Below are 57,671 nucleotides of genomic sequence, written 5' to 3'. Positions count from 1 at the left end.
CCGCACCGACGGCCCGCCCCGGCCCGGTGACCCGCACGCGTCCGGACCGTGACCGCATCGGGACCGTCGCCGTCAAACGTCCCGCCCCGTCCCGGCGTCGAAGGAGCGTCATTCGTCACCACCTTCGGGGGGAACCATGCGCCATCCCGTACGACCCGCCCTCGCCGGCGTCCTGCTCGCCGCCGCCCTCGTCCTCACCGGATGCGGCAGGGCCGGCGGCTCCGGCGGCGGCTCCGCCAGCGACGCCAAGGCCGATGCGCACGGCGCGGCCCAGGAGGCGGCGGGCTCGGCAGGCGCCAAGGACAGCGGCGGCAAGGGGACCGGCAAGGCCACGCCGGACCTGACCGTCAGCCGCATCATCCGCACCGCCTCCCTGACCGTGCAGGTCAAGGACGTGCCCAAGGCCCTGGACGAGGCCCGCACCACCGCCGAGAACGCCGGGGGCTATGTCGGCAACGAGACCACCACCCGGGACTCCCAGGGCCATGAGCGGACCCGGGTGGTCCTGCGCGTGCCGACCGAGAAGTACGACGAGGTGCTCGCCGGTCTCCAGGGCGCGGGCAAGCTGCTCGACCGCACTTCGAAGGCGCAGGACGTCACCGACCAGGTGGTGGACGTGGACAGCCGGATCAAGTCGCAGCGGGCCAGCGTGGACCGGGTCCGCGAGCTGATGGACCGGGCGACCAAACTCGGTGACGTGGTCACCCTGGAAGGGGAGTTGAGCAGCAGGGAGGCCGACCTGGAGGCGCTGCTCGCCCAGCAGGCGTCGCTGAAGGACCGCACCAGCCTGGCCACCATCACCCTGTCGCTCACCCAGACGCCGGTGAAGAAGGCGGCCGCGAAGGACGACTCCCCGGGGTTCGTGGACGCCCTGTCCGGCGGCTGGCACGTCTTCGTCACGATGCTGCGCTGGATCGCCCTGGCCCTGGGCGCCGCCCTGCCGTTCGCGGCACTGGCGGCCCTGCTGGCGCTGGTGTGGTGGAAGCTCGTACGCCGCCGTCGTACCACCGCCGAGTCCGGCAGCGAGACCTGAGCGAGCCCGAAATTCCCGCTGCCCGTAGCGTGTTCGCATGAGCATGAACAGTGGGCGGGAACGGCTGGTCGTGATCGGCGGGGACGCCGCGGGTATGTCCGCGGCGTCCCAGGCGCGCCGGCTGCGGGGACCGGACGAGCTGGAGATCGTGGCGTTCGAGCGCGGTCACTTCTCCTCCTACTCGGCGTGCGGCATCCCGTACTGGGTCGGCGGGGACGTCGAGGAACGGGACCGGCTGGTCGCCCGCTCGCCCGAGGAGCACCGGGCACGCGGGATCGACCTGCGGATGCGCACCGAGGTCACGGAGATCGACGTGGCCGGGAAACGGGTACGCGCGCGTGACGTCGATTCCGGCGCCGAGTCCTGGACGTCCTACGACAAGCTCGTCATCGGCACCGGCGCCCGCCCGATCCGCCCCGACATGCCGGGCGCGGCCGCGCCGGGCGTGCACGGTGTGCAGACCCTGGACGACGGCCAGGCCCTGCTGGACACGCTGGCACGCACGCGTGGCCGTCGGGCCGTGGTGGTCGGCGCCGGTTACATCGGCGTCGAGATGGCCGAGGCGATGATCAACCGGGGCTACGAGGTGACGGTCGTCAACCGCGGCAGCGAGCCCATGTCCACGCTCGACCCGGACATGGGCCGCCTGGTGCACAAGGCCATGGAGGGCCTCGGCATCACCATGGTCAACGAAACCGAGGTCACCGAGGTGCTCACCGGCCAGGACGGCAGGGTGCGCGCGGTGGCCACGGAGGACGCCGAGTATCCGGCGGACGTGGTGATCCTGGGCATCGGTGTGCGCCCCGAGACCCGCCTCGCCGCGGCGGCGGGCCTGCCCCTCGGCGGGCGCGGGGGTCTGCTGACCGACCTCGCGATGCGGGTGCGCGGCCATGAGGACATCTGGGCGGGCGGCGACTGCGTGGAGGTCCTGAACCTGGTCTCGGGCCAGGAGCAGTACATTCCGCTGGGCACCCACGCCAACAAGCACGGCCAGGTCATCGGCACCAACGTGGGTGGCGGTTACGCCACGTTCCCGGGTGTCGTCGGCACGGCGGTGAGCAAGGTCTGTGACCTGGAGATCGCCCGCACCGGTCTGCGCGAGAAGGATGCCCTCCGGGTGGGCCTGCAGTTCGAGACGGTCACCATCGAGTCCACGAGCCGCGCCGGCTACTACCCCGGCGCGAGCCCCATGACGGTCAAGATGCTCGCGGAACGCCGCACGGGCCGCCTCCTGGGCGTCCAGATCGTGGGCCGGGAGGGCGCGGGCAAGCGGGTCGACATCGCGGCGGTGGCCCTGACGGCGGAGATGACGGTGGAACAGATGACGGCCCTGGACCTGGGCTACGCCCCGCCGTTCTCACCGGTGTGGGACCCCGTACTGGTGGCGGCGAGAAAAGCGGTAGTAAAGGTGCGCAAGGGGACTTACTGACGGGGGACGCCTGTCCCCGCCCAGGAGCGCGGGGCTGTGCCGATTTGCGGCTGCCGCCGCGTGGGCGCGACCAGCCACACTCCACCCGCACCCCGCAACGCCTCCTAGGCCGTCCCACTGATCCGCGGCAGAGAAGTGACCCCCGCCCCTCCCGGCGCGGCCGCGGGCTGCTCCGCCCCGGGACGGGCATGCGCCGCCGCCGGCCGGGTCGACCGCAGCCGGCTGCTCACCGCCTCGTCCAGCGTCACCGGCCGCTGCATCTGCGCGGCCAGTCGCCCCGCCTCCTGACCGAGCCGTGCCACGTCCTCCCAGGGGAGCCGCACCACCAGGGAGATCTCCGCCTCGCCGTCGGGAAGCGCCTGCATGGGAGGGAATGCCTGAGGAGTAACCCGCTCGTTCATCGCCTGTTCCTCACGTCGCCTGGACCGCACGTCGGTTTCACACACATACGCACGCGACCGTGGCGACGTTCACCGAAACGCCCCCTGCTTCGGCCCACCCTTCCCTGGGCACTACTTACCTGTGGTCATACCCGTCCATGACGTGAACCCGGTGCGCCGCACGCCGTATGTGACGTACGCACTCATAGCCGCGAACATCCTGGTGTTCCTGTTCACACCCGGCATAGCCGGCTCCGTGGCGGGCGGCAGCGATCTGGCGCAGCTGTGTCATCTGCAGGCCTTCATGGACCACTACGCCGCGGTCCCCAGAGAGCTGATCCACCATCAGATGCCCCAGGTGGTACCGACCGGGCAGGTGGGGCTCGGCCGGAGCGGTCCCGGCTGTGTCATCGGGCCGCCGAGCTACGACAAGTCGCCCGCGCTGTCCGTCTTCACGGCGATGTTCCTGCACGGCAGCTGGCTGCACCTGCTGGGCAACATGCTGTTCCTGCTGATCTTCGGCAACAACGTCGAGGACCGGATGGGCCACGTCCGGTACTTCCTCTTCTACGTCGTCTGCGGCTACGCGGCCGGCTACGGCTTCGCGCTCGTCAACGACACCTCGGGCGACCCGCTGATCGGCGCGTCCGGTGCGATCGCCGGCGTCCTGGGCGCCTATCTGGTCCTCTACCCGAGGGCCAGGGTGTGGGTGCTGGTGCCGTTCCTGATCTTCCTGCCGCTGCGGCTGCCGGCCTGGCTGGTGCTGGGCTTCTGGTTCGTGCTCCAGGCCCTGTACTCGTCCGGCGAGGGCGTCTCGGACGCCGGGACCGTGGCGTACGCGGCGCACGTGGTCGGCTTCCTCGTGGGCATGGTGCTCGCCCTGCCGCTCAAGCCGGGCACACCTCCGCCACCGGAGCCGCGCGGCCTGCTGTTCGGCAGGCGGGCCCGGCCCCGGCCCGGCTGGTAGGCGGGTTCAGCGAGCGGTCTGGGAGTGGACGTACTCCACGAGCCGGGTCAGCTCGTCCGGGTCGGTGGACGGCATGACGCCGTGCCCGAGGTTGAAGACATGGCCTTCGAGGCCGGCGGCCGCGTCGAGCACCTCGCGCGCCTTGGTCTCCACCACGTCCTTGCCGGCGAACAGGACCGTCGGGTCGAGGTTGCCCTGGAGCGCCTTGCCGGGGCCGATCCGGCGGGCGGCCTCGTCGAGCGGAACGCGATAGTCGACGCCGACCACGTCCGCACCGGCCTCGCCCATGAGCCGGAGCAGTTCACCGGTGCCGACGCCGAAGTGGATGCGGGGGACGCCGTACCCGGCGACGGCGTCGAAGATCTTCGCGGAGAAGGGCAGCACCGAGCGGCGGTAGTCGGCGGGGGCCAGCGCACCTGCCCAGGAGTCGAAGAGCTGGACTGCCGAAGCCCCGGCCTCGATCTGCACCTTGAGGAACGCGGCCGTGATGTCGGCGAGGCGGTCGAGGAGGTCGGCCCAGAGCTCGGGGTCGCCGTACATCATCGCCTTGGCGTTCTCGTACGTGCGCGAGGGGCCGCCCTCGATGAGGTAGCTCGCGAGGGTGAACGGGGCGCCGGCGAAGCCGATCAGCGGGGTCGGGCCGAGCTCGGCGGTGAGCAGGCCGATCGCCTCGGTGACGTAGGAGACGTCCTCGGGGGTGAGGTCACGGAGCTGGGCGAGGTCGGCGCGGGTGCGGATCGGGTTCGCGACGACCGGGCCGACGCCGGGCTTGATGTCGAGGTCGACACCGATGGCCTTGAGCGGGACGACGATGTCGCTGAAGTAGATCGCCGCGTCCACGTTGTGCCGGCGCACGGGCTGGAGTGTGATCTCGGCGACCAGTTCGGGCCGCGTGCAGGACTCCAGCATCGGGATGCCCTCGCGCACCTTGTGGTACTCCGGCAGCGAGCGCCCGGCCTGGCGCATGAACCACACGGGGGTGTGCGGCACGGGTTCACGCCTGCACGCCTTCAGGAAGGCGCTGTCGTACGTCGCTGTCGGCTGCTGGCCCGCGGGGCTTCCGTTCGCACTCACGACGGCAAGTCTCGCACGCCCCCGAAGCCGCCGTGGCCGCGCCCTGTGCGGCGCCTCGGGTGGTGCCTTAGGTGGTGTCTCTCCCTGCGCGAAGCCGTCGTTCCCCTTACTCTTCCCCGCATGGCTGCGGCTCAGGGACGACTGTCGGACGGCGCTGGCGGGACGGGCGAGGGGAAGGACACCGGGGAGGGGCAAGGGAATACGGGCAGTACGGCGCCGCCGGTACCGCAGGCCTTCCGGGCCGCGGTCGACGCGTTGCGCGGCGCACGGCTGCGGCCGCAGGTCGAGGTGGAGCCGACGCCCGCGCCGCAGCGGCTCGCCCCGTTCGCGTACGCCCTGGAGGCGGCGGTGGTCGACGGCGACCAGGATCTCGCCGACGGGCGTCTCGTGCTGCTGCACGACCCGGCCGGGCACGACGCCTGGCGCGGCACGTTCCGGCTGGTCACGCTGGTGCGCGCGGAGCTGGAGCCGGAGATGGCGGCCGACCCGCTGCTGCCGGAGGTCTGCTGGTCGTGGCTGACCGGGGCGCTCCAGGCGCGCGGTCTGTCGTACGGGGAGCCGAGCGGGACCGTGACGCGCGCGAGTTCGCACTACTTCGGCGGGCTCTCCGAGCGCCCCGCCGCCTCGCAGATCGAGATCCGGGCCTCCTGGACGCCTCGGGAGGGCCGCTCCGGCGTCCCGGACACCGCGGGGCACCTCGCCTCCTGGTGCGACCTGCTGGCACAGGTCGCAGGGCTGCCGCCGGCCGCCCCCGGCGACGCCTCGGTGGTGACGCTGCCGCAGCGCCGCGACCCGCAGGCCCGCTGAACCCTTACCACGCCCTTTCACCACCATGGAGCGGGACCCGTCCACCCGGGTCCCGTCGACTCACCCTTCATTGACCATCTCTTTGTCGATACGGCCACTTTCTGTCCCGTACCGCAACAGCCCGAACCGATTCGATCTTCGGATGATCGATCGCGTGTCCGAATTGCACGTATTGTTACTCACCAGATCGTGATCATTCTCTAAAGGCGGACGGGTTTGGTGCCGAAGACGACTGTGACCTTGAAAGCACGGTTCGTCCCGGCTTCATCCCCACAAGCCGGCCCCCCGTCCCCCACCCCAGGAGGCCTGGTGTCCGTTCTCCTAGAGCAGCCCGCAAGCCTGGTCGCCTACCGCCCGAACAAGCCCACCGCGATGGTGGTCGTGGCCGATCCGCGCGTCCGCTCCACCGTCACCCGCCACCTGTGGGCGCTCGGCGTGCGCGATGTGATCGAGGCCTCGTCCATCGCGGAGGCTCGTCCCCGCATCGGCAACCCCCGCGACATCTGCGTCGCCGACGTCCACCTCCCCGACGGCTCCGGCCTGACCCTCCTGTCCGAGACCAGGGCGGCGGGCTGGCCCAACGGCCTGGCCCTGTCCGCCGCCGACGACATCGGCGCCGTGCGCAACGCCCTGGCCGGCGGGGTCAAGGGCTATGTCGTCACCGGCACCCGCACCAACATCGGGCTCCCCACCCGACCGGGCGCCGCCCCCATCGGTTCCGCCGCCGCCCGTATGCACCGCCGTCCCCCGGGTGCCCCGAGCCACCCGGGTGGCTACCGCGAGCTCTCCGGCCGTGAGGTCGAGGTGCTCCGGCTGGTCGCGGAGGGCCAGTCGAACAAGGCGATCGGCGTCTCGATGGGCCTGTCCGCCCTGACCGTCAAGAGCCACCTCGCCCGTATCGCCCGCAAGCTCGGCACGGGCGACCGTGCCGGAATGGTCGCCGTGGCCCTCCGCACCGGCATCATCCACTGACCCGTCGAACGTTCACCGACGTGAACCGGATCGGCCGCCGGTCCCCCTCACGCCGTACTCCGCTGTCCCCCGTTCGTGGACCCGATCTTTCACCGACCTGACTGGTTTACGACCCTCCGGTGCCCGTCGACGGAACGTTCCGTCGACGGGCGCCGTCCACACACAGATACCCTTGACATGTGACCGACGCCCAAGAGACCGCAGCAGACAGTTCACTGCGCACCACCGGGGGCACCCCTCCGGACGACGCCGGATCTTCTGTGACGGGGGCGCCGATCCCTCTGCTGGAGCCGCGTGAGGGCATTCCGCCCGTGGTCGCGGACGAGGCCGCCCTCGCCCGCGTGATCGCCGCGTTCGCCGCCGGCTCCGGTCCGGTCGCCGTCGACGCCGAGCGTGCGTCCGGCTACCGCTACGGGCAGCGCGCCTACCTCGTCCAGCTGCGCCGCGAGGGCGCCGGGACCGCACTGATCGACCCGGCCGCCTGCCCCGATCTGTCCGGCCTCGGCGAAGCGCTCGCCGGCGTCGAGTGGGTGCTGCACGCGGCCACCCAGGACCTGCCCTGTCTGCGCGAGATAGGCATGGTGCCCAGCAGCCTCTTCGACACCGAGCTGGCGGGCCGTCTCGCCGGGTTCCCCCGGGTCGGGCTCGGCGCGATGGTCGAGAGCGTCCTCGGGTTCGTCCTGGAGAAGGGCCACTCCGCCGTCGACTGGTCGACCCGGCCGCTGCCCGAGCCCTGGCTGCGCTATGCGGCGCTCGACGTCGAGCTGCTCGTCGACCTGCGGGACGCGCTGGAGAAGGAGCTGGACCGGCAGGGGAAGCTGGAGTGGGCGCGGCAGGAGTTCGACGCGATCGCGGCCGCGCCGCCGGCCGAGCCGCGGAAGGATCCCTGGCGCCGCACGTCCGGGATGCACAAGGTGCGGCGGCGCCGGCAGCTGGGCGTGGTGCGGGAGCTCTGGGAGACCCGGGACCGGATCGCGCAGAAGCGGGACGTGTCGCCGGGCAAGGTGCTCGGCGACACGGCGATCGTGGAGGCGGCGCTCGCCCTGCCGGCCAATGTGCACGTCCTCGCCGGGCTGAACGGGTTCGGGCACCGGATGGGGCGGCGCCAGCTGGAGCAGTGGCAGGCCGCGGTGGACCGGGCGAAGGCACTGCCGGACACCGCGCTGCCGCAGCCGGGGCAGCCGGTCACGGGGCCGCCGCCGCCACGGGCCTGGGCCGACAAGGATCCCGCCGCGGCAGCTCGGCTGTCCGCGGCGCGCGCCGCGGTGTCGGCGCTGGCCGAGCAGCTGAACATGCCGCAGGAGAACCTGATCACGCCGGACACGGTGCGGCGCCTCTGCTGGGAACCCCCGCAGGTGGTGGACGCCGAGACGGTGGGAGCGGCGCTGGAGGGATACGGGGCACGGCCCTGGCAGGTGGAGCAGGTGACGCCGGTACTGGTGACGGCGCTCGCCGTCTAGGCCGCTTTCCCGGGTTCTCAGGCGCGCCGGGAGTTCAGGCGCGCCTGAGAACCCTTCGGTCACTCCGGGGGTTCCTCCGCCGTCTCGCCGTGCGACCGGTCGGGGGCAGGTGCGCCTTCCAGGAACGCGGTGTACAGATTCCTGCCCCGGTTCACCGAGAGGTCCAGCTCCGGCAGGACCTCGGGAACCGCGATCGCGGTCACCAGATTGCGGTACATGCGCGAAACGCGTTCTTCCACGTTCCCCAGGTGCCGGTCGAGGGTGTTCGAGATCAGCACCACTCCGGCCCACCCTCCCGCGATCTGGTGGGCCTGCTGCTCCGGGTCGACGAAAGGCTTCAGCTCACCGCGCCGCCGGGCCTCGGCCAACTGCCCTGCGTTGAAAACGATCCAGTCCGGCCACGGAGTTCCATAGGTTTCCGGCGCACTGCTGTGGAAAGACAGCATCAGAGCGGCCTGCAGGGCGCTCTCGTGGGAGATCCGGTGCGCCAGGATCATGCCGATGTCGACCACTTCCTGGAGCATGATCCGCTGCTCCACGAGCCCGTCCATGGTCAGCGTGTTTTCCATGATGGCCGTCGCCACATCGAGCTTTCCGCCGGGGAAATGCCGGTAGAAGGCGCCCTTGCTCGTCCGTGCGGCCGTGATGAGGTCGCTGATCGAGGTCCCCTCATAGCTGTCCGCCACGAAGAGCGCGCCGGCGGTGTCGAGGATGCGCTGCCTGGTGTCGATGGCACGCTGCTGCCGACGTCGCGGCCTGCGCGGGTTGCTCATTCGATCTCGCCTTCGAGGCCCGTCGGCCGATGAGGTGCCTGCCGATACTAGCGTGAAGTGGGGCGTAAGGCCCCCTCTGCAGATCAGTCCTGACCTGCCCTATTACGACGCCCCACTAAACCCGGTGTTCCCTTGACGTCACAGGGTCGGCGTTCCAGACTTGGCAGCACCAGAAGAGACCGAACGGTCGCTTCTGGCGTGGGCCGGCATCCGAGCGACATCGACATCTCATCCGAGTCAGGGCAATCACCGGTAGGAAAGCGGGCGGAGAAGAAGAGACCATATGGTCCCAACAAGCCCGGTCGGCCTCGTACCGGCAGGTCGAGCAGCGCAGCCTTCATGGGAGAGCACAGCAATGACCATCCCCTCCGGCACCGCAGCGGTGATCGCCCCGTACGACGGCGACGGTCCGTATCCGCGGGCCTTCGCCCGACAAGGCTGGCGGACGGTGGCCGTCGTACCGGAGCACCGTCTGCGGCCACCGGCGTACCGGACCGCCCCGGTACCCGCCGGGTACGCCGGCTCGGTCGTGCACCGGGGAGTCCGGCAGACGGTCAAGGCCCTGCGGGCACTGGGCGTGTCGGCCGTCGTCGCGGGCAGCGCCGAGGGCATCGAAGCGGCCGACCGGATCGCCTGGCAGCTCGGCCTGCCCGGCGCCGATCCGGCGTCGTCCCCGCTGAGGTACGACCGCGGTGCTCAGGCGGCCCGCCTGTCACGGGCGGGAATCCCCGCTCTACGGGGCATCCGCACGACGAGTCCGGCCGCCGCCGTGGCCTGGGCGCGCACCTGCCCGCTGCCCGGCTACCTGCTCGCCCCGGCCGTCGCCGGAATCCCGGTCGAGCCGGTGGAATGCGCGGACGCGCTCCAGATCAACAGTTCCTGGCCGGTCATGCGGCACGCGGCCGTCCGGTACTCCGGCAGCGCGCACCTGGTCCTGACCGAACTGCCCTCCCGCCGGCAGTACACGGTGCAGACCGTCACCCGTCCGGGCCCGGACGGGTGTCCCGAACACGTCGTCACCGGCGTGTGGGCGGACGCCCGCAGCGGGCCCGGCCGACCTGACCGTACCGGCCCGCTCTCCTCGGACAGCCCGCCGGCCCGGACCCTCACGCTCCGCACGGCGCGGGTGCTCGACGTGCTCGGCGTGGCCTGCGGCCCGGCGACCACCCGGTTCGCGTACGGGGCCGGCGACGAGCCGGTGCTGGTGCACTCGCTCGCGGCGCCCGTCGTGACACCCGCCGACGAAGCACTGCGCAGGACGACCGCGGTTCACCTGGTCGCTCCCCGCATGAAGCCGTTGTAGATGAAGCGTTGCAGGCAGAGGAAGACGACCAGCGTCGGCAGGATGACCAGGATCGCTCCGGCCGAGATGACCTCCCAGTGCGCTCCGTAGGGTCCCCGGAAGCGGAACAGTGACGTCGAGATCACGCCAAGGTTCTGGGAGGGCATGTAGAGGAACGGAATGTAGAAGTCGTTGTAGACGGCTATGCCCTTGACGATGACGACGGTCGCGATCGCCGGTTTCAGCAGCGGGAGGATGATCCTGAGGTAGATCGTGAACGCGTTCGCGCCGTCCAGGCGGGCCGATTCGTCCAGGGAGATCGGGATCGAGCGGACGAACTGCAGGAAGATGTAGATCGAGACGATGTCCGTGCCCATGTAGAGGGCGATCGGCGCCCAGCGGGTGTCGAAGAGGCCGAAGCTGTTGACGATCTGGAAGGTCGCCACCTGGGTGGTCACTCCGGGGACCAGCGCGGCCAGCAGGAAGAGCGCGACCACGGCCTTCCTGAAACGGAACGTGAAGCGGTCGATCGCGTACGCCGTCATCGAGCCGATCAGCACCGTTCCGCCGATCGAGAAGACGACGATGAACAGCGTGTTGCCGAAGGCGCGGAGCATGCCGCCGTCCTGGAACGCGGTCACGTAGTTGTGGAGGTTCAGCAGGTCGTCGGGGAGGGTCAGCGCCCCGCTGCCGTCCGCCATCTCCGACGAGGACTTGAGGGACGTCAGGAGGACCACGGTGAGCGGGAGCAGCACCACGACCGCGGCCGCTGCGAGGGAGACGTGGACCGCCGCGCGGGCCACCCGCCGCCGTGTCATACGAGGTCCACCCTCTCGTCGGGCACCAGCCGCCGTTGCAGCCAGGTCACCGCCAGGACGATCAGCAGCAGGACGACCGCGGCGGCCGAGGCGAGGCCCGTCTTGTTGTACTGGAAGGCCAGCTTCACGGTCTGGGTCACGAAGGTCTCCGTGCCGGTCGCCCCGCCGGTCATGATGTACGGCACCTCGAAGACCGACAGCGAGCCGGAGACGGAGAGGATGACGGTGAGGGTGACGACCGGTTTGATGCCCGGCGCGATGATGTGCCGGAACTGGTGCCAGCGGCCCGCTCCGTCCAGCTCGGCCGCCTCGTACAGCTCCCCTGGGATCGACTGGATCGCGCCCAGGAAGAGGATGAAGTTCAGGCCCAGGTAGCGCCAGACCGAGACGCCGGCCAGGGAGATGTTCGCCGACACCGGTGTACCCAGCCAGGCGTGGTGCGTGTGGACGCCGAACAACGCCAGGACGGAGTCGAGCGTGCCGCCGTCCTGGAAGAAGTAGAGGAAGACGAAGCCGATCGCGACCCCGTTGATCAGCGACGGGAAGAACAGCACTCCCTTGAAGAAGTTCCGGAAGCGGACTTTGAAGCTCAGGACCGTCGCGAAGTACAGGGCCGCGACGATCTGTACGACGGAGGCGGCCAGGTAGTACCCGCTGACCAGGAAGACCTCGAAGAGGTCGGGGCGGGTGAAGATCTCCGCGTAGTTGTGGGCGCCGGTGTAGTGGAGTTCGGGGCTGAGGCCGTCCCAGTCCGTGAAGCTGTACGCCAGCATGTTGACGATCGGCGCGTACGTGAAGGTGATCAGGAGGGCGAGCGGGGCCAGGAGGAAGAGCCAGGGGGTGAGGCGCCGCGCGTGCGTCATGACGTCCCCGCCGACTTCTCCGCCGCGGTCCACTTCTTGCCGAGGTCGCCGAGGAAACCGTCCAGAGTGCCGCCGCGGGCGCCGCGGGCCAGGTCGACGAGCTTCTGACGGTAGTCGGGGGCGTAGATGCCGACCTCGGACTCGGAGTCGATGAGCTTGACCCGGGCTCCGGCCGTGTCGTCCAGTTCGATGAGCTTCACGCCCGCGTCCTCGTACGGCTTGAGGACGGCCGGCAGGGGCGCGTTCCTGAGCGGGGAGATCGCCAGGTTGTCCTTGTCGTAGCCGGACTTGTCGGTGAACCAGTCGATCCAGGCGCGGGCGGCCGCCTTGTGCTGGGAGTGGATGTTGACGGCCTGGTTGTAGTCGGGGCCGACCGTGCCGCAGAACCTGCCGTCCGTCCGGTCCGGGAACGGCATGAAGCCGATGTCGTCGGGGTCCACGCCGGCCTTCTTCGCCGCGTCCCGGAACTGCACGATCGCCCAGGTGCCCAGCCACTGCGTGGCGAGCTTCCCCTTGGCCAACTGGGCTTTGGAAGCTTCCCAGTTGGTGGTCGTCGGATCGTTCTCGGCCAGGCCGTCGTGCACGATGTCGTAGAGCAGCGTGTCCCCCACCCGCAGGTCCGCCCCCTGCGCCCACGGGTCGCCCGCGGCGAGCTTGGTGGTGGCCCCGGTGTCGCAGTGCACCGAGCCGTTGACGAACGTCCAGGAGCTCAGGGGCCACTGGGCCGCGTAGTTGGTGTAGTACGGCGTCGCGCCGGTCTTCGCCTTGATCGCCTTGAGGTCGGCGATGAACTCGGCCGGGCTGGTGGGCCATCGGTCGACCTCGGCCGCCTTCCAGACCCGTTTGTTGTAGACGAAGCCGGGCATCACGCCGATCGGGCTCTGGCCGTAGACCTTGCCGCCGACCGTGGTGAAGCCGGTGAAGCGGTACTTCTTGGAGAGTTCGGCCTGACTGCCGAGCGAGGCGAAGAACTTCGGGTAGTCGCTCTTCTTCACGACCCCGGGGATCATCAGGACGTCGCCGTAGTTCTCCGTGTTCATCCGGATCTTGACTTCGGCCTCGTAGTCGGTGAGCGCCTGGAACTCGACCTTCACCTTCGGATAGACCTTGTTGAACTCGGCCGCGTACCTGTCCAGCGTGCCGTCCTGCTTGAGATCGGTCCGCTGGGTGAGAACCGTGATGGTCCCCGTCACCTTCGAGGGATCGTCCGGCGCCTTGGCGTCCGCGCCCTTCGTCGAACCTCCTGTACCGGTACAGCCGGCGAGGAGAAGCGCGGTTCCGGCGGCCAGCGCGGCGAGCGTACGGCGGTTCATGTGCATCAACTCCGTTCGGGGGACGGACGAGCACGTGCGGGGTTGGCTGATTCGGCACTCTGACAGCGCTTTCCTCGACCGGTAAAGTCCCAATCCCGCCAAGGATGCGGAAGGTACACCCAGTGCTGGAGTAGACCGGTTTAGGGAGTGCGCATGCTGGAGGTCACGCCGTTCGGCGAGGGATGGGTCCTGGAGTACGAGGGGGGCGGACTGCCGGCTGCGGTGCCGGGGTGCGTGCACACCGATCTGCTCGCCGCGGGCGTGATCCCGGACCCCTTTCTCGGGCGGAACGAGACCCAGGTGGCCTGGGTCGGCCGGCGGGAGTGGACGTACACGGCCGAGCTGGACGCACGGTCCGGACAGGAGCGCACCGACCTCGTCTTCGAGGGGCTCGACACCGCCGCCGAGATCACCCTGGACGGCCGGCTCCTGGGCCGCACGCGGAACATGCACCGGTCCTACCGCTTCGACGTGACCGGGCTGCACGGGCGGCTCGCGGTGCGGTTCGCCTCCGCCTACACCGAGGCGGCCGCGGTGCGCGACCGGCTGGGCGAGCGGCCCGCCGCCTACGCCGAGCCGTACCAGTACATCCGCAAGATGGCCTGTTCCTTCGGCTGGGACTGGGGGCCGACCCTGGTGACGGCCGGCATCTGGCGGCCGGTGCGGCTGGAGCACTGGTCGACGGCCCGGATCGGCCGGGTGCGCCCGGTGGTGACCGTCCGACAGAGCCTGGGTGTGGTGGAGTTGGACATCGAGGTAGAGCGGACCCGGGGTGAGACGGAGCTCGATGTCGAGGTGCGGGTGGGCGGCCAGGTGGCGCGGACGCGCGTCGACGGGACGGGAGCGGTCGTACGGGTGGAGGTACCGGAGGTACGGCTGTGGTGGCCGCGCGGATACGGCGAACAGCCGCAGTACGACGTTGAGTTGACGCTGTTGCACAGGGACGGGGTGCTCGACTCCTGGCGGCGGCGGATCGGCTTCCGGACGGTGGAACTGGACCGGCGGGCGGATGAGCACGGCACCGGGTTCGCCTTCGTGGTGAACGGCGAGCGGCTGTTCGCGCGGGGCGTCAACTGGATCCCGGACGACGTGTTCCCGTCCCGGGTGACCCGGGAGCGGTACCGGGAGCGGCTCGGGCGGGCCGCCGACGCGGGCGTGGACCTCGTACGGGTCTGGGGCGGCGGGATCTACGAGAGCGAGGACTTCTACGACGCCTGCGACGAGTTCGGGCTGCTGGTGTGGCAGGACTTCCCGTTCGCGTGTGCGGCCTATCCGGAGGAGCAGCCGCTGCGGGGCGAGGTGGAGGCGGAGGCCCGGGAGAACGTCGTACGGCTGATGCCGCATCCGTCGCTGGCACTGTGGAACGGCAACAACGAGAACCTGTGGGGCTTCCGGGACTGGGGGTGGGAGGAGCGGCTGGCCGGGGAGTCCTGGGGCGAGGGGTACTACCTGGGGCTGTTGCCGCGGGTGGTGTCCGAGCTGGATCCGACGCGGCCGTACACGGCGGGCAGTCCGTGGTCCGGGTCGTGGGACCGGCATCCGAACGATCCTGCGCACGGCACGCACCACTCCTGGGAGGTGTGGAACCGGGCGGACTACGCGGAGTACCGCGCCGAAGTGCCGCGGTTCGTGGCCGAGTTCGGGTGGCAGGCGCCGTCCGCGTACGCCACGCTGCGGCGGGCGCTGCCGGGTGAGGCGCTCGCGGCGGACTCCCCCGGGATGCTGCACCACCAGAAGGCGGACGACGGGAACGGGAAACTGCGGCGCGGCCTGGAGCGGCATTTCGCCTTTCCCGAGGGGGACTTCGACCGTTGGCACTACCTCACGCAGGTCAACCAGGCGCGTGCCGTGGCCGCCGGGATCGAGCACTGGCGTTCACACTGGCCGGTGTGTGCGGGCACGGTGGTCTGGCAGCTCAACGACTGCTGGCCGGTGACCTCCTGGGCGGCCCTCGACGGGGACGGACGGGAGAAACCGCTCTGGCACGAGCTGCGGCGGCTGTACGCGGATCGGTTGCTGACGCTTCAAGTTCGGGAGCGGGGGCTGGTGTTGGCCGCCGTCAACCAGGCCGCACGGGGGTGGCACGGCGACCTGGCGATGCGCCGGATGACCGTGGACGGGGTGCTGGTCGGGAGGGCGACGGTGCCGCTGGCGGCGGGGGCGCGGGCGGTCGCGGTCGTCGACGTACCGCAGGGGCTGCGGCCCGAGGGACCGGCGGAGTTCCTGGTGGCCGACGCATGGGGGTCCCCCCGATCGAGCGAAGTCGAGAGCGGGGGAGAGCTGCGGGCCCTGTACTTCCCCGTGCCGGACCGGGAAATCCCCTACCCCAAGCCCGAGTTCGAGGTGACCGTCGCGCCGGGCGCGGTGACGGTGACGGCCCACACCCTCGTACGGGACCTGCTCCTCCAGGCCGACCGGCTGGCCCCGGCCGCGCGGGCCGACCGCGGGCTGGTCACGCTGCTTCCCGGGGAACGGGTCACGATCGGGGTGACCGGCTGGAAGACTCCCGACGTGGCCGCCGCCCGGGCCGCCCTGTACTGCGTGGAGCCCGCCCGATGACAGCACCCCGCGTCACCATCAAGGACGTCGCCGCGCGCGCGGGCGTGTCCAAGGGGGCCGTGTCGCTCGCCTTCAACCACAAGCCGGGGCTCGCGGAGGCGACCCGGGACCGGATCTTCGCGGCGGCCCGGGAGCTGGGCTGGGCGCCGGACACCACGGCACGCTCGCTGGCCGGGGCGCGGGTGGACGTGGTCGGCCTCGCGATCTGCCGGCCGGCGCGGATGCTCGGGCTCGAACCCTTCTACATGGAGTTCATCTCGGGGGTGGAGAGCGTGCTGACCGAGCACTCCTGCTCGCTGCTGCTCCGGCTGGTGCGGAGCGCGGAGGAGGAGGCTGGGCTGCTGGACTCCTGGTCGAAGGGGCGGCACATCGGCGGGGCGATCCTCGTCGACTTCCGGGCGGACGACCCCCGGGTGGCGGCGGCGCGGCGGCTGGGGCTGCCGGTGGTGGCCGTGGGGCATCCCTCGCTGACGGGCGGGCTGACGTCCGTGTGGACGGAGGACGGCGATGCCGTCAAGGAGGCTGTGCGGTATCTGGCGGCGCTGGGGCACCGGCGGATCGCCCGGGTGGGGGGCGCGGCCGAGCTGGGGCACACGGCGATGCGGGGCACCGCGTTCGCGGAGGCCGCGCTGGAGCTGGAGCTGGCGGGGGCGGCGCAGGTGACGACCGACTACTCGGGGGAGGCGGGGGCGCGGGCGACGCGGTCGCTGCTGGCCGCTACCGCGGGGGACCGGCCGACCGCGATCATGTACGACAACGACATCATGGCGGTGGCGGGGCTGGCGGTGGCCGCGGAGATGGGGTTGCGGGTGCCGGAGGACGTGTCGTTGCTGGCGTGGGACGACTCGCAGTTGTGCCGGCTGACGCATCCCACGTTGTCGGCGATGAGTCACGATGTGCACGGGTTCGGGGTGGATGTGGCTCGGACGTTGTTCGGGGAGCTGTGGTCACATCCGGTGGCTACTCCGGTACTGACGCCGAGAGGGTCCACTGCGCCGCCTCGGTAGAGCGCCGTAGGGGTCTGCGGGTCCGATGTGGCTGGTCGCGCAGTTCCCCGCGCCCCTCGCGGGGCGCTCACATCGACGGCGTTTCAAGTGTGACCTTCGCCGCTCCCGGCGTCGGGACTGGGCAGTCACGTTACTCATAAGTAGCATGGGCTCTGAGCGCGCGCTCAGCGCATGCAGCAGTGCCATCCCGCACCCTGGAGGAGAGCCAATCGTGCCTCGTACCGTCAGGGATGTCGTCTTCGTCGACGGCGTCCGTACCCCGTTCGGCAAGGCGGGCCCGAAGGGCATCTACCACGAGACCCGTGCCGACGACCTCGTCGTGAAGGCGATCCGGGAGCTGCTGCGCCGCAACCCCGGTCTGGACACCAAGAAGATCGACGAGGTCGCCATCGCCGCGACCACGCAGATCGGTGACCAGGGTCTGACCATCGGCCGTACGGCGGGGATCCTCGCGGGTCTGCCGCAGTCCGTGCCGGGCTACTCCATCGACCGGATGTGCGCGGGCGCCCTGACCGCCGTCACCACGGTCGCCGGTTCCGTCGCGTTCGGCGCGTACGACGTCGCCATCGCCGGCGGTGTCGAGCACATGGGCCGTCACCCGATGGGCGAGGGCGTGGACCCGAACCCGCGGTTCGTCAGCGAGAAGCTGGTCGACGAGTCGGCGCTGTTCATGGGCATGACCGCGGAGAACCTGCACGACCGCTACCCGACGATCACCAAGCAGCGCGCGGACGAGTACGCGGTCCGCTCCCAGGAGAAGGCCGCCAAGGCGTACGCCAACGGCAAGATCCAGGCCGACCTGGTACCGATCTCGGTGCGCCGGACCAACCCGGAGGGCGGCGAGACCGGTTGGGGTCTCGTGACCGCCGACGAGCCGATGCGGCCGGGGACCACCCTGGAGAACCTGTCGGGTCTGAAGACGCCGTTCCGTGTGCACGGGCGGGTCACCGCCGGTAACGCGGCCGGTCTGAACGACGGTGCGACCGCCTCGCTGATCGCCTCCGAGGACTTCGCCCGCGAGAACAACCTGCCGGTGAAGATGCGACTCGTGGCGTACTCCTTCGCGGGTGTGGAGCCGGAGGTCATGGGCTACGGCCCGATCCCGGCCACGGAGAAGGCGCTCGCCCAGGCGGGGCTCAGCATCTCCGACATCGGTCTCTTCGAGATCAACGAGGCCTTCGCCGTGCAGGTGCTGGCCTTCCTGGAGCACTACGGCATCGCGGACGACGACGAGCGCGTCAACCAGTACGGCGGCGCGATCGCCTTCGGTCACCCGCTGGCCTCCTCGGGTGTGCGTCTGATGACGCAGCTGGCCCGTCAGTTCGAGGAGCAGCCGAACGTCCGCTACGGCCTGACCACCATGTGCGTCGGCTTCGGCATGGGCGCGACGGTCATCTGGGAGAACCCGCACTTCGAGGGGGACAAGTGAGCACCACCACCGAGCTTCTGAAGCAGGCCTCGGACCTGTTCCCCGACGAGGTCGTCACCAGCGCCCACGTACGCCACTTCGACCTGCCCTTCGGGGCCGGCCGTTTCGCGCTGATCACCCTCGACAACGGGCTCGACCACACCAAGCCGACCACCTTCGGCCCGGCCTCGCTGGCGAACCTCGACACCGCCATCGACCAGGTCGAGAAGGAGGCCGCCGACGGCACGATCGTCGGTATCGGCATCACCGGCAAGCCGTTCATCTTCGCGGTCGGCGCCGACCTCAAGGGTGTCGAGCTCCTCAAGGAGCACGAGCACGCGCTCGCCATCGGCAAGGGCGGCCACGAGGTCTTCAAGCGGCTGTCGGGCCTCGCGGTGCCGACCTTCGCGTACTACAACGGTGCCGCCATGGGCGGTGGCGTCGAGGTCGGTCTGCACTGCAAGTACCGCACCGTCTCGAAGGCCATCCCGGCGTTCTCGCTGCCCGAGGTCTTCCTCGGCCTGGTTCCCGGCTGGGGCGGTTGCGCGCTCCTCCCGAACCTGATCGGCGCCGACAAGGCCGTCTCGGTGATCATCGAGAACAGCCTCAACCAGAACAAGCAGCTCAAGGGTCAGCAGGTCTTCGACCTCGGCATCGCCGACGCCCTCTTCGAGGGCGCCGACTTCCTGGAGCAGTCGCTGATCTGGACCGCCCACGTGCTGAAGGGCGACATCGCGGTCGAGCGCCCGGTGATCGACCGCGGCGAGGCCTGGGACCAGGCCGTCGCGCGCGGCCGGTTCATCGCCGACTCCAAGGTGCACGGCGCCGCCCCGGCCGCCTACCGCGCCCTGGACATCATCGCCGCCGCCAAGAACGGCGACCTGCAGCAGGGTTACGACGCCGAGGACCTGGCGCTCGCCGACCTGATCATGGGCGGCGAACTGCGCGCCGGCATCTACGCGTTCAACCTGGTGCAGAAGCGCGGCAAGCGGCCCGCCGGTGCCCCGGACAAGAACCTGGCGCGCCCGGTCACCAAGGTCGGTGTCGTCGGCGCCGGTCTGATGGCCTCCCAGCTCGCGCTGCTCTTCCTGCGCCGCCTGGAGGTGCCGGTCGTGCTGACCGACATCGACCAGGAGCGCGTCGACAAGGGTGTGGGCTACGTCCACGCCGAGATCGAGAAGCTGCTCGGCAAGGGCCGTATCAACCAGGACAAGGCCAACCGCCTGAAGGCCCTGGTCACCGGTGTGCTGGACAAGGCCGAGGGCTTCTCCGACGCGGACTTCATCATCGAGGCCGTGTTCGAGGAGATCGGCGTCAAGCAGACGGTCTTCGCCGAGGTCGAGGCGGTCGCCCCGGCGCACGCGATCCTCGCCACCAACACCTCCTCGCTGTCGGTGACGGAGATGGCGTCGAAGCTCAAGAACCCCGAGCGGGTCGTGGGCTTCCACTTCTTCAACCCGGTCGCGATCCTCCCCCTCCTGGAGATCGTGCGCGGCGAGCAGACCGACGACGCGTCGCTCGCCACCGCGTTCGCCGTCGCCAAGAAGCTGAAGAAGACCGCGGTTCTGGTGAAGGACGCCCCGGCGTTCGTCGTGAACCGCATCCTCACCCGCTTCATGGGCGAGATCCAGAACGTCATCGACGAGGGCACGCCCGTCGAGGTCGCCGAGAAGGCGGTCGAGCCGCTGGGCCTGCCGATGTCGCCGCTGGTGCTGCTGGAGCTGGTCGGTCCGGCCATCGGCCTGCATGTCTCGGAGACCCTCAACCGGGCCTTCCCGGACCGCTTCACGGTCTCCCCGAACCTCGCGGCCGTCGTCAAGGCGGGCAAGCGCGGCTTCTACGTGTACGACAGCGGGAAGCCGGAGCTGGACCCCGAGGTCGCCGCGCTGCTCAAGCAGGGTGACGTGGTCCTCTCCGAGGAGCAGGTCCGGGACCGCGTCCTGGACGCCGTCGCCCAGGAGATCGGGCTCATGCTCGACGAGGGTGTCGTCGCCGAGGCGCAGGACATCGACCTCTGCCTGATCACGGGCGCCGGCTGGCCCTTCCACCTGGGCGGTATCACTCCGTACCTGGACCGCGAGGGTGTCTCGGAGCGCGTGAACGGCAAGAAGTTCCTGGCGCCGGGTGTGGCGAGCGTCCCGGCGTAACACCCGGACCGCGCCGCTCGTACGACCGTTCCGCCCCTGTCGCCCTTCGTGGTGGCAGGGGCGGACGCATACCGTGGAAGCCGATCCGCCGTCAGGTCACCACGCCGGCATCGCCGGGTAGTGCTCGCACGCGCCGGAGCAGGGCTCGCGGGACGACAGCGAGGTGTGCAGCCAGTTGTCCTCGGGGATGCCGTGGACGCGCAGCGTCAGCGGGACGGACGGCGAGTGGATGGCGCTGAACACGGCCACGAACTCGACCGTGTAGGTGCCCGGCCGCCAGTCGTGGGCATGGGTGACCCGCCAGCTGCCGTCCTCCTGGACGGGGGCCTCGGCGATGAGCCTGCCCTGCTCCAGGACCATGATCTTCGTCGCGCCTCGGGGCGCCTTGCCGGAGAAACGGGGGCGCGGACCGCACCAGGCGTTCGGCCGCGGGCCGATGACCTGGGGCGGGTCCAGACGGTCGAGGACGTGGAAGTCCACCGCGGAGGTCCGCGAGACGTTGTTGCCCGCGACCCCGAGCACCTCGACGGTGTGCGGTCCTGCGGGCCAGTTGACGACCCGGCGCCACCGCCATGTCCCCGAGGCGGAGACGGACGTGCCACCGAGGTAGCGGCCCTGTTCGTAGAAGAGGACGTAGTCGGTGCCGGCCGGGGCCTTGCCGGTCAGCTTCCGTGCGGCACCGATGAGTTCACCGGGTGTGGGCGAGGAGAAGACCGGTGCGTCCGGCAGGCTCGGCGCCATGGTGAGGGCCAGTTCGGGACGGTTCACCTTGAACTCGGCGAGCACCGGGGGAATCGTGCCGGGAGCGAGCCGCTGCGGGTCGACCATGTCGCCCGGCAGGGCCGGGGTGTCGAGGATGCCCACGGCCAGCCGCCGGGCCACCTCGCGCGCTCCTGCCTCGTTGTGGTGGCTGGCGTCGATGATGCCGTCGGGGTGGTTCGGGTGCTCGCCCGGGTCCAGCCACCGGTAGAGCCGGCGGGCTCGCGTGGGCCCGAGTTCCGCGAGCATCGTGGTCGTGAACGCGGTCATGTCGATCAGCGGCGCGCCCGTCTCGGCGGCGGCCTCGCGGGTGAGTTCGGGGTATCCGTCATGGGTGTCCCGGACGTTCCCGGCCTCGTCGAAGGCGCAGCGGGCCACCGGGGTGAGCAGCACGGGTACGGCCCCCTCCCCCTGGACGGCCTCCACGTACAGGCGCAGGTACTCCTTGTACTCGCGAGGCCCGTGGTACCGGTTGAGCTGGTTGATGCGCTGCTCGACGGCCCCGAAGGCCATGAACACCAGATCGCCGGGGTTGAGGACGCTGAGGAGCGTGGCGAGGCGCTCGGTGAAGTAGCCACGCAGCGTCATGGCGTCACGGGCGTAGTTGCGGACCTCGTAGCCCTCGCCCAGGAACTCGCCGAGGTACTGGCCCCAGCCGGCGAGCGGTGCCTCCTCCTCGGTCCGCGAGGCGGCCACCGAGTTCCCGATGATGCAGATCTTCCTCATGTCTTCCTCACATCCTCACCCGGCCGGTGTCGGCGCCGGTCACACCACCGTCAGGGGCCCGAAGCCGTCAAAGACGTACGGCGTCTTCTGCCGCATCACCCGCAGCCGGGAGTCCGTGCCCAGCACCGCCACCACGACCCGTCCCGCCTGGTCCAGCGCGAGGGCGGGCGGACGGGCGATCAGCACGTCGTGGTCGGTCCACTCCGGCACCTCCGCTCGGCCCTGCGTGGCGATGACCGCGGTGCTGAGCCGGTTGCCGGCGTTCCGGCGGGCGAGGACCACGCAGTCCTGCCGGTCGGTCAGCTGCCGCAGGGCCGCGATCCTGCCGGTCCCGCCATGACCGCCGAGCCGTTCGACGCGCTCGTTCCACCGGCCGTCGGGCCGCTGCCGGACGCAGACCACCTCACCGGAGTCCTCCTCGCGGTAGAAGACCGCCATCCGCGAGCGTCCGATCTGCAGGGGCGTGAGACCGCCCACGGGGCGCCAGGCGTCCGGGTCGGCCGACGTCACACCGTCCTGCAGCTTGTACGGGCCGTACACGTCCTCCTGGTACCAGTGCACGCCGTTGACACGGTTCGCGGCGAACATCTGGATCCTGCCGGTGGACTTCAGCACCGCGGTCAGGCAGTCCTGCATCCCGCGGCCTCCCAGGTCCTCCCAGGCGGCCCAGCCCTCGCCGGTCTCACGGCGGGCGCTGACACCGGATCCGAAGTTGCGCATGAACACGTGCAGCCTTCCCGAGGGGTCGACGACGGCCTCGGGAACACCCACCTCCCGGCAGCGCCGCCAGTCCTTCGAGCGCTCGTTGGGGTTGCCGACGCTCTCCCAGGGCACCGTCGACCGGGTGTGGGCCTGCCGCCACATCCGTACGACGTCCACGTCCACCTGACCACCCTGCCCCGGTGTGCGGCGCAGACCGACGAGGTGTACCCCGCCCTCGCGGTCCGGGGCCACGGACAGCGCCGGGGTCAGGCCCGCACCGGGCAGCAGGGCCGGCCGGCCCCAGCTGTCGCTGCCCGGCGCGCTCTCGGTCCAGACCGCGACCCGGCCGCCGAGCACTGCGTAGGCGGCGAGCCGGCCGTCGGCCTGCAGGTGGAGCCAGTCGGTGCCGCCCTCGTACCGGGCCCGGGTGCTCCAGCCGTAACGGCGGATGTCGGACCCGTCGCCGAGCTGCCGGTCACCGCAGTGGCGGTGCCGGCAGTCGTGTCCGTCGGCGGAGGTGTACACCTCGATCACGCGCTTCTTCTCGGCCCAGGCCTGCTCGGTGAGGTTGCTGGGCCAGAGCTTGTTGCCGTAGCCGACGCAGTGGTCCACGAGCGGGGGCACACCGCCCTCCGCGATGTACTGCTCCAGGGCGGCCAGCGCGAACTGCGTCGTCGCGGTGTGGTCCTGGTGGTCGCTGGACGTCGCCCCTCGCTCGTCGTCCCAGGCGGTGTGCCAGGGGTCCGGGTCCATGGTCCAGAAATGGTCGGGCCGCGTGTGGTGGAGCAGCTCGGCCAGGGAACGGAGCAGCCCGTCCCGCGTGACCTCCTGCAGCTCGCGCAGCGGGGACTCCGCGGCGTTCAGGGTGAGCTGGGCGGCGGCCTGCCCGGTCCAGAGCGTGGCCAGCCGGGCGGGTGGCACGTCGGCCGCGAACCCGTGCCGGGTGTCGACCATGCGCAGCCCGAAGAAGAACAGCTGGACCCGGGGCGCGGCCAGCAGGGTCGAGCGCTCCACCGTCACCCCGGTCGAGAACGAGACGACGTCACGTGCCCACTCGCTCTCCCGACTGCCCGTCACCATGGTCGCGTACGCCGCGCGCAGCCCCTGCTGACGTGCCTCCGAGTAGCCCTCGTAGTCCGGCGGACTGTCCAGGCGGTGGGGGTCGCGGGTGTCGATGTTGCGCCCGTCGGCCTCCGCGGCCGTCAGGTACACGCTGGTGACCCGATGACCCGCCTCAAGGGCCCGCTGCAGGTCGGGGTTGATGAAGTAGAGGTCGTCGTCCGGGTGCGCCAGGATCTGGACCAGCGATGCGTGCGGCATGGTTCCGTCAGCGGACTGCATGGCGGTTTCCCTTCGGCTTCGGGCGGGACGGGCGACGGCGCGGTGCCGGGACGGCGGACATCGGCGCGGATGTCGGAGCGGATGCCGGCGTGGATGTGGGAGCGGACATCACAGCGGCCAGTCCGGCAGCCGGCCCGCGTGGGCGCGCTGGTTGCGCTGCGATCCGGTCTCGAACTGGCTCGGCACCGGGAAGTAGCTCGGCAGGAAGGCCGCGAGGACCGCGTCCTGCTCGTCCTCGGGCACATCGCCGTCGTGGTAGTCGTTCAGGCAGAAGACGTCGTGCGGGCGTGCCGTCAGCAGCCGGTTCAGCCTGGGTTTGTGCTCGCTGAGCCCCACGTTGACGAAACCGCACGAGATGCTCCCCGGCACGCTGCGCAGCGTGTGGAAGCCGAAGTAGTGGTGCAGCGAGGAGGCGACCGACACGTCGTTGTGGCTGCGCAGCCGGTTGGCCGCGGTGGTCGCCACCGCCTGGTGGTAGTGCTCCTCGATGTCCGCCAGGACGCTGCGCCGCAGCGGATGCGGGGCGTGCAGGAACGAGTGCACCAGCGTCTGCCCGAAGGACTGCTCAATCAGGGCGCGGTTGTTCTTCGCGGCGCTGATGTTGAACTCGTCCTCGTACGAGGACGGGGCCATCGGGACGGAGGTGGGCGACATGAAGTGCTTGGCCTGCCCGTTGCCGAGGAAGAAGGTGCCCGGCTGGAGGGTCCGTCCGACGAACACGTCGTCGTTGAAGTAGAGGAAGTGCTCGGCCAGTCCGTCGATGTGGTGCAGCTGGCTCTCGATGGCATGGGAGTTGTACGTCGGAAGCGCGCCGTTCGCGCCGAAGATCTCGGTGTGGTCCACGACGCGTACGCGCGGGTGGGAGAGGTCCAGCCAGTGCGGGACCTGCTGGTCGGTGACGAGGTAGATGTTCCGGATCCAGGGGGCGTACATGTCGATGGAGCGCAGGGAGTACCGCAGTTCGTCGCGGTCCCGGAAGCGGGCCGCGCTCGTCGCCGCGTCCTCGGTCTCCATGCCCATGGCGGCCAGCACCGCGTTCTTCCGTTCCAGCCACGAGACGTCGGCGCCGTCGACCCAGGTGTAGACGGCGTCCACGGGGAAGTCGACGTCTCCGTGGAGCACCTGCCCGAAGGCGGGGATGGTCGGGTAGGAGCGGCCCCCCACGGTCAGGGTGGAGCGGCGCATGGCGCTGTTGGGTACCCGGTCGCCGATCAGGGTGCGGGCAGGTGCCTTGATGTGGGACTCGTCCTCGGGGTCGTTGTCCCAGAAGGAGACGGTGCAGCCGTAGACCGCGCCGAGGCGCAGGATGCGGGAGTGCGAGACGACGTTCTGGTAGATCCGGACACCCGAGGAGGGGGTGTCGGCGTACGGCAGGACAAGTCCGGCGAGGACCGTGGCCACCGTGCTCTGTCCCTCGTTGAGTACGGCGGCGTACACGGCCTCCGTGGCATACCGCTCGGCGAGGGCCTTGAAGACCGCCTCGCGGTGCACGGTGTGCACCGCGACCGTGTGCCGCACGAGGTGGTCGCGCGTCACGAGGTAGGGGATGCCGGCGCCTTCGAGCGCGTCGGCGACCAGGGCGAGGTTCTGCTGCACGACGTCCCAGGGCGACTCCCAGTCCAGCAGGCGGCACAGCTGGCCGCCGTCGCTGACCAGGCCGCGCCGTTTGAGGAGGCGCTGTTCCAGGGCCCGTTGGTCGGAGGTGCGCACGGTGGTGGCCGGGGCGGGGGTCGCGGCGGGCACGATGCCGTCGGCGCCGCTGTAGTAGGCGAGCACGGCCTGGCGTTCGGCCTTGGTCACGGCACGGCGGCCGCTGTCGCGTTCGGCGACGAGTTCGTGGAAGATCCGCTCCCAGTGCGCGGTCACCACGGCGGGCGAGAAGCGGTTGACGGAGGCGAGGGCCGCGGTGCCCATGCGCTGGCGCAGTTCGACGTCCTCGATGAGGTGCAGCAGGGCCGAGGCGAGGGCGTCGGTGTCGCCGGGCGGGACGAGGATGCCGGTGTGCCCGTCGATGACGACTTCACGGGGGCCGTTGGGAGAGTCGTACGACACCACCGGAACGCCGGCCGCGTGGGCCTCGGCGAGGACCAGGCCGAACGCCTCGTTGCGTGAGGTGAGGGTGGCGATGCTGGCCTTGGCCCACTCCTCCGCGAGGTGCTTGGAGTTGCCGTTGAGCTGGATGCAGTCGTGCAGTCCGAGCATGTCGATCTGCCGGCGCAGGGCGCCGCTGAGCGGGCCGTCGCCGAAGATGCGCAGCTGCCAGTCCGGGCGGTGCCGGGCGACCGTCGCCCAGGCCGTGACGGCGTGGTCGATCTGCTTCTCCGCCACCAGCCGGCCGGCGATCACGACGGTGCGGGTCTGCAGGGTGGAGCGCGGCCGGAAGCCGCTGGGCAGGGCGTTGGGCACCACTTCCAGGCGGGGCGCGGCGTCGCGCAGGGTCTCGGCGAACCAGTCCCGGGTGCGCTCGCTGAGCACGGCCAGCGCGTCCAGCCGGGCGGCGAAGCGGCGCAGCGGTTCACCGCTGGTGCCGCGCAGTTCGGAGACCCGGTGTTCCTGGTGCACGGTGATGACGTGGGCCGGTGCGAGCTGCACGGCGAGGGCCATCAGTGCCGGGGTGGTGGTGACCAGGACGTCGGTGTCGGTGTCCTGGAGGGCGAGTTCGAGTTCGAGGTCGGCGAGCCGGTTGAAGGCCGACTCCCAGGACCGGTCGACGATCTGGCTGGGCTGCGCGGCGAGCCCGGCCCACACCGAGTCGGCCACGGTGGTGGAGCGCACCGGGCGGGGGGTGCGGGCGGTGGCGTCGACGAGATAGTCGACGCGGACCCGTTCGTCGGGGGTGAAGAACTGGTCGCGCTTGCTCCGGAAGACGCTGAGGACCCGGACGTCGTGCCGCGTGGCGAGTTCGGACGCCTGGTTGAACACCGCGCGTTCGGTGCCGCCCACGGCGTCCGCCGTGGTCAGCAGGAAGGTGATCTTCATCTGTCGGTTCAGCCTGCCTCGGGCATGCGCGTGCAGGTGACCCGGAGATTTCCTGCGGGGGTGTAGCGCGGTTGGACGATCATGGGCGGGTGGCCCTGGGGGGTGATGGCGAGGCTGCGCATGGCGAAGACGCGCAGCGGGTTGCGTACGTCGTGGAGGCGACGGCCCAGGCGCATGGAGCGGCCGGCGCGGTCGTGGAGTTCGATGTCCCAGTGTTCGGGGCGGGCGCCGCGCGGCGGCATCTGCGCCAGCGGGACCTCCACCCGGAAGGTGTCAGGGCCGAGCGCCGTGACCGGCTGCTCGATACGACGTCCGGAGGCGACGAACTCGGCCCAGGGCTCCTCGACCCGGGTGCCGAGCACCCGGAAGTCGACGGTGACGCCGGCATGGGTCAGATGCACCTTGGCCACCTCGACGGCCGCCCGGGCGCCGCTGCTGACGACCCGGGCGCTGCCCCGCACGGAACGGCCGAGCCGGTGGCGTTCGCCGGTCACCGGGGACGCCGCCATGGGCTTGGTCGGGCCCTCGTACGGCACCGGCGGCTGGAGCAGCAGCAGGGACAGCGAGCGCTTGCGGCGCCCGGTGTACAGGCGCAGGCGCAGCCGCCAGCGACCGGCGGTGACGGGCACTCCGCCGACCTCGGCGCCCAGCAGGACGGCCGCGTCGACCAGGCCCTGGCCGGCCGGGCCCTCGTAGACGCGGGCGTCGGTGGTGTGGCGGCGCCGGCCGCGGCGCAGCACGATCTCGGCCCGGTCGGGCAGCCGGGTGGACGGCGGGAGTTCGGCGTGCAGGTTCACCGTCTGGCCGTCGAGGATGGCGGCGTAGTGCAGCAGCGCCGTGCGCCGGCGGCGCAGCGGGATGAAGACGCCGAGCATGAGCCGGTTGCGCAGGGCGGCGACGCGGGCGCGCGGGCGGACGGTCCCGCCTGCCTTTGCGGCGGGACTCTTCGGAGAAGCGGTCATGAGCCGACGGGCCCCAGCTGGGCGGTGCGCGCCGGGGTGCGCGGTGCGGTGATGCCGGACGCGGTCTCGAACGGGCTGTGGACCGGGAAATAGGCGTCCAGAAACGTTTCGACCATGCGGTTCTGAGCCTCGGGGTCGGCCGCTGTGACGGTGTCGTTCATGCAGAAGGTGTCGAAGTTGCGGCGCGCGAGCAGGTTGTTGAGCCGGCGCTCGGCGAGGTCGTCGGCGAGGTCGACGTAGACGTACCGGATCTCGCCGACCGTGGCCCGCGCGGACTGGTAGGCGTAGTAGTGGTGCAGCGAGGAGGCGATCGGTACGTCGTTCGGCGAGCGGAAGCGGGAGTGCTGGGTGACCCGGTGAGCCTTGGCGTAGACGTGCTCGATCTCGGCCAGCACGCTGCGGCGCAGGGCGTGCGGGGTGTGCTTCATCTTCTGCGAGATGACGGTGCCGAACTGCTGGGCGATCAGCCCTCGGCTGTTCTTGCCCGCCGCGTTGACGGGCAGGTCCTCGGTGCTCGCCCGGCCGGACGGGATGAGCGCCTTGGACTGGAAGAACTTGGTCAGGCCATTGGGATGGAAGAAGTGGCCGGGCTGGACCGGGCGGCCGAAGAACACGTCGTCGTTGAGGTAGAGGAAGTGTTCCGAGAGGTCCGGGATGTGGTGCAACTGACTCTCGATGGCGTGCGAGTTGAAGGTGGGCAGCGCATAGGGGTCGGAGAAGATCTCCCGGTGGTCCACCACCCGGATTCCGGGGAACTCGGTGTTCAGCCAGGCGGGCACCTGGCCGGCGGTGACCAGGAAGATGTTGCGCACCCAAGGGGCGTACTGGTGGATGGAGCGCAGCGAGTACCGCAGCTCGTCGCGGCTGGTGAACCGGGAGTCGTTGGCGGCCTGCTCGTGCAGCTGGCCGGCGGGGCTGCCGTCGAGCTCGCGCCGGAAGGCGTCCCGGCCCGCGCGCCACACCGGGTCGGAGTCGTCGACCCAGGTGTAGACGACGTCGATCGGGAAGAGGTGGTCGTCGGGGAGCGCGGCCGCGAACTCGGGCAGGGTGCGGGCATGGCCGGTGACATAGACGGCCGGCACCGGGCTGAAGCGCTTCTGCTCGGTCCAGCAGCGGCCGGCGTCCACCGGGACCTCGGTCACCACGCGGTTGGGCCGGGGCGCGACGAACTGTCCGTCCCGCTCCTCCCAGAACTCGATGTCGCAGCCGGACTCCCGGCCGAAGACCAGGTTCCCGGTCGGGTCGCAGACGTGCCAGGCGATACGCAGCACCCGCTGGTCGCGCAGCCCCCGCCAGCTCCCCGGGAGCTCGCCGGGCCGCGACTGGCCGGGCGCGACGGTGCCGATGTAGCCGGCCCGGTCCTCACAGGCCAGCCGCAGGACGGCCTCCAGCTCCGGGCGCCGGGCGGCCGGTACGGCGATGCCGGGCACGGCGGCCGAGGTGCCGCGGACGCAGAAGTAGTCGATCCCGGCTTCTTCCAGGACCGCGACGAGCAGGTGGAGGTTACGGGCGCGGGCGGCCCAGGCGGTGGCTCCGGGCACCTCGAAGGCGCGGACGTGCTTACCGCCGATGCGGACGACCCGCATCCGGCCTTCGGTGGAGTTCCGGGCGGCCTTGCGACTGCCGCCCAGCGCCCGGACCACCATCGCGGAACGCACCGCGTCGGCGGAGGCCAGAGAGCGCTTCAACGACTTGCGCAGGGGGTTCGGTACCCGCTTGACGATGCTGCGGCGGGCTCCCACCGGCACCACGGATCGATATGTCGACACGAACGTGCTCGCCTCGGGATTATTGAGGCTCACCTGTTTCCCCCTGTGTGACTGTCGACATACCGGCCAGCAGACCCTCATGTTCACCGAAGTCACATGTTTGACTTACCCGGGTCTTACTGAACCTTCAGAATGTTTACATCCGAACGGCAAACTGTCCAGAAGTAATCGGTTGCCCCGGGCTCTCTGTCACGAAGGCCACATCCGTACAACCATCCGGCCCGACGGAGCGTCAGACGCGGACCCAGTCCGCGAGGACCAGGCCGGGCTCCGGCGCCTGCCGTCCCACCCACAGGGCGCCTTCGGCGCCGAAGGCGGCGAGCACCACGCGCCCCCGGGCGTCATGGGCCAGCGCGGGCGTGCCCGTCCCCGGCCTGCCGGTGTCGGTCCACCACAGCCCGGACGCCTCGGCCTCCGTGCCGCACACTCCGACCAGGACGCTCCCGGCCGCACCGCGGTAAGCGACGACTGTGCAGTCGTAACCGTCGAGAGCGGTGCGCAGTACCGCGTTGCCGCCCTCCCCCGGTGCGCCACCGAGCGGAACCAGCCAGCCGCCGGACCGGTGACACAGCAGACCCGAGCCGGCCGGATCGGTCCAGAGATGGGTGAGCCGGCCGGGCGCGGTCTCCAGCGCGGCGACGGAGCCGGGCAGCGCGCCAGGCCGGATGTCGTACGAACGCCGCGGTACGGCTCCGGGTTCCGGCTGCGTCCAGTGCAGCGCGACGTCACCGGCCGGGGCGAACACCTCGATCCGGCCGTCCGAGACGGCCGTCGCGGTCAGTCCGTCCCGGACGTCGGCGCCCCGCAGATCGGTCCAGGGCTCCCACTTACCGCCCCTGCCCTCCCGGCGCATCATCAGGCCGCCGCCCGCGTTCCGTACGAAGACGTACAGATCGCCCTTGGCGTCCACGGCCCCGGCCGGCACGCCGAACCTCCGAGCCTTCTCCGGCTCCCGGTGCGGATTGCCCAGCGAACGCCACTCGGTGACGGGCCGTCCGGACTGGTACTGGATGGCGTGCACGATGTCCACGGCGGCGGAGCCGTCGGCCCGGCGCCGCTCCCGGCGCCCGAGGAAGTGGACGTAGGTGTCGGCGCCCTGGACGACGGCGAGATGGGTCAGGTCCGCGACCGCGACGAACTCCGGCCCCGACCACTCGGGACCGCCCGGGCGGGTCTCGGTCCAGCGCAGCAGTCCGCCGGCGGTGGGCGCGTACGCGGTGAGCCGGCCGTCCTTGCCGCGCGCCAGCCACGAGCCCGCGGCCGTACCCGTCGCGGTGACCGCCGGGGCGGCAGCACCGGGCGCGGCCGAAAGACGCCGCTGCGCGGAGCGACCCCGCATCACCATCACGGCCCCCCTGGAGACGTAGCCGACCGGTCCGACCGCGGCGGACCCGAAATTCGCCACATCATATGCATGGCACCTACACTGCCCGGGCTCGGACTGCGGGCCCGCGGCCGCCGCGGGAACGGACACGTCACCTGGCTTCACCGCCCTTCGGAGAAGTCTTTCGATGAAGTGAACGTGACGTGGATCACTGACATACAACTCAAGTCGGCTGTCACCGGTCTGTCCGATCGCCCGATCATTTTCGGCCCCGGCCCGAAGCAGACGAGGACAGCATCCGATGACGACCCCCGCCGCCGACAGCCCGAGCACCTCGGACCGCCCCTCGCGGCGCGGCGCACCCCGCCGACGCCGTACCGGCCGGTGGATCCTGCTCTCCCTGGCCGTCCTGGTCCTCGCCGGAGCGGGTACCGCCTACTGGCTGTACAGCGGGATCGACGGCAACATCAAGGGCGTCGACATCGACCGGGCGATCGGCGACGACCGCCCGGAGAAGCTGCCCACCTCGGGCCAGAACATCCTGATCCTGGGTTCGGACTCACGCGCCGGCGCCAACGCGAAGCTGGACAACGCCAAGGTCTCCGGCGCCCGTTCGGACACCGCGCTGGTGATGCACATACCCGAGGGCCGCAAGAAGGCCGTCGCGATCAGCATCCCCCGCGACACCCTGGTGACCCGCCCCGAGTGCACCAAGGCGGACGGCTCCCAGGTCGCCTCCGCGAAGCGCGTGATGTTCAACTCCATCTACTCACAGGTCGGTCCGGCCTGTGTCGTCAAGACGGTGGAGCAGATGTCGGGGGTCCGGATGGACCACTACGTCGAGATCGACTTCGCCGGCTTCAAGGACCTGGTGGACGCGATCGGCGGGGTGACCGTCACCGTCGACCAGGACATCCACGACTCCTCCAGCGGCCTGAACATCACCAAGGGCACGCACAGGCTGGACGGCACCCAGTCCCTCCAGTTCGTCCGTACCCGGCACGGCATCGGCGACGGCAGCGACCTCGGCCGGATCGGCCTCCAGCAGCAGTTCATGATCGCGCTGCTCGGGGAGATCCAGAAGCAGGACCTGCTGGGCAGCCCGGTCAAGGCGTACAAGATCGCCGACAAGCTGACCGCCGCGCTCACCACCGACTCCGAACTCGCCTCCCTCACCAAGCTCGCGGAGTTCGGCCGCAGCCTGAACGGCGTCAACCCGTCCACCATGGAGACGATCATGCTCCCGGTGGCGTACGACAAGGTCGACCCGAACCGCGTGGTGGCCGCCGAACCGCAGGCGACGACCCTGTGGAAGGCGATCCGCACCGACTCCACGATCCCCGAGTCGGCCAAGAAGTCCCCGGCCACCGGCGGAAACTGACCCCTGTCACACCGCGCGCCGGGCCTCAAGAGCCGGGCCCGGGGCGCTCTTGAGACGTTCCGTCGGTTTCGCCGTCCCCGAGCCGGCGAGGAAGTCCCCGGATACCGACGGGAGTCGGCGGTCTGTCAGATCTCGTGCCAGGCCTCCAGGGCCAGGCCCGGCTCGTTCTTGCGGTGGGTGAGGAGGAGTTGGGCGGTGGACGGGGCGAGACTCGCCGCGGTCACCCGGCCGTTCTCGTCCGTGGTCAGGGCGACCGTCGCGTCCGCGGGGAGCTGCGGGCCGGACTCGGTCCACCAGGCGCCGGCCCGCTCGTCCTCGGTCGGATACGCGGCGAAGGCCACCCGGCCGCTCGCCGAACGCTGGGCGAGCAGCGTGCAGTCGGCCCCGTCGAGTTCACAGCGGACCGCGGCGACCGGGCCGGGTCCGGCGGAGGGCAGCAGGGTGTGCGGCTTGCCGCCGGGGCGCCAGGCGCGGAGGTCGCCGGACTCGTCGGTGAAGTAGAGGGTCGTGCTCGTGGGCGAGGTGGCGAGGGCGGTCAGCGTGCCCGGCCGGACCGGGGACTCCAGGGCCTCCCGCAGCACGGGCGGCTCGCCCGCCTCCTCCTGGCACCAGTACGCGATCCCGCCGGACACCGCCGCGTACACCTCGACCAGCCCGGACTCCCCGGTCACCGCCGCGAGCCCGTCCTCGACCTGCCGTCCCTTCAGGTCACGCCACGGATCCCAGCCGCCCTTCTCCTTCTGGGCGACCATGCTCACCCCGCGCCCCGGGTTGCGGACGAAGACATGGGCGCGGCCCTCCGCGTCCACCGCGACGGCCGGGACACCGGTGACCTCGCCCTTCTTTCCGGGGTGGCCGATCGACTGCCAGTCCAGGGCGGCCAGATGCGGCCGGTAGTGGGTGGAGTGGACGAGCCCCGACTCGCCGTTCGCGGTGGGCCGCCAGGCGACCAGGTGGGCGTATCCGTCAGCGCCCTGCCCCACCGAGAAACCGGGGTGCAGCCGCTGTTCGCCGCCCGTCCTGCGGGGAGCGCCCCAGGGCCCGCCGGGACCGCGTTCCGCCCGGCACAGTACGGCGTCGCCCGACGGCAGATAGACACTGAGCCGGCCGTCACGGCCGCGGAGGAGCCAGTCGCCGTTCACCGCTTCACTGTATGCCGGGCCGTTCGGGGCAGTGCCGCGGCCCCTGGCGTGCGAGGCTGGGGGCATGGAAGACGAAGCTCCCCTGCTGGTGATCGTCGACGGCGCCAATGTCGTCGGGTCACGGCCGGACGGCTGGTGGCGGGACCGCAAGGGTGCCGCCGAGCGGTTGCGCGACCGGCTGGCCGAGCAGGGACTGCCCGGCCACCCGACCCCGGTGGAGCTGGTGCTCGTCGTCGAGGGCGCGGCCCGCGGGGTGGCGTCGGTGCCCGGGGTACGGGTGGAGTCGGCGCCCGGCAGCGGCGACGACCGGATCGTGGAACTGGCCGCGCAGGACACCGGCCGGCCCCGGCTCGTCGTCACCGCCGACCGCGAACTACGGCGCAGGGTCTCGGAACTGGGCGCCGATGTGATCGGCCCGAGCGCCCTGCTCCACTGACCTACTCCGGCGGCACCCTGGCATACAGCACCGCCCCGTCCACCTCCCCCACCTGCTCGTACCGTGCCGCGAGGAGCCGGCGCAGACCGGGCACGCGGTCGGGGCCGTACGGCTTGCCGCGTGAGTCGTCGACCACCAGGGCCGGAGGGCTGCCGGCCAGTTCCTCGCGGAAGACCGGCCAGGTGCCCTCGACGGCGTACTTCTCGCCGACCTGGGGGCCGTCCCGGCCGCCGCTGAAGTTGGTGAGAAGGCCGGCGGTGAGGTAGCGGGTGGCGGGGGTGCGGTCGGCGAGCCAGTACGTCTCCGGGTGTATGCCCCAGACCAGGACCCGGTCGCCGGGTGCGGTGCGGCGGTCGAGGGCGAGCGCGAGCCGCTGGGCGTGGGCGAGTTCGGGGCGCGGGGCGAGCAGGCCCCAGGTCAGGAACAGGGCGCAGGCGCAGCAGGAGGTGAGGACGGCGGCCGAGGCCCGCTCACGCGGCAGGATCTGCAGCGCGGCCGTGGCCAACAGGGCGATGGACGGGGTGAGTTGCAGGAAGTAGTGGCCGAAGAAGTGGAAGCCCAGGGTGACGGCGACCGCCGAAGCGGCCAGCCACAGCCACAGGTCGACGGCGCCGGTGCGGGCGATGCGCAAGGCGCGTACAACGGGCGGGAACAGTCCGGCGCAGGCCGTGGCCAGGATCGCGGAGTTGGTCAACGCCCGTGCCATGAAGTGGAGTTCGGAGCCGGTGAAGGACGCGTAGGCGCCGGAGCCGGTGACCGTCCAGAAGGCGAAGCCCGCCGGGTCGGTGACCAGGGCCGCGCCCAGCACGGGCAGGGCCGCGCCGGCCGCCAGTCTGAGCAGCCCCGCGCGGGCGCCGCCGTACCGGTTGAGCAGGTACACCACCGGCAGCAGGACCGCGCCGCCGGTCTGCTTGGTGAGAAAGGCGCAGGCGACGGCGGTCCCGGCGGCGCCCCAGCGGCGGCGGTCGGCACACCACATCGCGGCGGCCGTGCAGGGCAGCATGAAGACCTCGAAGGTGGCCGCCTGCGCGTCCTCGGGATTGAGCCCCACGGAGACCAGCAGATACAGCGCCCCTGCGGTCCGGCCCGCCCGGTCGCCCCACCGGCGCCGGGCGAGTGAGGCCAGCAGCACGGCGGTGACCAGCTGCGCGAGCACGGCGAGGACCCGGACCGGGGTGAGCGACCCGGACCCGAAGACCGCGAACACCCCTTCGTACAGCCACGGCGCCAGCGGCGGCTTGCGGTCCACGACCGTCTCGTACAGCTGTCCGCCCTGCGCCAGCATCCGCGCCTGTACGGCGAGATAGCCCTCGTCGGGGTTCCAGAGCGGCCGGACGAAGGACGGCACCCGGGTGACACCGGCCAGCACGGCGAGCAGCGGCAGCAGCCGCGTCCAGTACCCGTTCGGTACGACTACGGACCGTGGCGGGGCGAAGGGCGCGGCGAGCATGGAGAGCACGCTATCCGGCCCCCCACTCTCACCCGGACGGGACATACGGGACCGGAGTGGCGAGCCTGGCGATCACGGGGCGTCGCCGGCGGTCCGTTCCCGCTGGGCCAGACGGCTGTGCGAACGACCGTAGAGGAAGTAGACGACGAAGCCGATGACCATCCAGATCGCGAACCGCAGCCAGGTCTCGGCGGGCAGGTTGAGCATCAGCCACAACGAGGCCAGCACCGACACGATCGGCAGCACCGGCACCCACGGGGTGCGGAAGGAGCGTTCCAGGTCGGGGCGGGTGTTGCGCAGGATGATCACGCTGATCGCGACCACGATGAAGGCGAAGAGCGTGCCGATGTTCACCAGTTCGGCGAGTTCGCTCAGACTGGTGAAACCGGCGACGATCGCGATGACGACACCGAGCAGGATGGTCGGCCGGTACGGGGTGCGGAACCGCGGGTGGGTGTGCGAGAAGAACCGGGGCAGCAGCCCGTCCCGGCTCATCGCGAAGAACACCCGGGACTGTCCGAGCAGCAGGATCATGCACACGGTGGTCAGGCCGATCGCGGCGCCGAAGCTGATCAGACCGGCGAACCAGGGGTGCCCGGTGGCCTTGAACGCGTCGGCGAGCGGGGCGTCCACGGACAGCTCGCTGTACTTCTGCATGCCGGTCACCACGACGGCCACGGCCACGTACAGCGCGGTGCAGATGATGAGGGAGCCGATGATGCCGCGCGGGACGTCCCGCTGGGGGTTGCGGGTCTCCTCGGCGGCGGTGGCGACGACGTCGAAGCCGATGAAGGCGAAGAAGACGACGGACGCGGCGGTGAAGATGCCCATGACGCCGAAGTTGGACGGCGCCCAGCCGAACATCAGCTGGATCAGCGGCGCCTTGAGGGTGCCGCCCGCCGGCACCGGCTGCTTCGGGGGGATGAACGGCTCGTAGTTGCCGCCGTGCACGTAGAAGGCGCCCGCGATGATGACGACCAGGACGACGGCGACCTTGATGGCGACGACGACCGAGGTGACCCGGGCGGAGAGCTTCATGCCGACGACGAGGATCGCGGTGAGGACGAGGACCAGGGCGGCGGCGAGGATGTCGAAGCCGAAGCCGTGTGCGGCGTCCCTGCCGCTGAGGTACTCGGGCAGGTGCCAGCCTGCGTTGTCGAGGAGCGAGTGGATGTACCCCGACCAGCCGACGGCGACCACCGCCGTGCCGAGCGCCAGCTCCAGGACCAGGTCCCAGCCGATGATCCAGGCGGGGAACTCGCCGAGCGAGGCGTACGAGAAGGTGTACGCGGAGCCGGCGACCGGGACGGTGGAGGCGAACTCGGCGTAGCACAGCGCGGCGAGTCCGCAGACGACACCGGCCACGACGAAGGACAGGGCGACGGCGGGTCCCGCGGTGTTCTTGGCGGCCGTGCCGGTCAGGACGAAGATGCCGGTGCCGATGATGACACCCACGCCGAAGACCGTGAGGTCCAGGGCCGACAGGGACTTCCTGAGCGCGTGCTCCGGTTCCTCGGTGTCCCGGATGGACTGTTCGACGTTCTTGGTCCTGAAGAGGGTACTGCTCACGTGCCTACCTCCCACGTTTGTCGTCCTCGACATGATCGAGAGGGCCGGGTGGTGCGTATGCCCGGCAAAGGCAGGTTCACGCAGATGGGTCGGTCTCGCCACCGGAGAGGTGAGCAGGACCGACCCATCGGGGTGGTTCAGGTTCTGTCGGGGCTGCGGGCCGGTGGGGGCTGGTCGCGCCCACGCGGCGGTAGCCGCACATCGAATACGGCCCCGCGCCCCCTACGGGGCGCTTCGGCTGAGGCGTCTAATCCCTCGCGGGCTCCACCGAGTCGACTTCTGTCGTGCCGTCCAGCTTTGCGACCAGACCGGTGACCTGGCGGGCGATGTCCGGGGCCGTCAGGCCGATCTCGGCCATGACCTCGGCCCTCGACGCGTGGTCGAGGAAGCGGGGCGGGATGCCGAAGTCGCGGAGGGGGACGTCGACGCCCGCGTCGCGCAGGGCCTGGGCGACGGCGGAGCCGACGCCGCCGACGCGGCTGTTGTCCTCGACGGTGACGACCACCCGGTGGCGCTCGGCGAGCGGGGCCATGGCCTCGTCGACCGGCTTGACCCAGCGCGGGTCGACCACGGTCGTGGAGATGCCCTGCTTGTCGAGGAGGCCGGCGATCTCCAGGCACATGGGGGCCAGCGCGCCCACGGAGACGAGGAGCACGTCCGGGGTGTCGGTGCCCGGCTCGCGCAGCACGTCCATGCCGCCCACCGTGCCCACGGCGGGTACGGCGGGGCCGACCGCGCCCTTGGAGAAGCGGACGACCGTGGGGGCGTCGTCGACCTGGACGGCCTCGCGGAGCTGGGCGCGGACCTGGTCGGCGTCGCGCGGGGCGGCGAGCCTGAGGCCGGGGACGACCTGGAGGATCGACATGTCCCACATGCCGTTGTGGGAGGCGCCGTCGGTGCCGGTGACGCCGGCCCGGTCCAGGACGAAGGTCACCCCGCACTTGTGCAGCGCCACGTCCATCAGGACCTGGTCGAAGGCGCGGTTGAGGAAGGTGGCGTAGACGGCGAAGACGGGGTGCACCCCGGCGGTGGCGAGGCCGGCCGCGGAGACGGCACCGTGCTGCTCGGCGATGCCGACGTCGTAGATCCGGTCGGGGAACGTGTCCGCGAACTTCTTCAGGCCGACCGGCTGGAGCATGGCCGCGGTGATCGCGACGATGTCCTCGCGCTCCTTGCCGAGCTCGACCATCTCGTCGCCGAAGACGGAGGTCCAGTCGGCGCCGGAGGCCTTGACCGGCAGGCCGGTGTCGGGGTGGATGGGCCCGATGCCGTGGAAGCGGTCGGCCTCGTCCTGGAGGGCGGGCTGGTAGCCGCGGCCCTTCTCGGTGAGGCAGTGGACGATCACCGGGCCGCCGAACCGCTTGGCGCGGGCCAGGGCCGACTCCAGGGCCTCGATGTCGTGCCCGTCGATCGGGCCGACGTACTTGAGGCCGAGGTCCTCGAACATGCCCTGCGGGGCGATGAAGTCCTTGAGCCCCTTCTTGGCCCCGTGCAGGGTGTCGAAGAGGGGCTTGCCGACGACCGGGGTGCGCTCCAGCAGGTCCTTGCCACGGGCGAGGAAGCGCTCGTAGCCGTCGGTGGTGCGCAGGGTGGCCAGGTGGTTGGCGAGGCCGCCGATGGTCGGGGCGTACGACCGCTCGTTGTCGTTGACGACGATGACCAGGGGGCGGTCCTTGGCGTCGGCGATGTTGTTCAGCGCCTCCCAGGCCATACCGCCGGTCAGGGCGCCGTCACCGATGACGGCGACGACATGACTGTCACGGTCGAGCAGCTGGTTGCCCTTGGCGATGCCGTCGGCCCAGCCGAGCACCGTGGAGGCGTGGCTGTTCTCGATGACGTCGTGCTCGGACTCGGCCTGCGAGGGGTAGCCGGACAGGCCGCCCTTCTGTTTGAGCTTCGAGAAGTCCTGGCGGCCGGTGAGCAGCTTGTGCACATAGGACTGGTGGCCGGTGTCCCACAGCACCTTGTCCTTCGGCGACTCGAAGACGCGGTGCAGGGCGATGGTGAGCTCGACCACGCCCAGGTTGGGACCGAGGTGTCCGCCGGTCTTGGAGACCGCTTCCACGAGGAAGCTCCGGATCTCCTCTGCCAGCTGGACCAGCTCCTCGGTGCTGAGCCGGTCCAGATCGCGCGGTCCCCTGATACGGGTCAGCAGCGGCACCCGTGCCTCCTTGCAGTAGAGCTGATCGAGCTGTTGCCGGGCTCGTCGAGTCTAATGTTCCGCCTGGGCGGCCTGACTCCGGCCCATGGGTCATAGGTCACGCGATCGGCCGTACCCATCCTGGGCCCCATCCATGACACAGCTGTGGCCCGGTACCTGAAGGCACCGGGCCACTGGTCCTACCTGAAGGGGCGCGGGGAACTGCGCGACCAGCCACGACGGACCGGCACCCGCAATCCCACCGCACCCCCCACGGCGCTCGGCGCTATCCGCGCCCCGCCGCCTTCTGGCTCTTGCGGGAGACGGAGTCGATGACGACCGCACCCAGCAGAACACCACCGGTGATCATGTACTGGATCGACGTGTTCATGTTCAGCAGGTCGAGACCGGTCTGGATGGACTGGATGACCAGCATGCCCAGCAGCGCGGACCAGACGTTGCCCCGGCCACCGAACAGCGACGTACCACCGATGACGGCCGCGGCGATGGCGAGCATCAGCGTGTTGCCGCCACCGGCGTTGAGCGTGGCGCTCGCGGTCTGGCCGGCGAAGAACATACCGCCGATGGCCGCGAAGCCACCGGAGATCGCGAACACGGTGATCCGGACCATCGGCACGCTGATACCGGCACGGCGGGCCGCCTCGATGCCGCCGCCGACCGCGAAGACCTTGCGGCCGTACGTCGTACGACGCAGCACGAAGTCGACGATCACCAGGGACGCGAGGAAGATCACCAGCGCGTTGGAGACACCGGACGCGTTGTTCAGCACGGCCGCCGCCGCGAAGGACGCGATAGCCAGCAGGCCGACGCGGATCAGGATCTCGCTGGTGGGCCGGAATGGCACGCCCGCCGCACGGCGTCGGCGCTGCTCGTTGAACTGGCCCAGGGCCGACAGCACGACACCGAGGCCGGCCAGCAGGTACGCACCGACGATGGCCTGGTCCATGAAGAAGGAGCTCTGGCCGAGGAGCTGCACCGGGCCGCTGTCGGACGGGATGTTGATCGTGCCGCTGGAGCCCAGCAGCCACAGCATCAGACCGTTCCAGCCGAGGAAGCCGGCCAGGGTGACCACGAAGGCGGGTACGCCGATCCTGGCGAAGAACCAGCCGTGCAGGGCACCGATGCCGACGCCCGTGATGATCGTGAGGATCAGGGCGAGCCACTGGTTCATGCCGTGGTTGACCACGAAGACGGCGAACACCGTGGACGCCAGACCGCTCACCGAACCGACGGAGAGGTCGATCTCACCCAGCAGCAGCACGAACACCAGGCCGATGGCGAGCATGCCGGTGGCCGAGAGGAAGTAGCTGATGTTGGACAGGTTGTCCGCGCTGAGGAACAGGCTGTTCTTCAGCTGGAAGATCGTCCAGATGATGATCAGGCCGATGACCACCGGCAGCGAGCCCAGCTCGCCGCCCTTGATCCGACGCTTGAACTCCGTGAGGTAGCCCTTGAAGCCCTCTTCACGGACCAGCAGCCGCGGGTCGACGACCGTGACCGGCGCGGCCGTGGGGTCGTCGGCGGGGGCCACCGTCGTGGTGGCCTTCGCCGCCTCGGCCTTGTCGGCCTTGGCGGTCTCGGGCGTCTCGTCGCCCTTTACGGTCTTGTTCGACGTCTCGCTCACTTTGCCGCCTCCGTGGTGCGACGCTCCGCACGACGGGTCACGGCATTGTCCGTGGCGCCCGTGATCGCGGCGATGATCTCTTCGTGGCTGGTGCTCTTCACGGGGAAAGAGCCGTTGTTCTTGCCCAGGCGCAGGACGGCGACGGTGTCCGCGACCGCCTTCACATCGGCCATGTTGTGGCTGATGAGGATGACGCCGAGGTCGCGCTCGCGCAGCCGCTCGACCAGGTCGAGGACCTGTGCGGTCTGCTCGACACCGAGGGCGGCGGTGGGCTCGTCCAGGATGACGACCTTGGGGTCGCCGATCAGGGAGCGGGCGATCGCCACGACCTGGCGCTGACCGCCGGAGAGGCTGGCGATCGGGATGCGCACGCTGGGGATGCGGATGGAGAGCGTGCTCAGCAGCTCGCGCGCCTGCTTCTCCATCGTCACCTCGTCGATGACGCCCCGGTGCAGGAGCTCACGGCCGAGGAAGAGGTTGCCGACCACGTCGAGGTTGTCGCAGAGCGCGAGGTCCTGGTAGACGGTCGCGACGCCGAGGCCCTGGGCGTCGTGCGGCTTGTTGATGCTGACCGGGTTGCCTTCCCACTCGATGACGCCCTCATCGATGGGGTGCACACCGGCGATCGTCTTGACCAGGGTCGACTTTCCTGCGCCGTTGTCGCCCACCAGGGCGACCACTTCTCCGGCGTGGACCTCCAGATCGACATCGGTGAGGGCCTGGACCGCACCGAATCGCTTGGAGACTCCGCGCAACGCCAGCACGGGCGTAGCGGACACGTGAACCATCTCCTTCGCCGCCTGACCGGCGGGGATGCCGCGCTTGGTGATCAGGCGCGGAGGGACGTGCGGCATCCCGGGGTTTCCTCGGGTCTTCGCACGTGGTTTACAAGATGAACATGCGCGAATCCGCTGCGCTTGGCAACGGGTCCGTCCGACGCCCGCTCCGGCAGCGGGGTATGAAGGCCGGAGCGGGCGTCGGAGGGGTTTCGCGAGGCCGCCGGACGGACGGGGCACCTTGCGGAAGGGCCGGTCGTGTCGGGCGGCCGGGGCCCGGATGTCGTACTGCGATCACCCGGGCGCTGGCGGCCGGAGCCTTACGGCTCCAGGGCCGGACTACTGCAGGCCGGCAGCCTTGCAGGCCTTGGCGAACTCGCTGGTGCAGATGTCGGAGACGGTGTACAGACCGTCCTTGATCACCGTGTCCTTGATGTTGGCCTTGGTGACCGACACCGGGACCAGCAGCTGCGAGGGCACCTGGTCGCCGGAGCCGCTGGTCTGCGTGGAGGTGGCGAGCGAGGTGATGCTCTTGCCCTGCAGCAGGTCGACCGCGATCGTGGCGGCGGCGTCGGCCTCCGGCTTGAACGCCTTGTAGACGGTGGAGGACTGGGTGCCGGCGACGATGCGCTGGATGCCCGCGAGCTCCGCGTCCTGACCGGTCAGCGGGATGCCGCTGATGCCGGCGCCCTTGAGGGTGGTGGCGATACCACCGGCCATGCCGTCGTTGGCGGAGTAGACGCCCGCGATGTTCTTGGCGCCCAGCTGGGTGATGGCCGCCTTCACCTTCTGCGCGGCGACGGTGTCCTTCCACAGACCCGACTGCTCGTAGGCGACGGTGACCTTGCCGTCGAGGGCCTGGTGCGCGCCCTTCTTGAACTGGCCGGCGTTCGGGTCGGCGTCGTCACCGTTGATCATGACGATCTTGGACTTGGTGGTCGCCTTGGAGCCGAGGGCGCTCAGCAGGGCCTGGCCCTGGAGCTCGCCGACCTTGACGTTGTCGAAGGAGACATAGGCCGAGACCTTGCCCTGGGCGAGGCGGTCGTACGCGACGACCTTGACGCCCTTGGCCACGGCGGCGTCGATGGAGGACTTGATGGCCGCAGAGTCCTGGGCGGAGATCACGATGACCTTGACGCCCTTGGTGACCATGGTGCTGACCTGCTGGGCCTGCTTGGCCGCGTCACCCGCAGCGTTCGCGTAGTCGACGGTGCAGTCGGCACACAGCGACTTGACCTGCGCCTCGAAGTACGGGTGGTCGAACTTCTCGTAGCGCGCGGTGACGCTGTCGGGGAGCAGCAGGCCGATGGTCTTGCTGCCACCGGAGGAGCTGCTGCTGGACGAGTCGCTCTTCTTGTTGTCGCCGGCCTTGCCACAGGCGGCGAGCGACAGCGCCATGGAAACCGCGGCGGTGCCAATGACGACTCTACGCATCGTTGCGTTCATTTGGGGGTGCCTCCCTGACAGGGCCGCAACGCTGCGGCCGAGGTGGCTCGAAGTCAACTCGGCCGCAAGTTCGACGTCAAGAAGTAAATACTTAACGAGATGGCAACGGCGCCATTCGTTTTCTAAGTGAAGGCAGGTGCGATGGCAGGCAGTGAGCCGTCCAAAAGGGTCGAATCGCCCATCTCGCTGAGTGCGAGGGCGAGCGCGCCGAGCACCTCGGCGCGGCCGCCAAGTGCCCCCGGGAGCACCGAGAGTTGGCGGGCCGCACTGGGGATCGCATAGCGCCCCACGGACTCCCTTATGGGCGCCAGGACCAGCTCTCCGGCCTCGGCGAGATCGCCGCCGAGGACCACCCGGCTCGGGTTCAGCAGGTTGCAGAGATTGGCCACACCGCTGCCGATGTGGCGGCCGACATCGGCGACCACACGGCGACAGCCGGCGTCGCCGTCCCGGGCCAGCCGTACGACGCCCTCCATGGTCAGGTCGGTGCCGTGACTGGGCTGGAGCAGCGGCAGCACGTAGCGGGCCGCCGCGAAGGTCTCCAGGCAGCCGCGGTTGCCGCACCGGCAGACCGGGCCGGCCTCGTCGAGCGTGATGTGCCCGATCTCGCCGGCGGTGCCGCCGGGACCTCGGTAGATCTTCCCGTTGATCACCAGCCCGGCGCCGACACCGCTGGCGACCTTGATGTAAGCAAGATCACGTACGCCCTTGCCGCTGCCCCAGACCAGCTCGCCGAGGGCGCCGAGGTTCGCGTCGTTGTCCACGTGCACGGGGACTCCGAGGCGCAGTCTCAGCTCCTCCGCGGGTCTCGCGCCGATCCAGCCGGGCAGGATGGCGCTGGAACCGAGGGTGCCGGACTCGACGTCGATCGGACCGGGGACGCCGACACCCACGCCGGCGATCTTCGAACGGTCCACGCCGGTCGCCGCGATCAGGCGGTTGACCAGCTCTTCGGCCCTGTCGAAGCCCTGACTGGACGACGCGTCCACGTCCAGGGGCTCGGACTCCTCGGCCAGCACCTGGTGCGCGAGGTTGCCGATCGCGACACGCAGGTGGGTATGGCCGAAGTCGATCCCTATGACAATGCCGGCATCACCGCTCAGACTCACGCTGCGGGCCCTGCGGCCGCCCGCCGACGTGGGCGTGACCTCGACCGTTCCGCCGTCCTTGAGCTCGCGCACGATGTTGGAGACCGTCGCTGCCGACAGGCCGGTCGTGCGCGCGATCTCCGCCTGCGTGAGCGATCCGGCCAGACGTACGGCCCGTACGACACGTTCCAGGTTGGCTCGGTGCAGCGACGACTGCGACCCCGGAGTCTCCATCGACCCATCCACTCCCGCCATCGGAGGCGGCCACCGCGCCGCCAAGGTGACCCAGGTCACATCTGTGGAACCGGGTCACTTACAAGTTATGAACTCCAAGCTCTGCTGAACGGGTTACCGGCGTCAAGTCCTTGACAGAAATCATTGGCGGTTCGGTGGTTTCTCTGTGGACACGCCGTGGACATGTCTAGGCCACTGCAGAGCAGGTGGGAGGGGGTGGCCGGTGACGCCGAGTGGGTGGGTGCGGGTGCGTCGTGGCTGGTCGCGCAGTTCCCCGCGCCCCTTTACGTCGGCAAGCGTTCCGCTACTTCAAAGCGCCGGCCGTCAGACCCGCCACGACCTGGCGCTGGAAGACGATGTACGCGGCAAGTACCGGCAGCATCGCCATCACCAGGCCCGCGAAAAGACCGGACCAGTCGCCCTTGTAGCCCTGGCTGACCGCCAGCTGGACCAGGCCCTGGGTGAGGACGTGCTTGTCGGGGTCCGTGTTCAGGACCGTCGGAAGCATGTACTGGTTCCACTGGCCCAGGAAGTTGAAGATCCCGACGCTGATCAGGCCGGGCTTCGCCATCGGCAGCATGATCTGGAAGAACGTGCGGGTGTGCGAGGCGCCGTCGACGAAGGCGGCCTCGGCCACCGAGGTGGGCAGCGTGCGGAAGAACGCTGTGAGGAAGAACACCGTGAACGGCAACGAGTACGCGATGTAGACCAGGATCAGGCCGTGGATCGTGTTCAGCAGGCCCAGGTTGTTCACGACGTAGAACAGCGGGACCAGCGCGAGCATGATCGGGAAGCTCATGCCGCCGATGAACAGGTAGTAGATGAAGCGGTTGCCCGGGAAGTCGAAGCGGGCCAGGACATAGGCCGCCATCGAGCCGAGGACCAGGGTGCCGATGAGCGAACCGCCCACCACCAGGATGGTGTTCAGGAAGTAGTCGCTCATGTTGGCCTGGGTCCAGGCCCGCGACCAGTTGTCGAAGTGCAGCTTGTCGGGCAGCGCCCAGGGCGAGCTGAAGATCGACCTGTCGTCCTTGAACGATGTCATCACCGCCCAGAGCAGCGGTGTGACCACCATGATCGCCCAGATGACCAGGACGCCGTGGGAGAAGACGTTGAGGACCGCGCCCTCGCGCTTTCGCCGGGGCCGCTCCGGCGCGGGGGGTTCCGCCTCGGTGACAGTGACGTCGGTCTCGGTCGTCGTCATCGCTTCAGTACTCCAGCCGCTCGCGACGGCCCAGCCGCATCACGATCGCCGCGAAGGCGAGCGTGACGACCAGCAGGGCGACGCCGATGGTGGTGGCGTAGGCGGCCTGACCGTCCCGGAACGCCTTCTGGTACACGTACAGGACCATCACGGTCGTCGAGTAGTCGGGACCGCCCGGTCCGGTCGTCATGATCTGTACGACTGCGAACGACTCGGCGCCGAGCGCGAGGATGCCCATGTAGACCCAGCCGGACTGCACGGTGTCCCAGAGCAGCGGCAGGGTGATACGGAAGAAGGTGGCGGCGCGGCCGGCGCCGTCGAGCAGGGCGGCCTCGTAGAGGTCCGCGGGGATCGACGCCATACCGGCGGAGAAGAGGACCACGAAGAAACCGACCGTGGACCAGACCAGTACGGCCATCACACACCACAGGGCGAGGCTCGGGTCGCCGAGCCAGAGCGGCTGGACATGGTCCAGACCGATTCCGCGCAACAGTGAATTGATCGCGCCGCTGTCCGGGTTGTAGGCGAAGGCGAACAGCAGCGAGACGATCGCGATCGACAGCACCTGCGGGAAGAAATAGACGATCTTGTAGAAGGAGGAGCCCCGGACGCCGGTGATCGCGGGGCCGCCCTTCCTTCTCCGACCGCCGACATTGATCATGAAGGCGAAGAACAGTGCCAGGCTGATCGTCACCAGCGGCAGCACGACCGCGAACATCAAGCTGTGCTGCAAGGACTTCCAGAAGACGTCGTCGTGCAGCATCCTCTTGTAATTGTCCAGGCCGACCATCTTGAATTCGGGGCTCAGACCGGTCCAGTCCGTGAACGAGTAGTAGATGGACTGGACGAACGGCCAGACCACAAAGAGCGCGTACAGTCCGAGGGGCAACGCCAGAAACCCCACGATGAACCGGTACTTGCCGTGCTGCATCGCCACTCCGGTGCCGAGAGGGAATGTCCTGCCGGTGCTTACTGGTGCTTGTAGTGCTTGATCGTGGTGTCCTTGGCGGCCTCGTCGGCAAAGCCCTGGATCTTCTTGATGGTCTCCGCCGGGGTGGCCCGGCCGGCCATCATCTCGCCGAGGCCGGCAACCCCGATCTTCTCCTTCTGGAGCTGCACGTACCAGTCCTGCATCCGCGGATTGACCACGTTCGACCCGGCCAGCTTCAGCGCGGCCACACCGGAGGTGAGGCCCGGGGTGAGGGTGATGCCGTCGGTGCCGCCGTTGTACGCGGTCAGCGACTTCACCTTCGACGTGAAGTTCTTGGAGGAGGCCTCGCTGAGCATGATGCGCAGCTGCTCCATGCCGCCCGGGGCGTTCGCGGCCTTGGCCGGGACGATGAACGGCTCGCCGCCGGAGGCCCAGATGGTGCCGAAGGGCATCTTGTCGTTCTTGTCGATGCCGGTGGGCGCGGAGACGGCGAGGTTGAAGTCGGACGGGATGACGTTCGCCGACTCGTTCTCCACCCAGGAGCCGTTCGGGATGAACAGAGCCTTGCCCTGCGCCCAGGCGGTCTGCGACTGGATGTGGTCGAGGCCGGGGGTGCCCTGGAGGATGTAGCCCTTCTTGTAGAGCTCGTAGTAGGCCTCGAAACACGCCTTGACGGCCGGGTGTTTCCAGGCGTTCGGCTCCAGGTTGTCGATCGCGTTCAGGACTTCGACGCCACCGACCTTGCCGATCATCGGGTAGAGGGAGAAGGGGATGTAGTACGGGTACTTGCCCGCGTACGTCCAGCCCGCCATCCCCTTCTTCTTGGCCTTCTCGCAGACGGCGATCATCTGGTCCCAGGTCTGCGGGTACTCCGCGCCCAGCGAGTCCAGGGCCTTCTGCGAGTACCAGACGCCGTAGACCGTGTAGGCGTAGTACATGATCCAGATCGGGTTGCCGTCGAACTGGCCCATCTCGACGATGCCGGGCCGCAGTGTGTCGCGGACCTTCTTGTTCGGGTCGTCGTACGACGGCGCGTCGAACAGCGGGGTGAGATCGGCCAGCTGGTTCTTGCCGACCAGCACGCCCATGTCCATCTGCTCGGCACCGGAGTTGTCGATCAGGTCCGGCGGGGTGCCCTGGTTGAAGCGGGGCTGGAGGGTGGACTGGATCTTCTGGGTGGCGGAGAACTTGACCGTGGCCTTCGGGAAGTCCTTCTCGTAGATCTTCACGGCGTCCTGGGCGTACTCCTTGCCGAAACCGCCGTCGAAGAGGACGAATTCCATCTTCGCGGTCTCGTTGACGCCGAGCGGGTTCTTCGCCGTCTTCTTGCCCGTCTTGTCCTTCGACTGGCCACCGCCGCCACTGCTGGCACAGGCGGAGAGGAATCCGACGGCGGGGACCGAAAACAGGCCGAGTGCGGCGGACCGCTTGATCAGATCGCGACGGCCGACACCCTCGGAACCATGGTTCGCTGCGGAAGTGGATCCCATGCTCAAGTCCTCGCCTTCTCCAGGACTCAGGCGGTGAACCGGATCCTCCCGGCACCGCGGTCGGGTAGTGCTGGGTCGTGCAGGAAGTCATGCGGGAAACGCCGACAGGTATAGTCCACTTCCCGCCAGTGGGGCAAGATCGAATGCAAGGTTGGCTGCTGGTCTTTTCCTAGTTGAGACCTGTCGGAAATATGAGCGACCTGTGTACGCCTTGCCGGAAAAAGAGCCGACATAGCCCCCTGAATGCCGCACCCAACACCCTTGACATCACGGGCCACTTGACCACCTACTGGTTCCTGCGCCACTCGGCTGACAACGTTGTCTCATGTGGCAGGGAGGGTACCCGTTTTGATGCAGCGGAAGACGCAGCGAAGAACAGGACACAGATCCGGTACGGCGGTCGTGATCACGGCCGCCGTAGTCATGGCACTGGGTTCCCAGGGAGCCGCGGTCGCCCTGCCCGCCAAAGCACCGGCCGCCGCCACCCAGTTCGCATCCTCGTTCGAGTCCGGTGAACCGGCGCCGGACTGGACCGACACCGTCGACACGGATCCGGCCGGCGCCCCGCGCGCCTCGGGCGTCGACGGCGGCTACAGCACGGGCATCCCCGGCAATGTCACCGACCATGTGACCGACCTGCGGGCGAGCGGGGAGAACACCGGGGCGGGCGAGGTGAAGGAGAACCTCGTCGACGGCGAGCCGGGTACCAAGTGGCTCACCTTCCAGCCCACCGGCTGGGTGGAGTTCGACTTCGACAAGCCCATCAAGCTGGTGACCTACGCCCTCACCTCGGCGAACGACTACGCCGAACGCGACCCGCAGGACTGGACCCTCCAGGGCTCGACGGACGGCAAGGACTGGAAGACCGTCGACACCCGGACCGGCGAATCCTTCACGGAACGGTTCCAGACCCAGTCGTACGACCTCTCCGCCCCCGCCGAGTACCAGCACTTCCGCCTCGACGTCACGAAGAACAACGGCGCCTCGGACATCCTCCAGATCGCCGACGTCCAGTTCTCCACGGGCGGCAGCGGCGGGCCGGTGCCCCAGGACATGCTCTCGCTGGTCGACCACGGCCCGAGCGGCTCGCCGACCGCGAAGGCGCGGGCCGGGTTCACCGGGACACACGCGCTGCGCTACGCCGGACGGCACACGGCGAACGGCCGCGCGTACTCGTACAACAAGGTCTTCGACGTGAACGTGGCCGTCGGCCGCGACACGCGGTTGTCGTACCGGATCTTCCCGTCGATGGCCGACGGCGCCCTCGACTACGACGCCACCAACGTCTCCGTGGACCTGGCCTTCACCGACGGCACGTATCTGAGCGACCTGGGGGCCACGGACCAGCACGGTTTCGCGCTGTCCCCGCGCGGCCAGGGCGCGTCGAAGGCGCTGTACGTCAACCAGTGGAACAACGTCTCCTCGACGATCGGTTCGGTCGCGGCCGGCAAGACGGTCGACCGGATCCTGGTCGGGTACGACTCCCCCGCGCGCCCGGCCAAGTTCCGCGGCTGGATCGACGACGTGTCGCTGAAACCGGTGGCCCCCGAGAAGCCCAAGGCGCATCTGGCCGACTACGCGCTCACCACCCGGGGCACCAACTCCAGCGGCAGCTTCTCGCGCGGCAACGACTTCCCGGCGACGGCACTCCCGCACGGCTTCAACTTCTGGACGCCGGTGACCAACGCGTCCTCGCTCAGCTGGCTGTACGAGTACGCACATGCGAACAACGACGACAACCTGCCGACGATCCAGGCGTTCAGTGCGAGCCATGAGCCCAGCCCCTGGATGGGCGACCGGCAGACCTTCCAGGTGATGCCGTCGGCCGCCACGGGTGCCCCGGACACCGGCCGGACGGCACGGGAACTCGCCTTCCGGCACGAGAACGAGACCGCGCGGCCGTACTACTACGGGGTGCGGTTCGAGAACGGGCTCAAGGCGGAGATGGCGCCGACCGACCACGCGGCCTCGCTGCGCTTCACCTACCCGGGCACGGACGCGAGCGTGATCTTCGACAACGTGACCGAGCAGGCGGGACTGACCCTCGACAAGGAGCACGGGATCGTCACCGGCTTCTCGGACGTCAAGTCCGGACTGTCGACGGGTGCGACACGGCTGTTCGTGTACGGCGTCTTCGACAGGCCCGTGACGGGCGGCGACTCCAGCGGGGTCAAGGGCTACCTCCGCTTCGACACCGGCTCCGACCACACCGTCACCCTGCGCCTGGCCACCTCCCTCATCAGCATCGACCAGGCGAAGGACAACCTGCGCCAGGAGATCCCGGACGGCACCTCCTTCGACACGGTGAAGGCGCAGGCCCGGAAGGTCTGGGACCGGCTGCTGGGCAAGGTGGAGGTGGAGGGCGCCACGACCGACCAGCTGACCACCCTCTACTCCAGCATGTACCGGCTGTACCTGTACCCCGACTCCGGCTTCGAGAAGGTCGGTTCGGCCTACCAGTACGCCTCCCCCTTCTCGCCGATGACCAGCCAGGACACCCCGACGCACACCGGCGCGAAGATCGTGGACGGCAAGGTGTACGTCAACAACGGCTTCTGGGACACGTATCGCACGACCTGGCCGGCGTACAGCCTGCTGACTCCCTCTCAGGCGGGCGAGATGGTCGACGGGTTCGTACAGCAGTACAAGGACGGCGGCTGGACCTCGCGCTGGTCCTCCCCCGGCTACGCCGACCTGATGACCGGCACCTCCTCGGACGTGGCGTTCGCCGACGCGTACGTCAAGGGCGTGGACTTCGACGCGAAGGCGGCGTACGAGGCGGCGCTCAAGAACGCGACCGTCGTGCCCCCGTCGTCCGGCGTGGGCCGCAAGGGCATGACGACCTCCCCCTTCCTCGGCTACACCAGCGACGACACCCGAGAGGGCCTGTCGTGGGCGATGGAGGGCTACGTCAACGACTACGGCATCGCCGAGATGGGCAAGGCCCTCTACAAGAAGACGGGCGAGCAGCGCTACAAGGAGGAGTCGGACTACTTCCTCAACCGCGCCCGGGACTATGTGGACCTCTTCGACTCCAAGGCCGGTTTCTTCCAGGGCAAGGACGCGCAGGGCAAGTGGCGGGTGGACTCCTCGGCGTACGACCCGCGCGTGTGGGGCTACGACTACACGGAGACCAACGGCTGGGGCTACGCCTTCACCGCACCGCAGGACAGCCGCGGCCTCGCCAACCTGTACGGCGGCCGGAGTGGCCTCGCCGACAAGCTCGACGAGTTCTTCGCGACACCCGAGACGGCCTCCCCCGACTTCGTCGGCTCGTACGGCGGGGTCATCCACGAGATGACCGAGGCCCGTGACGTCCGGATGGGCATGTACGGCCACTCCAACCAGGTCGCCCACCACGTCATCTACATGTACGACGCGGCCGGCCGGCCCTGGAAGGCGCAGGCCTACGTCCGTGAGGCCATGTCCCGGCTCTACCTCGGCAGCGAGATCGGCCAGGGCTACCACGGCGACGAGGACAACGGCGAGCAGTCGGCCTGGTACCTCTTCTCGGCCCTCGGCATCTACCCGCTGGTGATGGGCAGCGGCGACTACACGATCGGCTCCCCGCTGTTCAAGAAGGCGACGGTCCACCTGGAGAACGGCCGTGACCTGGTGATCAGGGCGCCGCACAACAGCGCGGCCAACGTCTACATCCAGAACGTCCGCGTCAACGGCCGTGCCTGGAGCTCGACTTCACTCCCCCACTCGATCGTCTCCAAGGGCGGCGTCATCGACTTCACGATGGGTCCGAAGCCCTCGGCGTGGGGCACGGGCAAGAACGCCGGCCCGACCTCGATCACCCAGGACGACAAGGTCCCGGCCCCGCGCGCGGACGTCCTGCAGCCGGACGGCTCCCTGTTCGACAACACGTCGGCGACCCAGGCGACGGTGACATCGGTGGACCTGCCGGTGACCAGGTCGGTCAAGGGGGTCCAGTACACGCTCACCTCACCGTCGGACCACACGAAGGCCCCGACGGGCTGGACCCTCCAGGCCTCCACGGACGGCACCGACTGGACGACGGTGGACCGGCGGACGGGTCAGACCTTCGCCTGGGACCTGCAGACAAGGGCGTTCACGATCCAGAAGCCCGGGTCGTACGCCCACTACCGCCTGGTCCTCGACGGCGAATCGACGCTGGCGGAGGTCGAGTTGCTGGCCTGAGACAGCGACAGGGAAAGGCGGGCGGACCCGGTGCCGGTGCGCACCGGCACCGGGTCCGCCCGGAGCGGATCACACACGTCAACCGACCTGACAGGGCAGGTCGGTTGCACTGTCCCCGCCGTCGCCCTGGACGACGTAGCCGAACGTCGTACTCTGCCCCGGACTGAGCGAGCCGTTCCAGTCGGCGTTGTGGACCATCACGTCCTGCCCGCTGTAGGTCGCGTTGCCGTTCCAGAGGCTGGCCACCGACTGGCCGCCGGGGAGCGTCCAGTCGACCATCCAGCCGAGCATCGCGACGTCGCCGCTGTTGGTGACGGTGACCTCGGACTGGTAGCCGCCGGGCCAGCTGTTGGTCGTGGTGCGGGTGGCGGTGCAGGTGCCGGGCGGGGGCTGGGTGGGGTTGCCCGGGTCGTGGATGCCGGTGACCTCGCCGTTGCCGCCGTCGAAGACGACGTCGGAGCAGGAGTAGAAGGTCTCCGTGCTGTCCGAGCGCTGCCACACCATGTAGATGATGTGCCGCCCCGTCTTGTTGGCGGGGAGGGTGCCGGTCCAGGAGTAGTTGGCCTCGACCGTGCCCGGGGTGCCGTTGAGCGGCGGGTGGTCGACGGTCAGGAACGGCGTGTCCTCCATCTCGTCCCAGGTGAGGGGCTTCGTCGGGTCGTAGCCGTCCTTGGTGACGTAGACGTAGAACCAGCCCGGGTGCGCCGCCCAGGCGTTGTACGAGAAGTCGACGGTCGCGCCCGAGGTGAGGTGGGTGACCGGCCAGTCGCCGCGGGGCAGGTCGAAGCCGGTGAAGTTGGGGTTGCCGCCGCTGCAGAGCTCACCGTCGGGGACGAAGCCGCGGGTGCGGCCGGCGCCGTCCGAGCGCAGCACGGAGAACCAGTTGTAGAACGGCGTGGTCCCGCTGACCTGCTGGGCAGCCTTGCAGGCCGGGTTGACGGGCTTGATCTCACCGGTGTCGGTGAGCGCGTCCTGCCAGCACAGGAAGGTACGGCTGCCCGGCTTCATGGGGGTGCCGTGCGCCTGGGCCGGGGTGCCTGCGGCCAGGATCAGGGCGAGGGCCGGGACCGTGGTGAGAAGGGCGAGGAGGGCCAGGAAGAGGGCCCGGCCTCGGGTGGGGAGGGGTAATCGGAGGAGTTTCGGACGGCACGAAGGCCCGGTTCCGATGATTGTCATAGGCATGACACTTCAACCTCTGTGTGGGGTGAACGGTCGCGCGCGGGTCACGGAGACGAGAGTGGAGTGGGAGCGGGCCCGGTGCGCCGGACGGGTTCCGGTCCGCCGGACACAGGATGGGAGCGCTCCCACCCCACTCCTCTGTGAAGCTAGCGCGGACGGGGGCGGCTGTAAACGGCGTGGCATGGCTTCACTGCTTCGCGTGGCGATACCTTCGTACAGAGGATCACGACGCGTAACAGCGCCCGCACTCTCGCCCATGGGAGCGGTGATGACGCCACGCCAGCAGGGACCGGCCAACGAGGACAACTGGATGTTCCCGCCTGCTGACGGCTGGACATTCGACCAGGTCAAGAATCTGGAGCTGCCCTTCGACTGGGAACTCGTGGACGGATGGATCGTGGTCAAACGGCAGCCCAGGTTCTGGCACAACGACGTACGGGACGGCTTCGCCGACGCCCTGAAGGCGGCCCGCTCGAAGCCATATCGGGTCCTGAGCGAGCAGTGCGTGATGGTGGACGAGCAGAACGTCGTCAAGCCTGACGTGATCGTCTTCGACCCTCGGAACCTTGACTACTTCGAGGTGGAGTGCATCCCGACGTCGCACCTCACCCTCGTCGTCGAGGTCGTTTCCCCCGGCTCCCGCCAAGATGACCGTGTGAGCAAGCCCGCACAGTTCGCCGCCGCCAAGGTCCCGTGCTACTGGCGCGTCGAACTCGACCGCGACCAGAAGTTGGCGGTGCACGAATACTGGCTCAACGCCGACACCCTCTCGTACATCCCAGCCCCCCTGCACCCGTTCCACCGCGGCAAACTCGTCACCGAGCTGCCGTTTCCCGTCCAGATCGACCTCGACGCCCTCGTCGGATTCTGATCGCACTCATACGACCGAGGCATGATCGCAGCTGAAGGTCGGAGACACGATCACCGTCGACCCCCCGGTGTCGGCGACACCGTCCGCCCGGCGCCGCTCTCCTAGACCGGCGCCGGGCGGACGCGCATCGCCGCACCGGTGGGCGGGAGTTCGGTGACCGGGAGTTCGAGCCTGAACTCCGTACGGCCCGGCGCGCTCTGTACGTCGAGGTGGCCGCCGTGGGCCGTGGCGATGGCCGAGGCGATGGCGAGGCCCAGACCCGAGCCGCCCTCCAGGACACCGGCACGGGTGCGGGAGGTGTCCGCCCGGGTGAACCGTTCGAAGACGGTGGGAAGGAGGTCGGGCGGGATACCCGGTCCGTCGTCGCGGACGCGGATCACGCAGGTGGTGACGGTGGATTCGACCGTGGCGGTCACCGTTGTACCCGCGGGCGTGTGGACCCGCGCGTTGGCCAGCAGGTTGGCCACCAACTGGTGCAGCCGGGCCTCGTCGCCCAGCACCAGCGCCGGTTCGTCCAGACCGAGTTCGAGCTGCCAGTGGTGTCCGGCGCCGGCGGCCCGCGCGTCCCACACCGCCTCCGCGACGAGCGCGGCCAGGTCCACCTCGGCGGACTGCAGCGGGCGGCCCTCGTCGAGGCGGGCCAGGAGCAGCAGGTCCTCGACGAGGCTGCGCATCCGTGCCGACTCGGCGTTGACCCGCCGCCAGGCCAGGCCCGGTTCGATCCGGTCCGTGCCGCGGTTCATCAGCTCCGCGTACCCGGCGATCGAGGCGAGCGGGGTCCGCAGCTCATGGCTGGCGTCGGCCAGGAAGCGGCGCATGCGCTCCTCGCTGCGGCGCACCTGTTCCTCGCTGCGCTGGCGCTCGGCGAGGGAGGCCTCGACATGGTCGATCATCCGGTTGAGGGCGGCGCCGACCTGGCCGGCCTCGCTGCCGGGGTCGGTGTCCCGCTCGGGCACCCGGGTCAGACCGGCCACCTGACCACGGCCGAGGGGCGCGTGGGAGACCTCGACGGCGGTGGCGGCGACCCGGCCGAGGGGGCGCAACTGCCGTCGTATCACCACCGCGCACACGCAGCCCGCGACCGTGAGGCCGACCGCGGCGACCCCGATCTCGACCTCCACCAGGCCGCCGATGGTGTCCAGCACGTCGTCCATGGGGAGGCCGGCCAGGACCCGGATGCCGCTCGCGTCCAGAGCGGTGACCCGGTAGGTGCCGAGGCCGGGGAGCGTGCGGGTGTGGGTCGAGCCGTCCGGCGCGATGCCCTTGAGGGCGGTGGTCTGTGCGGTGGTCAGCGAGCGCGGGGGCGCGTCCTGGGTGACGACGGCCGCGCTGAGGATGTTGCCCTTGGCGTCGAGGCGGGCGGCGAGCGTGCCGGCCGGCTGGCCGCTCTCGTTGAGGAAGGTCAGGTCGCGGGTGAGTTCGGGGTGCAGGGCGGCACCGCCCACGCCACGCTCGGCCGCGTCGCCCACCCGGTTGTCCAGGTTGCCCAGCAGATAGGCGCGTTGGGCGAAGACAGTGGTCAGAGCCATCGCGGCGCACACGCAGACGAGAATGGCGGTGATGAAGACGAGCAGTCGCGTGCGCAGCGACCGGCTCCGCAGCCGGGCGGTCATCTGCCGTCCTCCACTGCTCGTACGACGTATCCCATGCCGCGCACGGTGTGGATCATCGGCGCGCGGCCCCGGTCGATCTTGCGGCGCAGGCTGGAGATGTAGACCTCGACCAGGTTGCCGCCGCCGTCGAAGGACGTGCTCCAGACGTGGTCGAGGATCTGGGCCTTGCTGAGCACCTGCCGCGGATGGTCGAGGAGCAGGCTGAGCAGGTCGAACTCCTTGACGGTGAGCCTGATCTGGATGCCGGCCCGCTGTACCTCGCGGGACTCCCCGCTCAGCATCAGGTCGCCGAGGACGCGTACGGAGCCGTTCACCGGGGTCTGTTCGGTGCCGGCCCGGCGCAGCAGTCCGCGCAGCCGCAGCACGACCTCCTCCAGGGAGAAGGGCTTGGTGACGTAGTCGTCGGCCCCGGCCTCCAGACCGTCGATACGGTGTTCGACGGCGTCGCGGGCGGTCAGCATCAGGACGGGCAGCCTGGGCATCTCGTAGCGGAGTCTGCGCAGGACCTGGAGGCCGTCGAGGTCCGGGAGCATGCCGTCGAGTACGACCGCGTGCGGGGCGCAGCCGCGGGCCAGCCGCAGGCCGGTCTGTCCGTCGAGGGCCGGGTAGGGGCGCCAGCCCGCGTCCGCGACGGCGGCGGCGAGCAGCTCGGTGAGACCGGGCTCGTCGTCGACGATCAGGACGCGGACGCGGCCGGTTCGGGACGCGGAGGTGCCAGACATGTCTCGATACTGTCCCGGTCCGCTGAGGGAATCCTGTGCTCCGACTGGGCCGCAGCCATGTGACCGGGCCGATTGCCTGGACGGCGTTCCGCGCCGGAGCGTCCCGAACCGGCCGTCGCCCCGGCCCGAGGCGAACCGTTCACTGCCGACCACCGTGGCCGAAGCGGGCATTGGCACGCCTCGGCCACAGGAATCCCTTGAGCCGCTTTCCGTGCGGCGCTCACTCTGATCACTGGCTTCCGCCCACCGGGCCGGAAGCGTTTCAGCGTTCAGGGGAGGAAGTCCACACATGCGAAGACTCCACGCCCTCTGGGCCGTGGCAGGAGCGGCCGGGTTGCTCGCGGGGACCGTTGTCCCAGCCGCGGCCGGTCCCGTGTCCCCGGTCGCCAAAGCGGCCGCCACGGACACCCGGAGCGTCACCGCGTCCGGCGCCACGAGCACACAGACCGTCACCCTCGTCACCGGCGACACCGTGACGCTCACCGCCGCGGCGGACGGCCGGTACGGCGTCGACGTCCGGCGCGGAAAGGGCCGTGAGGCCGTCACGTTCCTGTCCAGTGAGAAGAACGGCGAGGTCAGTGTCGTACCGTCGGACGCGATCCCGCTGCTCCAGGCGGGCCGCCTCGACCCGGCCCTGTTCAATGTCACTCAGTTGGTGAAGCAGGGGTACACGGACGCGAGGACCGGCGCCACCCCGGTGATCGCGACGTACAAGAAGGGCAGTGAGGTCCCCGAGGGTGCACGCCGCACGCTCGCGCTGCCCGGGATCGACGGTGCCGCCCTGACCGCGAAGAAGTCGACGGCCTTCTGGGCGGACGTCGCCCCCGCCGCCGGCACCGAGCCCACGGCGAAGGCCGCGCGGCAGCTGGGCGACGGCATCGACAAGATCTGGCTCGACGCCAGGGTGAAGGTGTCGCTCGACCAGAGCGTGCCGCAGATCGGCGCGCCCGAGGTGTGGAAGGCGGGCTACGACGGCACGGGCGTGAAGGTCGCGGTCCTGGACACGGGCGTCGACACCGGCCACCCGGACCTCGCCGGGAAGATCGCCGACTCGGAGAGCTTCGTACCGGACGAGACGGTGCAGGACGGCTTCGGCCACGGCACCCATGTGGCCGACACGATCGTCGGCTCGGGCGCCGCCTCGAACGGGAAGTACAAGGGCGTGGCGCCGGGCGCGCAGCTGCTGATCGGCAAGGTGCTCGACAACACGGGCTCGGGCCAGGAGTCCTGGATCATCTCCGGCATGGAGTGGGCGGCGAACTCAGGCGCGAAGATCGTCTCCATGTCCCTGGGCGGCACGGCCTCGGGTCCCTCGGACGTGATGAGCGAGACC

General features: G+C 69.9%; 42 protein-coding genes (1 of these 42 cut by a window edge). 16 read left to right on the top strand and 26 right to left on the bottom strand.

Translation table 11 applies throughout. From position 1 onward, the window contains the following. Positions 1–136: 136 nt before the first annotated feature. Both ACIRR9_RS15690 and ACIRR9_RS15685 read left to right on the top strand, forming a co-directional pair. Positions 137–1,033 (top strand): DUF4349 domain-containing protein, encoded by an 897-nt coding sequence (locus tag ACIRR9_RS15690; RefSeq protein WP_403751510.1) that lies wholly within the window; start codon positions 137–139, stop codon positions 1,031–1,033. A 37-nt stretch (positions 1,034–1,070) separates the two neighbouring features. Beyond that, a complete protein-coding gene (locus tag ACIRR9_RS15685; protein WP_403751508.1) occupies positions 1,071–2,462 on the top strand; it encodes an FAD-dependent oxidoreductase in 1,392 nt (463 codons plus the stop codon). Positions 2,463–2,566: 104 nt separating this feature from the next. Here the strand turns inward: ACIRR9_RS15685 and ACIRR9_RS15680 are convergent, their stop codons facing one another. Then, the gene (locus ACIRR9_RS15680; protein WP_403751506.1) at positions 2,567–2,827 is read right to left on the bottom strand and encodes a hypothetical protein; all 261 of its coding nucleotides are present in this window, start codon (positions 2,825–2,827) and stop codon (positions 2,567–2,569) included. Between the two features lie 157 nt (positions 2,828–2,984). On the opposite strand from ACIRR9_RS15680, the gene ACIRR9_RS15675 reads away from it, so the two are divergent. Next, positions 2,985–3,809: a rhomboid family intramembrane serine protease gene (locus ACIRR9_RS15675; protein ID WP_403751504.1), complete on the top strand. Its 825-nt coding sequence runs from the start codon at positions 2,985–2,987 to the stop codon at positions 3,807–3,809. A 6-nt stretch (positions 3,810–3,815) separates the two neighbouring features. Here the strand turns inward: ACIRR9_RS15675 and hemE are convergent, their stop codons facing one another. Beyond that, complete coding sequence (hemE, locus tag ACIRR9_RS15670) at positions 3,816–4,883, bottom strand: uroporphyrinogen decarboxylase (protein WP_403751502.1); 1,068 nt, start codon at positions 4,881–4,883, stop codon at positions 3,816–3,818. 120 nt (positions 4,884–5,003) lie between these two features. Here hemE and ACIRR9_RS15665 point away from each other — a divergent pair, with 120 nt between their 5' ends. The 3 genes from ACIRR9_RS15665 (at position 5,004) to ACIRR9_RS15655 (ending at position 8,122) form a co-directional block, all read left to right on the top strand. Next, entirely contained in the window at positions 5,004–5,690 is a 687-nt protein-coding gene (locus ACIRR9_RS15665) for a DUF3000 domain-containing protein (protein WP_365350186.1), read from the top strand. A gap of 309 nt (positions 5,691–5,999) precedes the next feature. Beyond that, positions 6,000–6,662: a response regulator transcription factor gene (locus tag ACIRR9_RS15660; protein WP_123973178.1), complete on the top strand. Its 663-nt coding sequence runs from the start codon at positions 6,000–6,002 to the stop codon at positions 6,660–6,662. Positions 6,663–6,841: 179 nt separating this feature from the next. Further along, a complete protein-coding gene (locus ACIRR9_RS15655) occupies positions 6,842–8,122 on the top strand; it encodes an HRDC domain-containing protein (RefSeq protein ID WP_403751500.1) in 1,281 nt (426 codons plus the stop codon). 59 nt (positions 8,123–8,181) lie between these two features. Here ACIRR9_RS15655 and ACIRR9_RS15650 read toward each other — a convergent pair whose 3' ends face one another. Then, a complete protein-coding gene (locus ACIRR9_RS15650) occupies positions 8,182–8,895 on the bottom strand; it encodes a TetR family transcriptional regulator (RefSeq protein WP_403751498.1) in 714 nt (237 codons plus the stop codon). A 355-nt stretch (positions 8,896–9,250) separates the two neighbouring features. Between ACIRR9_RS15650 and ACIRR9_RS15645 the strand changes: the two genes are divergently transcribed. Continuing rightward, complete coding sequence (locus tag ACIRR9_RS15645; protein WP_403751496.1) at positions 9,251–10,198, top strand: hypothetical protein; 948 nt, start codon at positions 9,251–9,253, stop codon at positions 10,196–10,198. On the opposite strand, the gene ACIRR9_RS15640 is transcribed toward ACIRR9_RS15645, so the two are convergent. The 3 genes from ACIRR9_RS15640 to ACIRR9_RS15630 are packed head-to-tail and all read right to left on the bottom strand — an operon-like array spanning position 10,165 to position 13,171. Then, positions 10,165–10,995 carry a carbohydrate ABC transporter permease gene (locus ACIRR9_RS15640; protein WP_365350178.1) on the bottom strand — a complete coding sequence of 277 codons (831 nt, stop codon included), beginning with the start codon at positions 10,993–10,995 and terminating at the stop codon, positions 10,165–10,167. The genes ACIRR9_RS15645 and ACIRR9_RS15640 overlap by 34 nt on opposite strands. Beyond that, a complete protein-coding gene (locus ACIRR9_RS15635; RefSeq protein ID WP_403751494.1) occupies positions 10,992–11,858 on the bottom strand; it encodes a carbohydrate ABC transporter permease in 867 nt (288 codons plus the stop codon). The genes ACIRR9_RS15640 and ACIRR9_RS15635 overlap by 4 nt, the downstream gene beginning before the upstream one ends. Further along, positions 11,855–13,171: an extracellular solute-binding protein gene (locus ACIRR9_RS15630; protein WP_403751492.1), complete on the bottom strand. Its 1,317-nt coding sequence runs from the start codon at positions 13,169–13,171 to the stop codon at positions 11,855–11,857. The genes ACIRR9_RS15635 and ACIRR9_RS15630 overlap by 4 nt, the downstream gene beginning before the upstream one ends. Before the next feature lie 153 nt (positions 13,172–13,324). On the opposite strand from ACIRR9_RS15630, the gene ACIRR9_RS15625 reads away from it, so the two are divergent. From ACIRR9_RS15625 to ACIRR9_RS15610, 4 genes are all read left to right on the top strand, one after another. Further along, positions 13,325–15,730 carry a glycoside hydrolase family 2 protein gene (locus ACIRR9_RS15625; RefSeq protein ID WP_403751490.1) on the top strand — a complete coding sequence of 802 codons (2,406 nt, stop codon included), beginning with the start codon at positions 13,325–13,327 and terminating at the stop codon, positions 15,728–15,730. Beyond that, positions 15,727–16,737: a LacI family DNA-binding transcriptional regulator gene (locus ACIRR9_RS15620; RefSeq protein ID WP_403751488.1), complete on the top strand. Its 1,011-nt coding sequence runs from the start codon at positions 15,727–15,729 to the stop codon at positions 16,735–16,737. Before ACIRR9_RS15625 ends, ACIRR9_RS15620 begins: the two co-directional genes overlap by 4 nt. 211 nt (positions 16,738–16,948) lie before the next feature. After that, positions 16,949–18,166 (top strand): acetyl-CoA C-acyltransferase, encoded by a 1,218-nt coding sequence (locus tag ACIRR9_RS15615; RefSeq protein ID WP_359217136.1) that lies wholly within the window; start codon positions 16,949–16,951, stop codon positions 18,164–18,166. Beyond that, positions 18,163–20,292 (top strand): 3-hydroxyacyl-CoA dehydrogenase NAD-binding domain-containing protein, encoded by a 2,130-nt coding sequence (locus ACIRR9_RS15610; protein ID WP_403751486.1) that lies wholly within the window; start codon positions 18,163–18,165, stop codon positions 20,290–20,292. Before ACIRR9_RS15615 ends, ACIRR9_RS15610 begins: the two co-directional genes overlap by 4 nt. 96 nt (positions 20,293–20,388) lie before the next feature. Here ACIRR9_RS15610 and ACIRR9_RS15605 read toward each other — a convergent pair whose 3' ends face one another. The 6 genes from ACIRR9_RS15605 to ACIRR9_RS15580 form a co-directional block, all read right to left on the bottom strand. Beyond that, entirely contained in the window at positions 20,389–21,777 is a 1,389-nt protein-coding gene (locus ACIRR9_RS15605; RefSeq protein ID WP_403751484.1) for a GDSL-type esterase/lipase family protein, read from the bottom strand. A gap of 39 nt (positions 21,778–21,816) precedes the next feature. After that, entirely contained in the window at positions 21,817–23,820 is a 2,004-nt protein-coding gene (locus ACIRR9_RS15600) for a PIG-L family deacetylase (protein ID WP_403751482.1), read from the bottom strand. A gap of 108 nt (positions 23,821–23,928) precedes the next feature. Continuing rightward, entirely contained in the window at positions 23,929–26,799 is a 2,871-nt protein-coding gene (locus ACIRR9_RS15595) for a stealth conserved region 3 domain-containing protein (RefSeq protein ID WP_403751480.1), read from the bottom strand. Between the two features lie 8 nt (positions 26,800–26,807). Continuing rightward, entirely contained in the window at positions 26,808–27,761 is a 954-nt protein-coding gene (locus ACIRR9_RS15590; RefSeq protein ID WP_403751478.1) for a hypothetical protein, read from the bottom strand. After that, positions 27,758–29,611 (bottom strand): stealth family protein, encoded by a 1,854-nt coding sequence (locus tag ACIRR9_RS15585; RefSeq protein WP_403751713.1) that lies wholly within the window; start codon positions 29,609–29,611, stop codon positions 27,758–27,760. The genes ACIRR9_RS15590 and ACIRR9_RS15585 overlap by 4 nt, the downstream gene beginning before the upstream one ends. Before the next feature lie 151 nt (positions 29,612–29,762). Next, positions 29,763–30,875 carry a hypothetical protein gene (locus ACIRR9_RS15580; protein WP_403751711.1) on the bottom strand — a complete coding sequence of 371 codons (1,113 nt, stop codon included), beginning with the start codon at positions 30,873–30,875 and terminating at the stop codon, positions 29,763–29,765. 280 nt (positions 30,876–31,155) lie between these two features. Between ACIRR9_RS15580 and ACIRR9_RS15575 the strand changes: the two genes are divergently transcribed. Continuing rightward, on the top strand, positions 31,156–32,235 hold the full coding sequence (locus ACIRR9_RS15575; RefSeq protein ID WP_365350154.1) for an LCP family protein: 1,080 nt from the start codon (positions 31,156–31,158) through the stop codon (positions 32,233–32,235). 125 nt (positions 32,236–32,360) lie between these two features. Here the strand turns inward: ACIRR9_RS15575 and ACIRR9_RS15570 are convergent, their stop codons facing one another. Continuing rightward, on the bottom strand, positions 32,361–33,377 hold the full coding sequence (locus tag ACIRR9_RS15570; RefSeq protein WP_403751476.1) for a hypothetical protein: 1,017 nt from the start codon (positions 33,375–33,377) through the stop codon (positions 32,361–32,363). Positions 33,378–33,441: 64 nt separating this feature from the next. Here ACIRR9_RS15570 and ACIRR9_RS15565 point away from each other — a divergent pair, with 64 nt between their 5' ends. Further along, the gene (locus ACIRR9_RS15565; RefSeq protein WP_403252486.1) at positions 33,442–33,813 is read left to right on the top strand and encodes an NTP pyrophosphohydrolase; all 372 of its coding nucleotides are present in this window, start codon (positions 33,442–33,444) and stop codon (positions 33,811–33,813) included. A 1-nt stretch (position 33,814) separates the two neighbouring features. Here the strand turns inward: ACIRR9_RS15565 and ACIRR9_RS15560 are convergent, their stop codons facing one another. The 10 genes from ACIRR9_RS15560 to ngcE all read right to left on the bottom strand — a co-directional run bounded on the left by ACIRR9_RS15560 (position 33,815) and on the right by ngcE (position 47,786). After that, positions 33,815–35,263 (bottom strand): ArnT family glycosyltransferase, encoded by a 1,449-nt coding sequence (locus tag ACIRR9_RS15560; RefSeq protein ID WP_403751474.1) that lies wholly within the window; start codon positions 35,261–35,263, stop codon positions 33,815–33,817. Between the two features lie 72 nt (positions 35,264–35,335). Further along, positions 35,336–36,832, bottom strand: a complete 1,497-nt coding sequence (locus tag ACIRR9_RS15555) for an amino acid permease (protein ID WP_403751472.1) — start codon at positions 36,830–36,832, stop codon at positions 35,336–35,338. A gap of 247 nt (positions 36,833–37,079) precedes the next feature. Next, complete coding sequence (gene dxs, locus ACIRR9_RS15550) at positions 37,080–38,993, bottom strand: 1-deoxy-D-xylulose-5-phosphate synthase (RefSeq protein WP_365350144.1); 1,914 nt, start codon at positions 38,991–38,993, stop codon at positions 37,080–37,082. Positions 38,994–39,258: 265 nt separating this feature from the next. Next, positions 39,259–40,617, bottom strand: coding sequence for a sugar ABC transporter permease (locus ACIRR9_RS15545; protein WP_403751470.1), 1,359 nt, complete (start codon positions 40,615–40,617; stop codon positions 39,259–39,261). Then, positions 40,614–41,405, bottom strand: coding sequence for an ATP-binding cassette domain-containing protein (locus ACIRR9_RS15540; protein ID WP_365350194.1), 792 nt, complete (start codon positions 41,403–41,405; stop codon positions 40,614–40,616). Before ACIRR9_RS15540 ends, ACIRR9_RS15545 begins: the two co-directional genes overlap by 4 nt. A gap of 327 nt (positions 41,406–41,732) precedes the next feature. Further along, positions 41,733–42,827 carry a sugar ABC transporter substrate-binding protein gene (locus tag ACIRR9_RS15535; RefSeq protein WP_403751468.1) on the bottom strand — a complete coding sequence of 365 codons (1,095 nt, stop codon included), beginning with the start codon at positions 42,825–42,827 and terminating at the stop codon, positions 41,733–41,735. Positions 42,828–42,961: 134 nt separating this feature from the next. Next, positions 42,962–44,161, bottom strand: coding sequence for an ROK family transcriptional regulator (locus ACIRR9_RS15530; RefSeq protein WP_403751466.1), 1,200 nt, complete (start codon positions 44,159–44,161; stop codon positions 42,962–42,964). A gap of 304 nt (positions 44,162–44,465) precedes the next feature. Next, entirely contained in the window at positions 44,466–45,365 is a 900-nt protein-coding gene (locus ACIRR9_RS15525; protein ID WP_365350136.1) for a carbohydrate ABC transporter permease, read from the bottom strand. Between the two features lie 4 nt (positions 45,366–45,369). Beyond that, on the bottom strand, positions 45,370–46,296 hold the full coding sequence (locus tag ACIRR9_RS15520; RefSeq protein ID WP_403751464.1) for a carbohydrate ABC transporter permease: 927 nt from the start codon (positions 46,294–46,296) through the stop codon (positions 45,370–45,372). Between the two features lie 38 nt (positions 46,297–46,334). After that, entirely contained in the window at positions 46,335–47,786 is a 1,452-nt protein-coding gene (gene ngcE / locus ACIRR9_RS15515; protein ID WP_403751462.1) for an N-acetylglucosamine/diacetylchitobiose ABC transporter substrate-binding protein, read from the bottom strand. A 423-nt stretch (positions 47,787–48,209) separates the two neighbouring features. Here ngcE and ACIRR9_RS15510 point away from each other — a divergent pair, with 423 nt between their 5' ends. Further along, entirely contained in the window at positions 48,210–51,953 is a 3,744-nt protein-coding gene (locus tag ACIRR9_RS15510; RefSeq protein ID WP_403751460.1) for a GH92 family glycosyl hydrolase, read from the top strand. A 78-nt stretch (positions 51,954–52,031) separates the two neighbouring features. On the opposite strand, the gene ACIRR9_RS15505 is transcribed toward ACIRR9_RS15510, so the two are convergent. Further along, entirely contained in the window at positions 52,032–53,129 is a 1,098-nt protein-coding gene (locus ACIRR9_RS15505) for a lytic polysaccharide monooxygenase (RefSeq protein WP_403751458.1), read from the bottom strand. 271 nt (positions 53,130–53,400) lie between these two features. Here ACIRR9_RS15505 and ACIRR9_RS15500 point away from each other — a divergent pair, with 271 nt between their 5' ends. Further along, positions 53,401–54,003: a Uma2 family endonuclease gene (locus ACIRR9_RS15500; protein WP_403751456.1), complete on the top strand. Its 603-nt coding sequence runs from the start codon at positions 53,401–53,403 to the stop codon at positions 54,001–54,003. A gap of 101 nt (positions 54,004–54,104) precedes the next feature. Here the strand turns inward: ACIRR9_RS15500 and ACIRR9_RS15495 are convergent, their stop codons facing one another. Both ACIRR9_RS15495 and ACIRR9_RS15490 read right to left on the bottom strand, forming a co-directional pair. Continuing rightward, the gene (locus ACIRR9_RS15495) at positions 54,105–55,616 is read right to left on the bottom strand and encodes an ATP-binding protein (RefSeq protein ID WP_403751454.1); all 1,512 of its coding nucleotides are present in this window, start codon (positions 55,614–55,616) and stop codon (positions 54,105–54,107) included. Next, positions 55,613–56,338, bottom strand: coding sequence for a response regulator transcription factor (locus tag ACIRR9_RS15490; protein WP_403751452.1), 726 nt, complete (start codon positions 56,336–56,338; stop codon positions 55,613–55,615). Before ACIRR9_RS15490 ends, ACIRR9_RS15495 begins: the two co-directional genes overlap by 4 nt. A 289-nt stretch (positions 56,339–56,627) precedes the next feature. On the opposite strand from ACIRR9_RS15490, the gene ACIRR9_RS15485 reads away from it, so the two are divergent. Continuing rightward, on the top strand, positions 56,628–57,671 hold the beginning of the coding sequence (locus tag ACIRR9_RS15485) for a S8 family serine peptidase (RefSeq protein WP_403751450.1). The gene runs 2,643 nt beyond the window's last position; 1,044 of the gene's 3,687 nt are visible here — the first part of the coding sequence; its start codon is at positions 56,628–56,630; its stop codon lies beyond the right edge, outside the window.

The sequence above is a fragment of the Streptomyces sp. NPDC101234 genome, assembly GCF_044767525.1.
GTDB lineage: Bacteria > Actinomycetota > Actinomycetes > Streptomycetales > Streptomycetaceae > Streptomyces > Streptomyces sasae.
Note: the sequence above shows the minus strand (reverse complement) of the source record. Positions and strands in the feature narration are given on the sequence as shown.

Bases quoted from the DNA above. Each gene is read 5' to 3' on its own strand.
- ACIRR9_RS15635 (WP_403751494.1), bottom strand. From the start codon at position 11,858: ATGACGCACGCGCGGCGCCTCACCCCCTGGCTCTTCCTCCTGGCCCCG.
- ACIRR9_RS15525 (WP_365350136.1), bottom strand. From the start codon at position 45,365: ATGACGACGACCGAGACCGACGTCACTGTCACCGAGGCGGAACCCCCC.
- ACIRR9_RS15510 (WP_403751460.1), top strand. From the start codon at position 48,210: ATGGCACTGGGTTCCCAGGGAGCCGCGGTCGCCCTGCCCGCCAAAGCA.
- ACIRR9_RS15585 (WP_403751713.1), bottom strand. From the start codon at position 29,611: ATGAGGGTCTGCTGGCCGGTATGTCGACAGTCACACAGGGGGAAACAG.
- ACIRR9_RS15665 (WP_365350186.1), top strand. From the start codon at position 5,004: ATGGCTGCGGCTCAGGGACGACTGTCGGACGGCGCTGGCGGGACGGGC.
- ACIRR9_RS15490 (WP_403751452.1), bottom strand. From the start codon at position 56,338: ATGTCTGGCACCTCCGCGTCCCGAACCGGCCGCGTCCGCGTCCTGATC.
- ACIRR9_RS15500 (WP_403751456.1), top strand. From the start codon at position 53,401: ATGACGCCACGCCAGCAGGGACCGGCCAACGAGGACAACTGGATGTTC.
- ACIRR9_RS15505 (WP_403751458.1), bottom strand. From the start codon at position 53,129: ATGACAATCATCGGAACCGGGCCTTCGTGCCGTCCGAAACTCCTCCGA.
- ACIRR9_RS15630 (WP_403751492.1), bottom strand. From the start codon at position 13,171: ATGAACCGCCGTACGCTCGCCGCGCTGGCCGCCGGAACCGCGCTTCTC.
- ACIRR9_RS15685 (WP_403751508.1), top strand. From the start codon at position 1,071: ATGAGCATGAACAGTGGGCGGGAACGGCTGGTCGTGATCGGCGGGGAC.
- ACIRR9_RS15565 (WP_403252486.1), top strand. From the start codon at position 33,442: ATGGAAGACGAAGCTCCCCTGCTGGTGATCGTCGACGGCGCCAATGTC.
- ACIRR9_RS15640 (WP_365350178.1), bottom strand. From the start codon at position 10,995: ATGACACGGCGGCGGGTGGCCCGCGCGGCGGTCCACGTCTCCCTCGCA.
- ACIRR9_RS15520 (WP_403751464.1), bottom strand. From the start codon at position 46,296: ATGCAGCACGGCAAGTACCGGTTCATCGTGGGGTTTCTGGCGTTGCCC.
- ACIRR9_RS15580 (WP_403751711.1), bottom strand. From the start codon at position 30,875: ATGGTGATGCGGGGTCGCTCCGCGCAGCGGCGTCTTTCGGCCGCGCCC.
- ACIRR9_RS15535 (WP_403751468.1), bottom strand. From the start codon at position 42,827: ATGCGTAGAGTCGTCATTGGCACCGCCGCGGTTTCCATGGCGCTGTCG.
- ACIRR9_RS15605 (WP_403751484.1), bottom strand. From the start codon at position 21,777: ATGAGGAAGATCTGCATCATCGGGAACTCGGTGGCCGCCTCGCGGACC.
- ACIRR9_RS15620 (WP_403751488.1), top strand. From the start codon at position 15,727: ATGACAGCACCCCGCGTCACCATCAAGGACGTCGCCGCGCGCGCGGGC.
- ACIRR9_RS15530 (WP_403751466.1), bottom strand. From the start codon at position 44,161: ATGGAGACTCCGGGGTCGCAGTCGTCGCTGCACCGAGCCAACCTGGAA.
- ACIRR9_RS15540 (WP_365350194.1), bottom strand. From the start codon at position 41,405: ATGGTTCACGTGTCCGCTACGCCCGTGCTGGCGTTGCGCGGAGTCTCC.
- ACIRR9_RS15680 (WP_403751506.1), bottom strand. From the start codon at position 2,827: ATGCAGGCGCTTCCCGACGGCGAGGCGGAGATCTCCCTGGTGGTGCGG.
- ACIRR9_RS15595 (WP_403751480.1), bottom strand. From the start codon at position 26,799: ATGAAGATCACCTTCCTGCTGACCACGGCGGACGCCGTGGGCGGCACC.
- ACIRR9_RS15625 (WP_403751490.1), top strand. From the start codon at position 13,325: ATGCTGGAGGTCACGCCGTTCGGCGAGGGATGGGTCCTGGAGTACGAG.
- ngcE (WP_403751462.1), bottom strand. From the start codon at position 47,786: ATGGGATCCACTTCCGCAGCGAACCATGGTTCCGAGGGTGTCGGCCGT.
- ACIRR9_RS15495 (WP_403751454.1), bottom strand. From the start codon at position 55,616: ATGACCGCCCGGCTGCGGAGCCGGTCGCTGCGCACGCGACTGCTCGTC.
- ACIRR9_RS15600 (WP_403751482.1), bottom strand. From the start codon at position 23,820: ATGCAGTCCGCTGACGGAACCATGCCGCACGCATCGCTGGTCCAGATC.
- ACIRR9_RS15690 (WP_403751510.1), top strand. From the start codon at position 137: ATGCGCCATCCCGTACGACCCGCCCTCGCCGGCGTCCTGCTCGCCGCC.
- ACIRR9_RS15650 (WP_403751498.1), bottom strand. From the start codon at position 8,895: ATGAGCAACCCGCGCAGGCCGCGACGTCGGCAGCAGCGTGCCATCGAC.
- ACIRR9_RS15590 (WP_403751478.1), bottom strand. From the start codon at position 27,761: ATGACCGCTTCTCCGAAGAGTCCCGCCGCAAAGGCAGGCGGGACCGTC.
- ACIRR9_RS15560 (WP_403751474.1), bottom strand. From the start codon at position 35,263: ATGCTCGCCGCGCCCTTCGCCCCGCCACGGTCCGTAGTCGTACCGAAC.
- ACIRR9_RS15575 (WP_365350154.1), top strand. From the start codon at position 31,156: ATGACGACCCCCGCCGCCGACAGCCCGAGCACCTCGGACCGCCCCTCG.
- ACIRR9_RS15645 (WP_403751496.1), top strand. From the start codon at position 9,251: ATGACCATCCCCTCCGGCACCGCAGCGGTGATCGCCCCGTACGACGGC.